Raw genomic sequence first — 53367 nt, 5'->3', positions numbered from 1 at the left:
CCAATGTGCGCTTCCACGCCTCCCTGTGGTTGTGGGTCCCCGCGTTCGCGGGGACGACACCGCTGGTGCCGCGCGATGGTGCACAAATCGAACTACACGTGAGCGCGTCTTCCCGCGACATCTCTGCCCGAGTCATGCTCAGTTCGCTCACCCTCGCAAAGGTCGGAGGGCGCAGGGAACGCCAGGCGCCGGCTGACGCCTGCGGCCCGCCTGCGAAAAAAATGCAGGCGGCAGGTACCACAGGTGCAGCCCAGACCCGGCCTTCCCTGCGCGACGGTCTTCACGCTTATACGCAGTCTGCCTGGTGCGCCGGGCTTTCTGGCCACCATTGCCCGCGCGGCGCGCAAGCGCCGTCACGAACGTAGCACCAGCATCGGGGGGCCAGCACGCTGCGACTTCACGTCCGCGGCCGAGCCGTTCGTCCGCGCATCCGTCGGGATACGCTGCGGCTCCATCGCGGCCATCGCCTCCCCGCCTCGCGTGTCGTGACGATCGCGCGCTACGCCCCTTCCGAGTGAGGCGGGATGACGGGAGTAGAGCACGACTTCTGTTTTTCGTAAAGAAAAATCTGCCCGGCGGGCAGTTTTCGCAGAGCTGAGCTGCGACAGCTGCCGGGCTCGCCAGCTAATGAGCCATGCCGGACCAACCGCGCTCGGTCAGGTCAGGCTGAGCCGTCCTGATCTGCGCCGATGCCGATGACGACCATGGAAAGTGGCCGGCACGATCCGGATAGATCAGTTGCAGACATTCGAAACCGTCTCCGCCATAGAACCAGCGGCTGAATCCCAGATGGTCAGCATAGTGCCGCGACGAAACCGGCAGCAGCATGGCCGGAGCGTTCGTGAAGATATCGGGTGAGGACACATCGACAGGAATACGTCGTCCGGCTTCAAGCTCACGGTACAAATGCCAGAACGTGTCGTGCGCAACCTGATGTGGCAGCGAGAACACGATCAACTCCGGATGACCGAACTTCAACCAGAAGCCGGTCGTATAGGTGAAGCCCGGTCCGTTTTCATCTGCACCGACATGCATCGCGAACCAGCCATGCTCGCGGATTTTCGCGACGAACTTCCGCTCATGTTCATCGAGCCTATCAGGATCAGCGTCGAGGGCCGTACGCATGCCTCCCCCCTTGGCATCTTGCTGAAGATCTCTCCGACACTGTCGGCTGGACGGTGGGCACGCGCCGCCATTGGCGGCGCTTTGCCCTCCCTACTACGCCCTACTCCGCCGCCAACTGGCGTGGCGCCGGCGGTGGGTTGGCGAGGTCGGCCGCCAGTTGCGCGTAGCGGGCCTTGGCGTCCTGCACGGCCTTGTCCTTGACCGGGCCGTAACCGCGGATCTTGTCGGGCAGCGACAGGAATTCCGCCGCGATGTCGGCGTTGGCCGGCGACAGCAGGTTCAGCACCGTCGCGACGTCCTTCTCGTAGCCTGCAATCAGGTCGCGCTCCATCCTGCGCTCGGCAGAATAGCCGAAAATGTCGAGCGGCGTGCCGCGCAGGCTCTTCAGCTTCGCCAGCAGCCGGAACATCTTCATCATGCCCGGGCCGTAGCTCTTCTTCTTCGGGCGGCCCTGCGGGTCGAGGCCGGAATTGAAGATCGGCGGCGCCAGGTTGAAGGAGATCCTGTAATCGCCCTCGAAGGCATCGTGCAGCTGCTTCTCGAAGGTGCCGTCCGAAAACAGCCGGGCCACCTCGTACTCGTCCTTGTAGGCGAGCAGTTTTGCGTAATTGATCGCGACCGCGCGCGGCAGCGCCTCGCCATAGCCGCCCTTGTCGGCGGCGTCGCGGACCTGATCGACCAGCTTGCGGTAGCGCTTGGCGAGCCGGCCGTTCTGGTAGGCGGTGAGATAGGCCATGCGATGGGCGATGATCTCGTCCAGCGTCATCGCATCCAGCGATTTCGGCGGCACCGTCTCGTCCTGGCCGCTCATCATCGTGGCGACGCGCTCGGGATTGACGACCACGAGGCGACCGAGCCGGAACGCCTCGGTGTTCATCTTGACCGCGACACCGTTGATCGCGATGGCCTTCTCGATCGCCTCGGCCGAGAGCGGCAGCAGGCCCTTCTGATAGGCGTAGCCCATCATCATCATGTTGGTGGCGATGGAATCGCCGAGCAGCGCCTCGGCCGGCTTGGTGAAGTCGAAGAAAGTGGAGTCCTTGCGAAGCGCGGTCTCCAGCAGGCTCGTCACCTTGCGGTTCTGGAAGTTGAAGTCGCGGTTGAGCACAAAGTCGGCGGTCGGGATCAGATGGCTGTTGATCACGCCATGGGTGCGCTCGGCATCGCACAGCGTAATCGTCTCCTTGGCGCCGGCCACCACCTCATCGGCGGCGATGACGAGATCGGCGGTGCCGGTGACGATGCGCGAGCAGGTCACGTCGGCGGTGTTCTGCGACAGACGGACGTGGCTGAGCACCGCGCCGCCCTTCTGCGCCAGGCCCGACATGTCGAGGATCATCGAGGCCTTGCCCTCGATATGAGCAGCCATGCCGAGCAGCGCGCCGATGGTCAGCACGCCGGTGCCGCCGACGCCGCCGACCGCGACATTGTAGGGCCGGTCCAGCGACGGCTTGGTCAGCGGCTCAGGCATCTCGCCAATGTCGCCGAGCTCCGCCGGCGCGCGCGAGCGCGGCTTGCCGCCGTCGATGGTGACGAAGGACGGGCAGAAGCCCTTCACGCAGGAATAGTCCTTGTTGCAAGACGACTGATTGATGACGCGCTTGCGGCCGAGCTCGGTCTCCAGCGGCTCGACCGAGATGCAGTTCGACTGTACCGAGCAGTCGCCGCAGCCTTCGCAGACGGCTGGGTTGATGAAGACGCGGCGCTGCGGATCCTCCATCGTGCCGCGCTTGCGGCGGCGGCGCTTCTCGGCCGCGCAGGTCTGCACGAACACGATTGCCGAGGCGCCCTTGGTCTGGCGCAGGGTCTTCATGACGTTGTCGAGTTCGTCACGATGCGCGGTCTTCACGCCCGGCGCGATGCTGTCGGCCGGATAGGCGTCGGGATTTTCCGAGACCAGGTAGATCTCGCGAATGCCCTCGGCATGCAGCTGGAACGTAATCTGCTGCGGCGACAGGTCGCCGTCATGGCGCTGGCCGCCGGTCATCGCGACCGCGTCGTTGTAGAGGATCTTGTAGGTGATGTTGGCCTTGGAGGCGATCGCCTGGCGGATCGCGAGGCTGCCGGAATGGAAATAGGTGCCGTCGCCGAGATTGGCGAAGATGTGGTTCTCGTTCGTGAACGGCGCGATGCCGACCCACGGCACGCCCTCGCCGCCCATATGGGTAAAGGTCTCGGTGTTGCGGTTCATCCACAACGACATGAAGTGACAGCCGATGCCGGCCAGCGCGCGGCTGCCCTCGGGCACCTTGGTCGAGGTGTTGTGCGGACAGCCGGAACAGAAATACGGCGTGCGCGCGACCGGCGACACCAGCTGCATCTGCGACGCGTCGCGACCGTTGAACCAGTCGGCCTTGGCGCGCAGCATGGCCTTGATCTCGGGATTGAGGTCGAGGCGGAGCAGACGCTCAGTCAGCGACGTCGCGAGCGAGGCGACGGACAGCTCGGTGGCGAACGGCAGGAAGCGCTTGTCGTGCTCGTCCATCTTGCCGACGATGCGCGGACGGACGTCGTCGCGCCAGTTGAACAGCTCCTGCTTGACCTGGTTCTCGACGATCTCGCGCCGCTCCTCGACGATGAAGATCTCCTCGAGGCCGACCGCGAACTGTCGCACACCCTCCGGCTCCAGCGGCCAAGGCATGCCGATCTTGTAGAGCCTCAGCCCGATCTTGGCGGCGACCTCCTCGGTGATGCCGAGCTCGCGCAGCGCTTGGCGGATATCCTCATAGCTCTTGCCGGACGCCATGATGCCGTAACGGGCGTTCGGGCTATCCAGCGTGACGCGGTTGACCCTGTTGGCGCGGGCAAAGGCGATCGCGGCAAAGCCCTTGTAGTCCTGCAGCCGGCGGTCCTGGTCGAAGCGGTCGTCGGGCCAGCGCAGATTAAGGCCACCCGGCGGCATCTCGAAATCCGTGGGGATGACGAAGGGCGTCATCTCGTCGTTGAGGTTGATCTCGGCGGTGGTCTCGACCGTCTCGGTGATCACCTTCATGCCGACCCAACAGCCCGAATAGCGCGACATCGCAATGCCGAGCAGGCCCATCTCGATCATCTCATGGATCGACGACGGGTAGAGATAGGGCATCAAGGCCGACATGAAGGCATGATCGGACTGATGCGGCACAGTCGAGGATTTGGCGCCGTGGTCGTCGCCGGCGAGGCACAGCACGCCACCATTCTTGGCGGAGCCGGCGGCGTTGCCATGGCGGAACACGTCGCCGCAGCGGTCGACGCCGGGGCCCTTGCCGTACCAGATGCCGACCACGCCGTCATATTTGCCGCCGGGCGACAGATGCAATTGCTGCGAGCCCCAGATCGCGGTGGCCGCGAGGTCCTCGTTCACGCCGGGCTGGAACTTGATGTTGTACTGCTCGAGATGCTTGCGTGCTGAGAACAGCTGCTGATCGTAGCCGCCGAGCGGCGAGCCGCGATAACCGGAGATGAAGCCCGCGGTGTTGAGCCCGGCGGCGCGGTCGCGCCGGATCTGGGCCATCGGCAGCCGCACCAGGGCCTGGATGCCGGTCAGGAAGATATGGCCGGAGCTTGCCGTGTATTTCTGGTCGAGATTGATCTCGCTCTCGTTGATGCCCATTCCGCCCTCTTGCCGTGCTTTATCGGGGTGCGCGGATGCCGCCGCCGGCGGAAGCGCGCGTTCTGCCAATCATTTATGTCGGCTTTTGCAGAATGCGCATTACAAATCTCGCGGACGCAGGGCAGCCAACCGAAATCGCAATTTCGTGGCGGGCGGTGCCGCGGCTTTTGCGTTTTCTGTCGAAAACCCCGGCCCGGACGAAATGGGATGATGCGCGCCATCGCTTCCCGGACGGTTACCGAACCGTTGCACCATGGTGATTCCTGCGCCGCACCCGTTGTGCAACGCGGGATAGTGGCTGCCGAGCCTCAGCGCGGCTCCTCGCCGGAAAAGACGAAGCGCGGCATGTTCCATTTGTAGCGGATCGCGAGCAGCCGGAACGCCAGCCCGAACGCAAAGCTCAGCGCCGTCAGGATGCCGCCGGCGAGTCCAAGTGACAGCCCGCCCGCGTAAAGCAGTCCCGTCAGCAGCGACACGCTGGCATAGAGCTCCGCGCGAAACAGCAGCGGCACGTCGTTGCACAGGATGTCGCGCAGCACCCCGCCCGCGCAGCCCGTGATCATGCCAGCGACGATGACGATGCCGATCGGCACGTTCATCTGCCAGGCGATGTCGCAGCCGGCAATGGTGAAGACGACCAGGCCGATGGCGTCGAGGACAAGGAAGGCCATCGTCAGCCGATGCACCAGACGCGCCATGGCGATAGTGACGAAGGGGGCCAGCAAGGTCAGCAGCAGCAACGACGGCCGCTCGACCCAGGCGAGCGGATAATGTCCCAGCAACACGTCGCGCAGAGTACCGCCGCCGAGCGCGGTGATCGCGCCGAGCAGACAGACGCCCATCCAGTCCATGCTGCGCCGACCAGCCGCCAGCGCCGCCGTCATCGCCTGCGCCGCCAGCGCCAGCCAGGACAACAGATGCAGCAAGCTATCAGCCGGCGGCAGGTTCCACATCGACAAGCTCCAACACAAGCTCAAAGAATCGCAACGCACGCGCGAGGAACCTTAACGCGCGGCATGCGGGAGGCCAGCAGGGGTTTTCGCAAGGTTTCGCGGAACGGACCCGGGGAGCCGGTGGTTGTCGACGGACATCAAGAGGAGGATCACATGGCCAATGAGCGGCTTCCGAATGAGCGTTATCCTGATGGCATGAATCGCCCGGACATGGCGGGCCGGCCCGCCATGTCCGGAGCGGATATGATTGGAGCCGATATCACCGGCGCCGGCATGGCGGGCTCGGAGTATGAGCGTGCAGCGCGCCTGGACAGCCGGCTTCAGCCGGATCCTGAACTGACCGAAGGCCGGTCCTCGACCGGCCGCATCACGGCCTATGCCCTGGGCATCGCCATCCTGCTGGGCGCGGTGTTCTATGGCCTGAACAACATGTCGGTGCATAACGACCAGGCGAGCACCACGCCGGCATCGCAATCGGCCTCGACCAGCAATGGCGGTGCCTCGAACAGCTCGCCGGGCGTCACGACCGGCGCGGCGGGTGACCGGACGACCCCGCCGCCGGCGCCGGCCGGACAGAACAACAGCGGCAAGTAATCTCGCGGGCGGCCCTCAGCCGCCAGCCAACTGGGCGACGGGTGTCAAGCCACCCGCCGCCCTCTTTTCCATGTCACCCGTTCGGCACGTTGCTTCCGATCCGAACCAACTAAAAGAACAGCTAGCAAGGACGAGGTGGAACGATCGGCCGCCACACCGATTGGCTCTGCGTCACTTGACTGGATTTGAACCGAGGAGGCATGTGATGAAGGCTCTCGCTCTCGCCCGCCGCAGCAGGTACGCTCGTGATGACCGCCGCGTCCGCTGCTCCCATAGCTCCCGACGTATCGATGCTCCCGCAGCGGGAGATCCACAACGTCCGGATGGTCTGCAATGAGGACGGCCATTGCTGGCGCGAGCGCCGCGAACGCCGCGTCATCATTCAGGACGAGGACCGCGATTCCTACGCCTATGCGCCGCGCGAACGCTATATTGAGCGGCGCAGCTATGAGGACCGCGGCGGCATCGGCATTCGCGCCCCCGGCGTGAGCGTCGGTATCGGAACGGACCGCTATTAGCACAACGCAATAGGCGACGAACGGCAGACAGCGGGCGATGCTTCGTCCGCCGTCGTCGTTTCGGTCACGACTTGAACATCGCGTCGAGATCACCCGTGTAGCGGTCGGCGAGCGCAGCGAAGCTGCCCTGCTCCGCCATGTCCTTCGCGGCGCGCATCACGCCCGCCCAGGCCATCCGCGCGAGAGCGCCGCCGATGCTGATGCGGCGAACACCGAGCGCCTCGGCCTGCTGCAGGCTGAGTGCGCCTCCACCGTTCAACAGATTGACCGGCTTCGGGCCCACCGCCTTCACGATCGCAGCAACGTCCTCAGGCGCGGTGATGCCGGGCGCATAGAGGCAATCGGCGCCGGCCTCCGCATAAGCGCGGAGACGATCAATCACCAGCGCCAGATCCTTGCGTCCCCACAGATAGGCCTCGCAGCGCCCGGTCAGCAGCACGTCAGCGCCGGTCGCATCGATGGCCTGCCGCGCCGCACGGATTCGCTCCACCGCAAGCGCGCGCTCATACAGCGGCTGCGACGTATCGCCCGTCGAATCCTCGATGGACAATCCCGCAATCCCGGTCGCGACCGCACGCGTCACATTCGCCGCAACGCCGTCCGGCGCGTCGGCGAAACCGCCTTCGAAATCGGCGTTCACAGGAATGTCGACGGCGGCGCTGAGCGAGGTGAGATGCGCGAGCATCTCCTCCAGCTCGACGCCCGTATCCGGCTTGCCGATCGACCATGCGAAGCCAGCGCTCGTCGAGGCGATCGCCTTGAAACCGAGCTGCTGCAGCATCTTCGCCGTCCCGATGTCGAACGGGTTCGGCAGCATGAAGCATCCCGCCTGATGCAGTCTGCGAAACGCCGCGCGCTTGTCTGCCGTGCTCACCGCCATGTCGTCCTCCCTGCGTCTTCGTTGCACCAGGATAATACCGCACTCATGGCACCGCCACGACATTGCGCAGGAATGTTCGCTCTTCGCCCAGAATGAGCTTGTGCTCCTCGGCCAGCGCGAAATTCGCCCGACCCTCGGCATCGCCGCGAAGCGCTGTCCGATAGCGCTCGTAAGCTGCGAGACTGTCGAAGGAAATCAGCCCGTAGGCGATGTTGTTGGTGCCTTCATGCGGCATGAAATAGCCGATCAGATCGCCGCCGCAGCGCGGGATGATCGACAGCCACTGCTTTGCGTAGATTTCGAAGACATCGCGCTTGAACGGGTCGATGCGATAGCGGATGAAGACGGTGATGGACATGACAACCTCGAGTGTGTTCTGCGCCATCGACACTATCTGCTTGCCCGACGATGATGCTTCGGTTAGCATCGAACTATGAAATCAGGACCTGACATCGCGATGGTGGCTGCGCTGGTCGGCGATCCCGCCCGCGCCAACATGCTGACCGCCCTGCTGTCGGGTCGCGCCCTGACCGCGACCGAGCTCGCGCAGGAGGCCGGCGTCACGCCGCAGACCGCGAGCTCGCACCTCGCCAAGCTCGAGAGCGGCGGCCTGATCGAGCCCGAGAAGCAGGGGCGCCACCGCTATTACCGGCTTGCCGACCCTGATGTCGCCGACGTGCTGGAGAAGCTGGCCGGACTTGCCGCGCGCGCCGGCCACATGCGGGTGCGCACCGGGCCGAAGGAGCCGGAGCTGCGCCGCGCCCGCATCTGCTACGACCATCTCGCGGGCGACCTCGGTGTGCAGATGCTCGACAGCATGGTCAGCCAGAAGCTGGTGCGACGGCGCAAGCAGGAGATCGTGCTGACCGAGGACGGAGAGCAATTCCTGGCGCGCCATTTGCGGATCTCCCCGGAGATGCTGGCCCACCCGCGCCGGCCGGTCTGCAAGGCCTGCCTCGACTGGAGCGCTAGGCGGCATCATCTGGCCGGAACGCTCGGCGCGGCGCTGATGAAGCGCTTCACCGAGTTGAAATGGGCGGCACGCGATCCGACGCCGGGCAGCCGGGTGGTGAATTTCAGCCGCGCCGGAGAAAAGCATTTCGCGACGCTGTTCGGGCCGGCCAACGACTGACGATCACGCCCTGTTTATCGCCAGCGGCCAGCGACGACTTGCGCCTCACGCGAACGCAGGCCACCGCGGGGCGGCTGACCATGCCGTCGCCATCCGTCCTGGAGTCCCCATGTCCCGTTTCGTCGTCGCGCTCTGCGCTGCCCTGCTCGCCTCCTTGCCTGCCATCGCCCCGGCTGCGGAAGGCCCGCGCGAGCCCTATGGCATCAATCTCGAAGGGGTCCCCTATCCCTACCCCGTCAACCTGCTGCCGCTGGTCAATGACGGTGAGCAACTGCGCATGGCCTATATGGATGTCGCCTCCGCGCAGCCGAACGGGCGCACCGCGCTGCTGCTGCACGGTCGCAATTTTCCGTCGAGCTATTGGGCCCCGGTGATCAAGACGCTGGCCGAGCAAGGCTTCCGGGTCGTCGTGCCCGACCAGATCGGGTTCGGGAAATCAACCAAGCCATCCGGCGAGCTGCATTTCGACACGCTGGCGCGCAACACGGCGGCCCTGCTCGATCATCTCGGCATCGCCAAGGTGGATATCGTGGCGCATTCGATGGGCGGGATGCTGGCGGTGCGCATCGCACGCGCCTTTCCCGACCGGGTCGCGCATCTGGTGCTCACGGCGCCGATCGGGCTTGAAGACTACCGCCTCTACGTGCCGCCGATCGCGTCAGAGAAGATCATGGAGACTGAGGACCGCCTCACCGCCGAAGGCTATCGCAAGCAGTTGGAGACCAACTATGCGCTGAAGCTTTCGCCCGAGCAGGTCACGCCCTTCATCGACGCCCGCTTCAACCTCAAGGGCAGCGCCGACTATCCGCGCTGGCTGAAGAGCTTCGTCAGCTCCTATCAGATGATCTACCGCGAGCCCGTCGTGCACGAGATTCCGCTGATCGGACAGCCGACTCTTTTCATCATGGGCGCCGACGATCACAACGCGCCGGGTCGGCCGAACGCGCCGGAAAATCTGCGCGCCCAGATGGGCCAGAACGCCGAATTGGCGAAGAGCCTGGCGGGCCGGATGCGCGACGCGCGCGCCGAGGTGATCGCCAATGCAGGCCATCTCGTCTTTCTGGACACGCCGGACAAATACGATGCGCTGCTCAAGGACTTCCTGAGCCGATAGCTCAGGCCGGGACTGTCTGCGCCAGCACGAAGCTCTCGCGCGTCCTTGTAACGTCCGGCCAATCGCGGTTGAAATCCGCGATCAGCCGCTGCATCTCCGCGCCGCTCACGGCGCGCTCCATCGCGGCGACATCGTCGAACTGATACATCGCCTGGTGCACCGCCGGATCGGACAGGCTCCAGACCCGCCACGCCTTGGCGACGCCGAAGCTCCTGATCGCATCGGGCAGATGCACGTCGCGATACCAGCGATCGAACTCATCGCGCTTGGCAGGATCTGGCACGGTGGCGCGGACGACGAAGATGGCGGAGGGCATCGTTTCCTCTGGATATGATTGGTGTTGTCGCCGAAGCCTGGCCGCAATCAGCTGCTCAACGAAACCCTGCGGCCAGCGAGACCACCTGGCCATCGAGCCCGTTGAAGCCGTGATGCCCGCGGGCCTGGCACGGATCGCCCTCTTCCGCGCCGCCCGACAACCATTTCACCCGGGCGCGGCCGCCGGACCATTTGATGAAGGGATCGACCCCGGCCGGCAAGGTGACCTTGCAGCCGTCGCTGGTGTGGTGGATGACAAGCGTGCGCGGCAGCGCCGATGGCGAGCCGAGGATCGACATCACGTTCGATGAGCTGCCCGATTCCGGGCTGAGAAAGCCGGAGGTCAGCACCAGCGCATCCGGCCGGGCGCCGCGGGAAATCCCCTCCGCCGCGCGCAAGGTGCCGCGGCTGGTACCGATCACCGTCACCGGGCGTTTGATCGCGGCCATATAGTCGACGGCGGCCTTGAGATCCGTGTTGGCGTCCGCAACCATGACGGCGAGGCCGCGCGCCGCATAGGCGTTGCGCGTGCGCACCAGCTGATTGCCGAGCAGGCCATGAATGTCGCCGCGATCGCCGACATTGATGGCGCCGTCGCCGCCGGGCAGCAAGATGACGCTGGCGCGCACCGCCTTCGGCCTGATCAGCGCTACGCGCGAGCCGCCGACCGTCACGGTTTCATCGGCGCGGGCTGCCGCGGCAGTTGCCGCCGACATGACCAGCGTCAGACCGATACGCACAATCACACGACATGATGGGCTTGTCAGCCTGACCATCGCAGCCTCCCATCCGACTCGCGCGGATGGAGAGAGACTAGCAGAAAACAACGAGGCCCGGAGTGCCTAGGAGTCCGGGCCTCGTCACCTCGCGACCTCGCGCGAGCGAAGCCGGTCGGTATTCCTTGAAAGCTAATGCGCCATCACCTGCCCTGCCTTGAGCTAGCTCAAGGCGTCAGTAGCAGCGGGTGATCGTGACGCTGTGATCGCCGCCGTGCCGTCCCGGCACGGTCACGGTCTGCATCGGGCAGCTCGACACATAAGGGCGGTCGGACGGCACGACATTCGGCGGGTAGCGGTGAGCCCAATCCCACGGGACGTCGTAGGTATAAGTGTAACGCACGTCGGCCGATGTGTGCTCGGGGATCTGCTGCGGCGCCGGCCCGCCATCACCGCCATAGGCGAAGGCGCCGGCCGCCGGCAGATAGGCGCGGTAGCCGCGAGGGTGGTGATGACGGACCGCGGGCCCGGGGCCCGGCGCCGGCGGGGTGACCTGGCTCGGCGCAGTGGGGGGCGCGGCGGTTGGTGCGGCCACCGCAGCGCCGGAACGGGCCGATGCGGCCTCGGAGGAGACCATCAGCGCGGCCGCGCAAGCACCGAGGAAAAGAACTCTCACCTTCCGAAACGCCGATGTTTGATCAGCCATGATACGCAAACCCTACTCTTCTGACCCACCAGCGATCCGCCAAGGCTAGTCGCCCAGGCTGGCCAGCAAGCTAGGCCAGCGGCCCAGTTCCCGCAAACACATCGTTAAAGCTTAGTTAAGCCGCAAGCTTAACGCCAGGGCCACCAGAGGCGCCAGATTGCCGCGTCGACCCGCTAGCGGCGCGTCGCGATCGCCGAGCGCGTCAAAAACCAAGCCGTTAAAACAGAGGGCGGCCCGGCCGGGACGCCGGCGGGCCGCCCTCTCCATCATCTCCGACCAGCGCTTACAGCGGCAGATTGTCGTGCTTCTTCGCCGGCATTTCCATCTTCTTGTCCCTGAGCATCGCGAGCGCACGGGCGATGCGGCGGCGGGTGGAGTGCGGCATGATCACGTCGTCGATATAGCCGCGTTCGGCGGCGATGAACGGCGACAGGAAGCGGTCCTCATATTCCTTGGTGCGGGCAGCGATCTTCTCCGGATCGGCCATGTCGGCGCGGAAGATGATCTCGACCGCGCCCTTGGCGCCCATCACCGCGATCTGCGCCGTCGGCCAGGCGTAGTTCATGTCGGCGCCGATCTCCTTGGAGGCCATGACGTCGAAGGCGCCGCCATAGGCCTTGCGGGTGATGACCGTGACCAGCGGCACCGTGCATTGCGAATAGGCGAACAGCAGCTTCGCGCCATGCTTGATCAGGCCGCCATATTCCTGCGCTGTGCCCGGCAGGAAGCCCGGCACGTCGACGAAGGTGACGATCGGGATGCTGAAGGCATCGCAGAAGCGCACGAAGCGCGCGGCCTTGCGCGAGGCGTCCGAGTCGAGCACGCCCGCCAGCACCATCGGCTGGTTGGCGACGAAGCCGACCGTGCGGCCGGCGATGCGGCCGAAACCGGTGACGATGTTCTTGGCGAAGCCCTCGGCAATCTCGAAGAAGTCGCCCTCGTCGACGACCTTCAGGATCAGCTCCTTCATGTCGTAGGGCTTGTTCGGATTGTCGGGGATCAGCGTGTCCAGCGACATGTCGACGCGCTCGATGTCGTCGAAGCTCAGCCATTCCGGCACGCCATCGGTGTTGTTCGACGGCAGGAAATCGATGAGACGGCGCATCTGCAGCAGCGTCTCGACGTCATTGTCGAAGGCGCCGTCGGCGATCGAAGAGCGCGTCGCATGCACCGAGGCACCGCCGAGCTCTTCCGCCGTGACCACCTCGTTGGTGACGGTCTTCACCACGTCGGGCCCGGTGACAAACATATAGCTGGTGTTCTTCACCATGAAGATGAAGTCGGTCATGGCCGGCGAATAGACGTCGCCGCCGGCGCAGGGGCCCATGATGACGGAGATCTGCGGGATCACGCCGGACGCCAGCACGTTGCGGCGGAACACATAGGAATAGCCCGCGAGCGCCGCGACGCCCTCCTGGATGCGGGCGCCGCCGGCATCATAGAGGCCGATGATCGGCGCGCGCGCCTTCATCGCCATGTCCTGCAGCTTGGTGATCTTGAGCGCATGGGTTTCGGACAGCGAGCCGCCGAACACGGTGAAATCCTTGGCAAAGACGAAGGTCTTGCGGCCGTTGACGGTGCCCCAGCCGGTGACGACGCCGTCGCCGGGGACCTTGGTCTTTTCCATGCCGAACTCGGTCGAACGGTGCTCGACGAACATGTCGAACTCCTCGAAGGAGCCCTTGTCGAGCAAGAGCTCGATGCGCTCGCGCGCGGTCAGCTTGCCACGTGCGTGCTGCGCCTCGATGCGCTTCTCGCCGCCGCCCAGCCGCGCGCCCGCGCGCCGCGTTTCGAGGGTGTCCAGGATGTCCTTCATGCGCTTCCCGCCCGTTCCCGATGTCGTGAGTGTTGGCGGCCTTCTAACACGGCTATTTCGGAGGCGAAAAGCGGCTTTCGGCAGCGCCGATGATCCTCCCGCAGTTCGGAATTGGAAGCAGAATCATGGATATGACCATCAATACGGATGCTGTGATTGAGGCTGGTGCCCCGTCCCGGGGCGCCGCCTCGGGCGGCGTCCGCACGCTGCTGCGGCTCGAAGGGCTGGTGCTGGCGGCTGGCGCGACCGCCTTTTATGCCTATCAGGGCGGATCATGGTGGCTGTTCGCCTCCCTCTTCCTGGCGCCCGACATCAGCTTCGCCGCCTATCTCGCCGGACCGCGCGTCGGCGCTGCGGTGTACAATGCCGTCCACAGCACGCTGACCCCCGCCGTCCTGCTTGCCATCGGGCTCTGGGCGGGACCGCCGTTGGTCACCGGCCTTGCCACCATCTGGCTCGCCCATGTCGGCGTCGACCGCCTTGCCGGCTACGGGCTGAAATATGCCGAGGGCTTTGGCTTCACCCATCTCGGCCGGATCGGACGGGCCGGAGCCTGATCGCAGGCCGCGCGGCGGCGGATTCCCATCGGGCTGGTCGGCGACGTTGTCCACCGCCTTGCACGCGCACAGCTCGGCTCGTGGTTTGACACAACAAGGCAGCGCCGTTCTACTCGCATCTAAAGCTGCAAAATAAGCTGCGATGCAGGAGGATGGCCATGGAGCGACGCGTGAGTGGCGCGCCGACGATGTTTGGCATGCGCAGGAATCTCGCTGCCACTTGGGCAGGGTGGCGCGTCAGTCCGCGATCCCGACGCGCGATCGCGGTGGCGGCTGTCGCGGTGCTCGCAGCCCTCGGCCTCACGCTCGCCAACAGCGCGAGCGCCCAAGGCATCACCAAGGACGTGCCGGCGCGGGTCGAGATGTATCCGATCGCCTCGGTAACCTTGTCCGATCGGCAATTCCTCTCCGGCGACGAGGGCGGCACTCCGGTCACCGTGGTCGGCGAACTGCGCGTGGCGCAGGGCAGCGGCCGGCTGCCGGTGGTGGTGCTGATGCATGGGTCCGGCGGCGTCGGCGGCAACATTGCTGCTTGGAGCCGCACCTTCAACGCGATGGGGATCTCGACCTTCGTCATCGACGGCTTCAGCGGGCGCGGCATCACCGCGACCAGCACCAACCAGGCGCAGCTCGGTCGGCTCAACCTGATCATGGACATCTATCACGGGCTCGAGGTGCTCGCGAAACATCCGCGCGTCGATCCCGAGCGCGTCGTACTGATGGGATTCTCGCGCGGCGGACAGGCGGCGCTCTATGCGAGCCTCGAGCGCTTCCACAAGCGCTGGAACAGATCCGGGCTGCAATTCGCGGCCTATATCCCGTTCTATCCCGACTGCTCGACGACCTATCGCGGCGACACCGAACTGGTGGCGCGGCCGATCCGGATCTTCCACGGCGGACCGGACGACTACAATCCAGTGCGGACCTGCAAGGCCTTCGTCGAGCGGCTCAAGGCGGCCGGCCGCGACGTCGAGCTGACAGAATATCCGGACTCGCCGCACGGCTTCGATATCGGCCTGCTCGGCGCCAACATGCTGGCGATCTCGCCCAAGGCGCAGACCGTGCGCAATTGCCGCATCGCCGAAGGCGATGGCGGCCTGCTGATGAATGCCGAGACGCAGCAGCCTTTCACCTATCAGGATGCCTGTGTCGAGCTCGATCCCCATGTCGGCGGCAATCCAGCGACCGCGGAGACGGCGCGCCAGGCCGTGACGGACTTTCTACGCACGCTGTTCAAACTGTCGTGAGTAAAAATAGAACTATTTCGATCAATTTTTGAAGTGACAGATCGAACGTATTGGGTGTTCCTGCGTTGTCGCTCACTTTTCGACGATGAAACGGAGCCCGATGATGCGCGCCTCTCGCCTTGCGATTCCCACTTTGCTGACGGCCCTCGCTTGGGGCGTCGCGGCCCATGCGGCGCCTGCCTCGCCATTCCGGGCACTGGAGGGCTCGTGGAGCGGCGGCGGCGTGATCAGCATGTCCGACGGCAACCAGGAGCGGCTGCGCTGCCGTGCCGCCTACGACGTCGGCGGCGCCGGCGAGCAGCTCAGGCTCAACATCCGCTGCGCCAGCGACAGCTACAATATCGATCTTTCGAGCGACGTCGAATATCGCGGCGGTGAGATTTCCGGACAATGGACCGAGTCGAGCCACAATGCGTCCGGCACGATCGAGGGGCGCGCCGTCGGCAATCGCATCGAGGCCCAGGCGCGCGGCCAGACCTTCTCGGCCGGGCTGGCGCTGAGCACCAGCGGCAAGCGGCAGACGGTGTCGATCCGGCCCGCAGGTGCGCAGATCACCGCGGTGGATATCCAATTGTCGCGGCGCTGAGTCAGCAACGCTCTCCACCATCAAGGCAGTGTGCCCCGCGCCGCTGCCGATGATGGACCGTGCTCACAACGCGCCGATATCCTTCAGGCAGGCCTGGGTCAGCGTCATCCGCGCTTCGACATGGCGTGGCTCGGGGCAATCCATGTTGAGCGCAAACACGGTCGGCTGATCACCCTTCTCGACCCAGCCAACCATCCAGCCGAGCGAGCCCTGATCCTTGCCGAGCAGGCCGGACTTGGCGTGGATGACGGCATCACCGACCTTGGTCACGGGGATGATATCGCGCGTCAGATCCTGGCTGCGCTTGGAGACCGGCAGCGCACCACGCCGCAAGCGGTCGATGAAGTCGACCTGCTCCACCGGATCGATGCGAAGCGCGCCGGTCAGCCAGAACTGATCGATGCCGCCACCGATGTCGTGATTGCCGTAGTCGAGCTCCTCGAGATATTTCTGCATCCGCTCGGCGCCGATGCGCCGCGCGATCTCCTGAAAGACCGGCACGGCCGACACCGCGATCGCGCTGCGCAGCGTATGATCCGTGTTCCAGGCCTCGATCGATCTCGTGACGCCGTCCCATTTGAACACGTCGGTGTCGGGATCGGCGACGACGCCGGTCTCGAGTGCGATCAGCGCGTTCGCGATCTTGAAGGTCGAGGCCGGCAGCTTCGCCGCGCCCGAGCGCTCGGTGTCGCTGGCAATGATCAGATACTCCTCGACCTTATAGGCGAAGAACGTGCCCTGTGTGCCCATGTCGGTGAAGCGTTGAGCGAGCCCGGCGCGGATCTCGTTGCGGGGCGGCGCGACATGGGCTGATGCGCGCGCCGGCACCAGGCTGGCGCCGGCCATCAAAGCGAGCGCATGGCGGCGGCTGATCGGGGGCATGGCAAGTCTCTCCGTCGACAGTCCGCCCCTGCCTATCACAGGGCGTTGACGATCGAAGCAGACCGGAGATCACAATTGTTGCGGCGCGTGAAGGATCAGCGCACCGGCCGCGACAAATTGAGCACGAACACCAGGACCTCGGCGACCGCCTTGTAGAGCTCCTCGGGGATCTCGTCGCCGAGCTCGACATTGGAAAGCGCGCCGGCCAGCACCTCGTTTTCCTCGATCGGAATGTCGTGTGCGCGCGCGACCTCGATGATCTTGGCACCGATCGTGCCCTTGCCCTTGGCGACCACGCGGGGCGCGCCGCCCTGCCCCTTGTCGTAATGCAGCGCGACCGCGAGTTGGGTCTTGGTTTGGATCTTGGTTGCGGACTTCACGTCGATGCTCATAGCGCACGATCCAGGAAATGGCCGGCCTTGGGCGGCATCACCGCCGGCGGCGCGCCGTCCTGCACCACGAGATCGCCCGGGGACAGATCGGCGCGGATCAGCGCCTGGCCCAGATCCGACAGACCGGCGCGCAGCCGCGCGGCGGTGGCCGGACGCTCGGCCCACATCCGCACCGAGGTGCGCTCGGCATTGAACGAGACCAGCGCATGCACCGGACCGGCCGGCTCGACATCGAGCGAGAAGCGCGCGCGCCAGACGCGCTTGGACGTCTCAGGCGCCTGGGTGCCGCCGTCGCGCGAGATCTCGAACTGCGCCATGGCGGTGCCCTGCGGCGTCGCGAACGGGATTTCGAAGTTCCAGCGCGGCAGCGTGGGGTCAGTGCGCGCCGTCGATGCGTCGGGACGGTCGGGCAGCGAGGCGACCTGCAGCAAGGCCTGCCGCGACAGCGCCTGGTCGGTCTCGTCGAGCAGGCGGTGCGCGATCGCCGGCAGCGGCGTATCCGGGCCGAGCGTCGGCGTCGCCACGGCCTGCGGCATCGGAGCACCGCCGCGAAATGGCGGCGGCGGCGTGTTGGTGCGGGCGACGTCGCCATTGGCGTTGCGCCCGGGAACCAGGCCCGCGGCCCGCGGGATCTGTTGCTGGGCTTCCTGCAGCGCGGCCAGCACCGCGCCCGACGTCATCGATTGCGCCTTGGCCTGGCTCAGGGTCTCGATCAGCGCCGAGCCCGTGAAGCCGGCGGCTGCAGCATCTGGCCGCCCCGTTCCAATCACCCAGGGCTGCGGAGGCAGCTCGATCTCGATGTCCGGGACCAATGAGGGCGCGGCGTTCTGCTGCGCGGCCGCGGCACGGCCGGCCTCGGACAGCACCGAGGCGTAGGATGCGCCCGGCGGCGGTGAGGTTGACGCCGTCGTGCCGGGATCGACGGTCTGCAGCACCGTCGCCAGCGTCTGGCGCAGCACGATCAGGGCCGCCTTCAGATCCGACGGAGCCGATGCGGTGCTGCCCTTGGCAAGCGATGCTTCGAGGAACAGGCCGGAATTCTGCACGGCATTGTGGATGTCTTCGCCCGTCAGCCCAGGCGACAGCGCCGTCTGCTGGGCCAGGACCTGCGCCACCGCGGCGCGTAGAGCGGGCGGCAAATTGGGTGAATCGGCGACCGCCTGGAGATCGGCGAATAATTGCCCCTGGCTGCCCTGCCGGGTCGCGGCGTCCTCGCTGGCGATCGACAGCGCGAGACGCTCCAGGCCGGTCAGGGGATCAGCCGGCGGGGCCAGCGCGGGTGCGAGCCGACCGGTGACGTCAACGACGGTGGCAGCCGGCGTGCTGGTGCCGGATGTACCCGCGGCGGCGCCGTTGCCAGGGCCGACGATCGCGAGCTGCAGCCCCTGCCCGGTCTGCGAGACCGCGACCTGCACGGTCTGGCCAGCCTGCAGCGGCAACTCGCTGGCGAGCTCCATCGACAGGTTTCCGATCGCGACCTGGACCAGGTTCTCGGCAAGCACCTGCTGCACCCTGGCGCTGAGCAGCGCACCGGCCTGCAGCGTGGCAGCGGCCTGCGGGGCGCTTCCGACCGGCGAGCTGCCGACGCCACGTACGGCGCTGACGGAAGGCGACGGGGTGATACTCTGGACCATACGCGTACTCGGGTTACGCGCAGAGCCTAGACCTTTGCCCTAAACCCAGCGTTAACCGGCCTCAGCTGGCAATGTCGACGTCCTGGAGGATGCGGACGGCAGCCTGGTAGTCGATCTGCTTGGCGGCGCGGCGGTGCATCGCCTCCTCGTCCGCGCCCCATTGTTCGACATTCCAGTCCTCGTCGACATGGGCTGCCGCCCAGACCTGGTCGGCGTCGCGCACGCGCTGCGCCAGCGCCAGAGCGAGCAGCGCCGAGCCTGTAATGGTTGTCACCACATGCGCGGCCGCCACCGCCCAGGGGCCGGTCGGCAGCGCATTGCGCGCCGCCTGCACCGCGGCGTCGGGCTGGGTCACATGCATGATCCCCTCGGACAGGATGAAATGCGCGCCGAGCGTATCGCGCGCCCAGTCCAGCACCGGGTCCCAATGCATGGCCTCGCGGGTGACCAGCCCTTCGGGATGGCCGGCGCGGTAGAACAACAGGTCCGACTGCAGGTATTTGGCCATGTCCTCGCGGACATCATCGGTGCGGTCGATCACCGACTGCACCACGCTGTTGGCGAAGCGCGTCAGCGGCATCGTGGCGGGATCGATGGTCTCGCCTTGCGCCTGCCACTCCGCGGCCACCGCCTCCGCCAGCGCCTGCACGGGGACGACAACGACGCGGCCCGAGGGCGTACGGATCGGCCGTCCATCGAGCATCACGTGATAGCCGCCATCGGCCGCCGCTGTGCCGGCGTCCTTGTAGAAGCGCTTGCGCTGGGGCGCGCGCATCGCCTGGCGCGCCGCCTCCTGCGGATCGGGCTTCCCCTGGCCGACAACCTCGTCGAACAATTCACGCATCGAATTCCGGTCCTCTCGCGGGATGATCACACAGGATCCGTGGTTGCGCGCTAGATAAGGCCGATCCGCCCGAAATGCGAGCTGCCGATGCGCCTCCTGCTGTCCGTCCTCGCCTTGCTCTGGAGCCCGCTCCCGGCCGCGGCCGGCTTCGGCTCACCGGAATCGCTGGTGCGCAATGTCTATGCGCATTACGGCCAGGGCCAGCCGGACCTCTCCGCAGGCCTGCCGCGGACCGCCGAGGCGGCGCGGCAATTCTTCGACCCGAGCCTGGCCAAGGCGTGGGCGGCGCCGCGGCGCGAACCCTACGACTTCCTGGTGCAGAGCCCGCGCTGGAAGCTCGGTCCGGTCGCGATCTCGATCCTGCGCAAGCAGTTCGACAAGACCTATGTCGCGGCCGTCTTCGACAATCAGGGCCGGCGCGTCACCATGAACTTCATCGTCGTGAAGGGATCGGACGGCTGGGTGATCCTCGACGTCGAGACCCCGCACGATTCGCTGCGGCTGTTCCTGGAGCAGTTCAGGAATTGAGGCTGCGCGTAGCCCGGATGAGCGCAGCGATATCCGGGATCTCACGCGCGGCCTGCCTGAACCCGGATGTCGCTGCGCTCATCCGGGCTACGAGGCCCCCATCACTCCTCCGGCGCGTTCTCGATCGGGTCGAAGCGGTCGTGCTCGAGGCCGAGCAGGTTCCACGATTGCAGCATATGCGGCGGCAGCGGCGCGGTCGCGTCGATGACGCCGCCGCGCGGATGCGGGATGACTATGCGGCGGGCCAGCAGATGCAGCCGGTTCTGCAGGCCGCCGGGCAGCGCCCAGTTCTCGATGTTGAAATATTTGGGGTCGCCGACGATCGGATGGCCGATATGGGCCATATGCGCGCGCAGCTGATGCGTGCGGCCGGTCACCGGCTTCAGCGACACCCAGGCGAGCTTGTTGGCCGAGGCCTCGACGACAGCATAATAGGTCACGGCGTGGCTGGCGCCCTCGTCGCCATGGGCAGCGACGCGCATGATGGTGTCGTCCTCGCCCTCGTCCTTGGCGAGATAGGTCGAGATGCGGCCCTGCTTCGGCTTGGGCACGCCGGCCACCAGCGCCCAATAGATCTTGCGCGCCGAACGGCTACGGAAGGCGCCGGTCAGATGCGTCGCGGCGAAGCGCGTCTTGGCGATGAGGAGACAGCCCGAGGTTTCGCGGTCGATGCGGTGCACGAGACGCGGCTTCTGGCCCTTGGCGTCGCGCATCACCTCCAGCATCTGGTCGATGTGGCGCGTCATGCCGGAGCCGCCCTGCACCGCGAGCCCGACCGGCTTGTTGAGGACGAGCACGTCGTCGTCCTCATACAGCGTCATCGCCTTGAGGCTTTCCAGCGTCTTGCGCTCCGCATCGGAGAGGCCGGCGCGCTCCTTCGGCGCGTCGAGCTTGAGCGGCGGAATGCGGACGGTCTGGCCCTCCTCCAGACGATCCTTGCTATCGGCGCGCTTGCCATCGACGCGCAGCTCGCCTTTGCGGACGATGCGCTGGATGTGAGAGAATGACAGGCCGGGAAAGCGCGCTTCGAGGAAGCGGTCGACGCGCATGTTGTTCTCGTCGGCCGTCACCACGACGGTCTGTACCTTGGTCGGCAGCACCGGCGTCTCGGGCTCGGCCTTCTTCGGCGGCGGTGCGGCGACCGGCTTGCGTTCGGCCCGCTCGGCGCCGAACCGCGCGGGCTTGCCGGCGGCGACGCGCTTGCCACGCGGCTCGAACGTCTCCCGACGATCGTCGCGCTCGGCACGCGGCGGACGAGCCTTGCCGCGCCCGAACTCGCTGCGCGCCGCGGCCTCGCGTTCCCCGGCCAAACGCTCACGCCGCGGACGTTCGCTCTCGGGAGGCCGGGCCAGCCCACGTTTCGCCGCCTCGCGCTTCGCCGGCGCCCCCGCGCTACGGGCAGCATCGGCCTTCGGCCGCTCGCCTTTGCGGCGGTCGGTCGGTCGGTCGGATCGGGTCTGGGTTCGCTTGATGCGGCGGCTCATGCGAGGTGCCTATCGCAAAAGCCCCTGCCAGTCACGGCGAAATCACGATAAATCGGCCCGGCGAGGCGCTGTCCCTCGCGAATCGGAGCTGACCGTATGACGTTGACGAGACTGGCTTTGACGAGACTGTCCTGGATGATCCTGTCGACCGCGCTGGCGCTCGGCACCGCGCAGGCGCAGCAGAGCCCGATGCCCGACGACATCGCCTGGAAGCTGATCGAGATCGGCCGCGCGATCGATCCGCCGAAGACGGCAGCCATCTACGCGCCCTTGCAGGCCAGGGAGCCTTACGCCGGCGTCAAGGTCCAGCGCGATATCCGCTACGGCACGGCCGAGCGCAACCTGCTCGATGTGTTCACACCCGATACGGCGGCCGAGCCGCGCCCGATCCTGATCTTCGTGCATGGCGGCGCCTTCATCGGCGGCAACAAGCGCACCACGCCGGACAGCCCGTTCTACGACAACATCATGCTGTGGGCGGCGAAGAGCGGCTTCGTCGGCGTCAACATCACCTATCGCCTGGCACCGAAATTCCCCTGGCCCGCGGGCGTCGAGGACGTCGCCAGCGCCGTGCAATGGGTCGTCGCCCACGCGGCCGAGAACGGCGGCGATCCCGCGCGCATCTATCTGATGGGCCATTCGGCTGGCGCCGTGCATGTCGCGACCTATGTGGCACATCCCGAATTCCACAAGATCGGCGGCGGCGGCCTCGCCGGCGCGATCATGCTGTCCGGCATCTACGACCTCACCGCGTCGCCGCTCGGCGACCAGGAGATGGCCTATTTCGGCACCGATCCCTCGCGCTTCAAGGAGCGCTCCGCATTATCAGGTCTGCAGGCCTCGGCCCTGCCACTGATGATCGCCTCCGCCGAGCTCGACCCGCCGCGCTTCGTCGAGCAGTTCGACCTGTTGAAGCAGGCCGCCTGCAAACGTCCATCCGGCTGCGCGCGAAGCGTGATGCTGCCGCAGCACAGTCACATGTCGGAAGTGTATTCCATCAACACCGAAGACGACCGATTGACGCGGGAGATTGCGGAGTTCGTGCAGGCGCGCAAGTAGTTTCCATCGCCTTTGAGTTGGGGATGTGCTCTCCCCTCTCGGGCCAGGGTGATCGCGGGCGGCGAGGCGAGGTGCACCGAGCAAGCCGCAGCGCGTTCCGACTACCCGCCCCGCTCCTTCCTGAGCTTGGCCCAATAGTCCAGCCGCTTGCGGATCTCGCGCTCGAAGCCGCGTTCGGGCGGATCGTAGAAGTGCTGGCGTCCCAGGGCTTCGGGGAAGTAGTCCTGGCCGGAGAAGGCGTCCGGCGCGTCGTGGTCGTACTGATAGCCGGTGCCGTAGCCCTCGCTCTGCATCAGCTTGGTCGGGGCATTCAGGATGTGCTTCGGCGGCAGCAGCGAGCCGCCCTCTTTCGCCACGCGTTTGGCGGCGCCGAAGGCCTTGTAGGCGGCGTTGGATTTCGGCGCGGTCGCGACATAGATCACGGCCTGCGCGATCGCGAGTTCGCCCTCGGGCGAGCCGAGGAAATCATAAGCGTCCTTGGCGGCGTTGGCGATGACCAGCGCCTGGGGATCGGCGAGGCCGATGTCCTCGACCGCCATGCGCACGATGCGGCGGGCCAGAAACAGCGGATCCTCGCCGGCATCGAGCATGCGCGCAAAATAGTACAGCGCGGCGTCGGGGTCGGAGCCGCGCACCGATTTGTGCATCGCCGAGATGAGATTGTAGTGGCCATCGGCCGATTTGTCGTAGATCGGCGCGCGGCGCTGCAGGATGTCCTGCAATTGCACCGCGTTGAAGATCTCGTTCTTGCGCGCCGAGCGCCAGACTTCTTCCGCCAGCGTCAGCGCGGCGCGGCCGTCGCCATCGGCCATGCGGATCAGCACCGCGCGCGCCTCGTCATCGAGCGGCAGATTGCGGCCTTCGACGGCTTCGGCGTTGCTGTAGAGCCGCTCGATCGCAGCCGCATCCAGCGAGTGGAACACCAGCACGCGCGAGCGCGACAGCAAAGCGGCGTTGAGCTCGAATGAGGGATTTTCCGTCGTCGCGCCGACCAGCACGACGGTGCCGTCCTCCATCACCGGGAGGAAGGAATCCTGTTGCGCCCGATTGAAGCGATGCACCTCGTCGACGAACAGAAGCGTGCCCTGCCCGGTCTCGCGCCGGGCGCGCGCGGCATCGAACACCTTCTTCAGATCGGCGACGCCGGAGAACACCGCCGAGATCTGCTCGAAATGCAACTCGGTGGCGTCGGCCAACAGCCGCGCCACCGTGGTCTTGCCGGTACCCGGCGGGCCCCAGAAGATCAGGGAGCCGAGCGTGCGCGTCTCCAGCATCCGCGTCAGCGCGCCGTCGGGGCCGAGGATGTGATCCTGGCCGACGACGTCGGAGAGCTTGTGCGGCCGCAGCCGCTCCGGGAGCGGCCGCGGCGCATCGTGCTCCATCCCCGCCGCGGCGAAGAGGCTCGGGCCTCCCTGCTGGGGACGCTTCGGGCTCATCCGCCGAGCGTGACGTTGATCTGCTGGCCGCCGCGCAGCACGGTGATGCGCCAGATCCGGGCCTGCTCGCGCGACGCCTTGTCGAGATCGGCGGTCTTGGCAATCTTCTGGTTGTTGACGGCCATGATCACATCGCCCTTCTGGAAACCGACATTGGCCGCCGTGGTGCCATCGCCCGGCTCGAGCACGACGACGCCTTCGGTGTCGGCGTCGAGATGCAGTTCGTCGGCCACCGCGGGCGAGATGTTGGCCACCTTGGCGCCCTGGAACGGCGAGCGGCCGTTGATGACCATCTCGTTGCGCCCGGTGTCAGGCGCCGTCTCCAGCGCCACCGCGACCTTCACCGGCTTGCCACTCCGCTGCACCTCGATCTGCGCGTTGCCGCCGAGCGGGCGGGTCGCGAACCGATAGTCGAAGGCGTTGGGGTCATCGACGGTCTGGCCGTCGATCGACACGATCAGGTCCGACGATTTGATGCCCGCTTTCGCCGCCGGGCTGTTCGGAACGACGGAGGCGACCAGCGCGCCGGTCGGCGAGCGCAGGCCGAGGCTCTCGGCGATCTCGGGCGTCACCGCCTGCAGCCGCGCGCCGAGCCACGGACGCTTCACCGCCTTGCCGCCACTCTTGGCCGAAGCCACGACGACGCGCACCATGTTGGCGGGAATCGCGAAGCCGATGCCCTGCGAGCCGCCGGACTTGGAATAGATCGCGGTGTTGATACCGACCAGACGTCCGGTCATGTCGACCAGCGCGCCACCGGAATTGCCGGGATTGATCGCGGCATCGGTCTGGATGAAGAACTGATAGTCAGTGATGCCGACCTGGGTGCGCGCCAGCGCCGAGACGATGCCGTGCGTGACGGTCTGGCCGACCCCGAACGGATTGCCGATCGCCAGCACGACGTCGCCGACCAGGAGGTCATCGGAATTGGCGAGGTCGAGCGTCGGGAACGTCTCGCGCGTGCCTTTGAGCCTCAGCACGGCAAGGTCGGTGCGGCTGTCCTTCAGCACGATCTCGGCCTCGAACTCGCGCTTATCCGACAGCGAAACCTTCACCTCATCGGCGCCCTCGATGACGTGCACGTTGGTGACCACCAGGCCCGACGCATCGACCATCACGCCCGAGCCAAGCGAGCGCTGCATCTGCTCCTGCGGCCCGCCCTGCAGGCCGAAGAAGCGGCGGAAGACCGGATCGTCGAGGAACGGATTCCGGTTCTGCACCACCTTAGCGGCGTAGACGTTGACGACCGCCGGCTGCACGCGCTGCACGATCGGCGCATAGGACAGCCGCAGCTCGGCCGGGGATTGCGGCACCCGCCGCTCCTGGGCCGCGAGCGGAGTGGCGGCCAGCAGCGACAGCAGCAGGACCACGGTGGAGCGAATCAACGTCATGCGAACAATCCTGGAAAATGACGCCATGGATATAGGCGGAACGGCAGGTCGGGCCAAGCTCAGGCGGCCTGATGCGGCGTTTTGATGGTGTCTGCAACGGGGCCGCAGGACAGCCGTTCCTGGTGGCGCTCGCCCCAGCTGCGCAGGACATCGATCACCGGCCGGAGGCTCTGGCCGATCTCCGACAGGCTGTAATCCACCCGCGGCGGCACCTCGGCATAGACCTTGCGGATGACCAGCCCGTCATCCTCCAGCGCGCGCAGCTGCTTGGTCAGCATGCGCTGGGTGATGCCGGGCATCAGCCGCCTGAGCTCGCCGAAGCGCTGGCTGCCGCCCTGCAGGTGGTAGAGGATCACGCCCTTCCACTTGCCGTCGATCAGGTCGAGCGTGGCTTCGACCGCGCAGCCCGGGCGGCGGGCGAAATTCTTCCGTTTCATCGGCTTTCGGTCCAATAGTATCCAAACGGGGACTAGTTCCCTGTTTTTACAGTACTTGCGAATATGACGCCAGCAGGACAAGTAGGCCCTATTCGGAAGGCCAGCCAGGAGGTTTGTCATGAAGGCCGTCGGTTACCAGCAGTCGTTGCCCATCACCGAGGAGCGCGCGCTGTTCGATTTCGAGACCACCAAGCCCGAGCCGAAAGGACGCGACATCCGCGTCGCGGTGAAGGCGGTGTCGGTCAATCCGGTCGACACCAAGGTGCGCAAGCGCGCCGCGCCGCCGGCGGGCGAAACGAAGATCCTGGGCTATGACGCCGCCGGCGTGGTCGAGGCGGTCGGCCCCGAGGTGACACTGTTCAAGGCCGGCGACGAGGTGTTCTATGCCGGCTCGATCCTGCGCCAGGGCACCAATGCCGAATTCCATCTCGTCGATGAGCGCATCGTCGGCCGCAAGCCGAAGAGCCTGTCCTTCGCCGAAGCCGCCGCCCTCCCCCTGACGTCGATCACCGCCTGGGAGCTGCTGTTCGACCGGCTCGGCGCCGTGCCCGGCAAGAGCCTCGACGATCGCACCTTGCTGATCACGGGTGCGGCTGGCGGCGTCGGCTCGATCCTGATTCAGCTGGCGCGTCGTCTCACCGGGCTCACGGTGCTCGCCACCGCGACGCGGCCGGAATCGCGCGACTGGTGCCTGTCACTCGGCGCCCATGCCGTCGTCGATCACGGCAAGCCGATGAAGGAGCAGATCGAGGCGCTGAAGCTGCCGCCGGTCGGCCTCGTCGCCAGCCTGACCCACAGCGATCAGCACTACAAGGCCATCATCGAGTTCATGGCGCCGCAGAGCAAGTTCGGCCTGATCGACGATCCCGCCGAGTTCTCGATCGCCCCCTTCAAGGGCAAGGCGATCTCGATCCATTGGGAATCGATGTTCACGCGCTCGATGTTCACCACGCCTGACATCATCGCCCAGCACAATCTGCTCAACGATGTCGCCGACCTGATCGACAAAAGCGTGATCCGCACCACGCTCGGCGATCACTACGGCACCATCAACGCGGCCAACCTCAAGCGCGCGCATGCCTTGATCGAGAGCACCACATCCCGCGGCAAGATCGTGCTCGAGGGATGGGGCTGATAACCGTCTCTCGCAAGTGGACAAAGGCGCAGCCGCGGTCTCTCTACGTCCGGGATCGCGGCGCGCCGTGCTCCCCCCGTGCCGATGCGCGTACCGGCGCATAGGGGGCACGCTGCCGCGAGCTGGCGAAGGTCAGCCGGCGGCAGCCACCGGCCGCGGCTCGCGCGTGCTCGCCTTGTTGGCTTCAGCCTTGGCCACGAAGCCCTTGGCGAGCGCGTGGTAGAGCCCCTCCTCGCAGACCAGCTTCGAGGTCCCATAGGCAATCAGCGAGGCCATCATCAGCGGCACCACCATCGCGTGATTGTCGGTCATCTCCGTGACGATGACGAAGGCGGTGATCGGCGCCTGCACTACGCCCGCGAAATACGCGACCATGCCGAGCAGCATGATCGGCGCCAATGGCGTCTCATGAAACAGGCTTGCGATGTTGGCGCCGATGCCGGCCCCGACCGCGAGCGACGGCGCGAAAATGCCGCCGGGCATGCCGCTGATCGCGGCGAAGGTGGTGGCGAGGAACTTGAGCACGCTGAAATTCTGCGGCAGTGGCGTGCCGGTCTCCAGCGCCGCCTTCACCTGCGCATAGCCGGTCCCGTAGATCGTGTCGCCCGAGGCGAGACCGCACAGCGCGACCGCTAATCCGCAGGCCAGCGCGAACAGCAGCGGCTGCCGCCTGATGGCGCCGCCGACGGCGCCCGGCAGCCCTTGGGCCATTGTGATCAGGATCCGGCTGAACAGTCCGCCGGAGGCGCCGCCGATGATGCCGCAAAGCGGCACTGCCAGCCAATCGGTGCCCTTGCCGAGCGCAATCGGCGTCGTGCCGAAATAGGCGTAGTTGCCCATCAGCGCGAGCGAGGTCAGACCGGCGGCGATGACGGTGGCGATGACGAGGCTGGAGGTGCGCGTCTCGTAGGTGCGGCTCATCTCCTCGATGCCGAACACGATGCCGGCGAGCGGCGTGTTGAAGGCGGCGGCGACGCCAGCTGCGGCGCCGGCCAGGATCAATCCGGGCTGGCGCCGTGGTGACAGCCGGCCCAGCGCAAACATGATCGAGGCGCCGATCTGCACTGTCGGCCCTTCGCGGCCGACCGAGCCGCCGCACAACAGGCCGAGCAAGGTCAGCACGATCTTGCCGATGGCGATGCGGATCGACACCAGCGGACTCCGCGAACGCGGATCCGTCAGGTGACGCGCGGCGATCGCCTGCGGGATGCCGCTGCCCTGGGCGTTGGGGAAGTAGCGCTGGGTCAGATAGACCGACAGCGCGAAGCCGGCCGGCGTGACGATCAGCGACGCATAGCGCGACGTCGACAACAGCCAGTTGAAGGCAAGCTGGGCCTGATCGGCGAGCACCGCCAGCGTCACCGCCGCCGCGCCCACGACCAGCCCGCCGGCAACGAACAGGACCCGCCGCTGCCACCTCGCCGAGGTCAGCTTCAGCCAACGCTTGCGGCGGGGTGTGATTGTCAGCATCGGGGCGCCAGTCCGGTCTTTACGCAGGTGCAACACCCTCGACGAAAATCAGCCGGCGGTCCAGCGCGTTCCAGCGCTCGTTCAAGGCTTCGGCATATTCGGCCGATGCATACCATTCGCGCAGCCGGGCCATCGACGGGAACTCGACGATGATGAGGGTCTTGGCCGGCGGCCCGCCTTCGACCGTGTCGGCCGGCCCGCCGCGCACCAGGTAGCGCCCGCCATAGAGCGCGATCGAGCGCGCCGCACAGTTGCGGTAGCGCTCCATGGAATCGAGGTCGCGCACCTCGACCTCGGAGATGACGTAAGCGGCCATGGCCCGGCCTCAGGCGATGGTGTCGATGATCCCGCCCTCGACGCGCAGCGCGGCTCCATTGGTGGCGGAGGCCTGTGGAGAGGCGACGTAGACAACCATGTTGGCGACCTCGTCGACCGCAGCAAAGCGCTGTAACAGCGAGCCCGGCCGTTGCTGCTTGACGAAGGACGACGCGGCCTCCTGCTCCGACTGGCGGTTCTGGCGGGCCAGATCCTTGACGAAGGTCTCGACGCCTTCCGACAGCGTCGGGCCCGGCAGCACCGCATTGACGGTGACCCCGGTGCCGCGCGTCAGCTTGGCGAGGCCGCGCGAGATGGCCAGCTGAGCGGTCTTGGTCATGCCGTAATGGATCATCTCGGTCGGGATGTTGAGCGCCGATTCCGAAGAGATGAAGACGATGCGTCCCCAATTGCGCTTCAGCATGCCCTGCAGATAGGCGCGCGACATGCGCACGCCGGACATGACATTGATCTCGAAGAAACGGTCCCAATCCTCGTCGTCGATCTCGAAAAAGTCTTTCGCCTCGAAGATCCCGGCATTGTTGACGAGAATGTCGACCTCGGGAAGCGCTCTGACCACGGCGTTACCGCCGTCGATCTGAGCGACATCGCCGGCGATACCGCGCAGCCTGGCTGCAGGAACTGCCTGCTGCAGACGGGTGAGAGCGGCGTCGACACGGTCCTGGGCGCGACCGTTGAGCACGACCTCGGCACCCGAGGCGGCCAATCCCTTGGCGATGGCAAAGCCGATGCCCGCGGTCGATCCGGTGACGAGAGCAGTCTTGCCGGAAAGGTCGATGTTCATGCGAGGGCTCCTTCGTGAGATCCTGGACAGCTCGGCAACGCACGCGGCGGCGGCAAGCTGCCATCACTCAGGCGTGACCGTGACGGCCGCGAGCGGTCGCCTGCCGGCCGCTCGTCATTGCGCCGCACAACCGTTGAGATGTAAAGCTCAAACAATCGCCTATCCAACTGATTAATTTGAAAAATTCGCGCATTCCGGCGGTCGATCCGTCACGAAAGGTTCAAGACGAAAGAGGTAATTACGTAGTCGCGCTGGTGGAGAGGCACTCATGCACGCAGCCTTGCGTGGGATGTCCCCGCCCCGCCGGCCTCGACCGACCTGACAGGAACACAGTAACCGATGTTTGCGCCCATGACCGCCCTCCGCGCCTTGCTTTCGCGGCGGCTGCGTCCACGCCTTGCCACTCAGATCGCAACCTTCGGCACGGCCGGCGTGGTCGTGATCGGCACACTCTGCCTCGGCGGGCTCGATCATGCCGCGCGGGTCCAGCACATCTCCGATGAGGGCATGCGGTTCCGCATGGACATTGCCGTGCTCTCGCAAGGCTTCCTCGAGACGCAACGGCTGGCAACCCGTTTCCTGCGCAGCCACGACGAACGCCTCATCACCCAGCACGCCGATCGCGTCGCGCAGGAGCTGCAGGTGCTCGACGCCGTCGAAGCCTATGCCGCGACCGCGGCGGGTGACGATCCGATCAGGCAGGTCGGGTCGCTGCGCACCGGCATCAACCTCTATGCCACGCGGTTTCAGAACATCGTCGGCGCGCAGCGCGTGCTCGGTCTGCGCGAGGGCGACGGGCTGCAGGGCAGATTGCGCGACGCCGCCCGCGGCTTCGAGAGCGCGGTCACGGCAGCCGGCGAGCCCAGCCTCACGCTGCTGATGCAGGCCATGCGCCGGCTGGAGCACGAGTTCATGCTCCGCGGCGAGGAGAGGATCGGCGACCGGTTCGACGGGACCGAGAGCAGCTTCGAGACGGCGCTCGGCGGCGCGGCGCTGGCAGCTCCGGCCCGATCGGAGCTGTTGTCGCTGGCACGCGCCTACAAACAGGCGTTTGCCGGCGTCGCGGTGTCGCGTCAGGCGCTGGACGAGCAGGTCGAGGACCTTGAGCAGATCTTCGATCGCATCCACCCTGCCCTGGTCCAGGCGGCAGCCGCCGCCCAGTTGCGCGGCGAGGCGGCCGAACGCAGGGCTGCCGAGGTGCGGCGGATGCTGAGCTGGATCACAGGCGCCACCGCGATCGCGCTGGCGCTGGCCGCGGTGCTGTTCGGACGCCGCGTGGCGCGGCTGATCCGAGGCATGAGCACGGCCATGCACGAGCTGTCGGCCGGCAGGTTCGACGTCGTGCTCCCCGGCCTGGGGCGCAAGGATGAGATCGGCGAAATGGCGCAGGCCGTCGAAACCTTCAAGCTCACCGCCAGGCGCCGTGCCGAGGCCGAGCTCGAAAGCCGCCGCGAGGAGGATCGCCGCGCCGCCGAACGCCATCGCGTCGAGCTGGCGCGGCTCGCCGAGTCGTTCGAGGCCACGGCCGGCCACGTCATCATGTCGGTGTCGTCGGCGTCGCAGGAGCTCACCCAGTCGGCGCATGGCCTGACCAAGACCGCCCACCATACCCAAGCGCTGTCGGCGGCAGTAGCCGCAGCCTCCCAGGAAGCCTCGCTGAACGTGCAGCGGGTCGCGGCCGCGACCGACGAGATGATGGCATCGGCTGCGGAGATCGGACGGCAGGTCGACATCTCCGCAGGCATCGCCCGCGACGCCGTCGATCAGGCCAGGCAGACCGACGAACGGATGGCGCTGCTGGCAGCCGCGGCCGACCGCATCGGCAGCGTCATCCAGCTGATCGCCACGATCGCGCAGCAGACCAATCTGCTGGCGCTGAATGCAACCATCGAGGCGGCGCGGGCGGGCGAATCCGGCGCTGGCTTCGCCGTCGTCGCCCAGGAGGTCAAGACGCTCGCCAAGCAGACCGCCGACGCCACCGAGGACATCCGTGAGCAGATCGCCGGCATCCAGACCGCGACGCGGGAATCCGTCGGTGCGATTGGCGCGATCGTCGCCATCATCGGCCGCATCTCTGATATCGCCTCGGGGGTCGCAACCGCCATCGAAGGCCAGGGCCACGCCACGCGTGACATCGCCCGCAACATCCAAAGCGCGTCCGAGCGCACCGCCCAGGTCGCGCACAGCATCGGCGAGGTGACGAACGGCGCCTCCATCACCGGGGTGGCCTCGTCCCAGGTCCTCAATGCCGCCCGGCTGCTGACCGATGGCAATGACCGCCTGCGCCAGGAGCTCGACGATTTCGTCCGCACCATCCGCGCGGGATGAGTGCGCACGCCTGGATCATGGTGCGTTTCCACGGAGGCGCATCATGAACTTTCCTGTCCGTCTGAGCGTGATCTTTTCCGGGCGACCGGACTTTGAAACACAATTGACACCCGAAACGAAAAACGGCGCCCGAAGGCGCCGCTCTGTAACCATGTCTCGGTTGCTCGCTTATGCGGCTTCCGAGGTTTCCTGCACCGGGCCGGAATCCTGGCCCTTGGCATCGACGTCGCGATCGACGAACTCGATCACGGCCATTGCCGCGTTGTCGCCGTAGCGGAAGCCGGCCTTGATGATGCGGGTGTAGCCGCCATTGCGGTCCTTGTAGCGGGGCGCCAGCACGTCGAACAGCTTCTTGACCTGGTCGACGTCGCGCATCTCGGAGATCGCCTGGCGGCGCAGGGCGAGACCGCCCTTCTTGCCGAGCGTGACCAGCTTCTCGACGATCGGCCGGAGTTCCTTGGCCTTCGGCAGCGTGGTGACGATCTGCTCGTGCTTGATCAGCGCAGCGCACATGTTGGCGAACATCGCCTTGCGATGCTCGGCGGTGCGGTTGAGCTTCCGATGAACCTTGCCGTGACGCATTGTCTTAGTCCTTCATTTCAATCTGCCGCGACGGTTCGTCGGACATTTGCTCAGGTGGGCTGCCTGCGTTCGCCCAGAGCGGCGAGTAGCGAATGGCGAGTTGCGAATGGTGTCATCCCATTCGCCAGATCCCCTATTCGCTATTCGCCACTCCCTATTCGCTCAGTAATGATCCTCGAAGCGCTTGGCCAGCTCGTCGATATTCTCCGGCGGCCAACCAGGCACTTCCATGCCGAGATGCAGACCCATCTGGGCCAGCACTTCCTTGATCTCGTTCAGCGACTTGCGGCCGAAGTTGGGGGTGCGCAGCATCTCCGCTTCCGACTTCTGCACGAGGTCGCCGATATAGACGATGTTGTCGTTCTTCAGGCAGTTCGCCGAACGCACCGACAGCTCGAGCTCGTCCACCTTCTTGAGGAAGGCCGGGTTGAAGGCGAGATCCGGAATGATCTCTTGGGCGACTTCCTTGCGCGGCTCTTCGAAGTTGACGAAGACGTTGAGCTGGTCCTGCAGGATGCGGGCTGCGTAGGCCACCGCGTCCTCCGGCGAGATCGCGCCGTTGGTCTCGATCGTCATGGTCAGCTTGTCGTAGTCGAGGATCTGGCCCTCGCGGGTGTTCTCGACCTTGTATGAGACCTTGCGGACCGGCGAGAACAGGCTGTCGATCGGGATGAGGCCGATCGGCGCGTCCTCGGGACGGTTGCGCTCGGCCGGCACATATCCCTTGCCGGTGGCGACCGTGAACTCCATGCGGATCTCGGCGCCCTCGTCCAGGGTGCAGAGCTGCAGGTCGGGATTGAGCACGACGATGTCGCCGACGGTCTGGATATCGCCGGCGGTCACGGCGCCCGGGCCCTGCTTCTTCACGACCATCCGCTTCGGGCCTTCGCCCTGCATCTTGATCGAGATATCCTTGATGTTCAGCACGATATCGGTGACGTCCTCACGGACGCCCGCGATCGAGGAGAACTCGTGCAGCACGCCATCGATGTGCACCGACTGCACCGCGGCGCCCTGCAGCGACGACAGCAGGATGCGGCGGAGCGCATTGCCGAGCGTCTGGCCGAAACCGCGCTCCAGCGGCTCGGCAACCACGGTGGCGAAACGGGTCGCGTCGGAGCCCGGCGTGACCTGGAGCTTGTTCGGCCGAATCAATTCTTGCCAATTCTTCTGGATCGTCACTGTTTCACCCATGGGCCAGTCCGTCGGGTGCGGCTGACTGGCGTTGGAGAACCGCGCATCGGATCGCGGCAATCGAAATGGTTCAAAAGCAAGACGAGGCGGACATGCTGCCCGCCTCCTTCAGATCAGACGCGACGACGCTTGCGCGGACGGCAACCATTGTGCGGGATCGTCGTCACGTCGCGGATCGAGGTGACGGTGAAGCCCGCGGCCTGCAGCGCGCGCAGCGCCGATTCACGTCCGGAGCCCGGACCGGCCACCTCGACCTCGAGGGTGCGCATGCCGTGCTCCTGGGCCTTCTTGGACACGTCCTCCGCCGCGACCTGCGCCGCATAAGGGGTCGACTTGCGCGATCCCTTGAAGCCCATCGTGCCAGCCGACGACCAGGCGATGGTGTTGCCCTGCGCATCGGTGATGGTGATGGTGGTGTTGTTGAACGACGAATTCACATGGGCGACGCCGGAGGCGATGTTCTTGCGCTCACGACGGCGGACACGTGCGGCTTCCTTGGCCATATAAGTACCTTTCTTGAGATCTCAACGCCGCCGTAATGCCAGCGGCTACACCGAAGATGCGAATGGTGAATAGCGAGTAGCGAATAGGGATCGCCCCCTATTCGCCACCCGCTACTCGCAATTCACCAGATTACTTCTTCTTGCCGGCGATCGCCTTGGCAGGACCCTTGCGCGTGCGCGCATTGGTGTGGGTGCGCTGGCCGCGGACCGGCAGGCCACGGCGATGACGCAGGCCACGGTAGCAGCCGAGGTCCATCAGCCGCTTGATGTTGATGCCGGTCTCGCGCCGCAGGTCGCCCTCGACCACATAGTCACGGTCGATGATTTCACGGATCTGCAGGACTTCCTGGTCGCTCAGCTGGTTGACACGGCGATCCTCGGCGATCTTGACCTTTTCGATGATCTCGCTCGCGATCTTCGGGCCAATGCCATGGATGTACTGGAGCGCGATCAGGACGCGCTTGTTGGTCGGGATGTTGACACCGGCAATACGGGCCACGGACTTCTCTCCTGTCGCCGATCCCAGGACGGACCGGCCTTCATTCTCGCTATCTCGGGCAGGTGTCCGCAAACGCGAACAAGACGCCCACCCCTCGATTCGTGGGGCCCGGCATCTTTCGAAAACTATCCGACTTGGATGCGGGCTTATTAATGGATTCACACGGCGGTCGTCAACCGCTCCTAGAAGATTCGGTCACCTCGTTGCGCGCTTTTTTGCGGCTTTCGCCGAGGTTTTTCGGGCCCCCTTGGTGGCCTTGGCTGCTGATCTGCTCGCCTTGGCGGCGGGCTTGCGCGCCTTGGCTGTAGCCCTGCCCCCCTTTTGGGCGGCCTTGGCCGGCGCTTTCCTGGCGGCCTTTTTCACGGACTTGGCAGCCTTTTTGGCGGTTTTGCCGGCCTTTTTGACCGCGGCTGCCGATTTCGCGGCTGTCTTGGCCGATTTCTTGGCCGCTTTCGCGGGGGCCTTGGCGCTGCGCTTGGCGGGGCTGGCCTTCTTGGCCGCCCGACTCGTACCGCCCTTCCCGACCGCAGCCAGGATCCGGCCGATCTCCTCGGTGACCTGCTCGATCGGCATCATGCCGTCGACCGTCGCGAGCATCCGGTGGTCGGAATAATAGTGGATCAGGGGTTCGGTCTGGTCGCGATAGCTGGCCAGCCGCTTGGTCAGGACCTCCGGCGTATCGTCGGCGCGCACCGGCTCGCCCCGCGCACGGGTTTCAGCCGCCCGGCGCTCGACTCGCTCGAGCAGCACACCCTCATTGACCTTGAGTTCGATGACCGCATCCAGCGTCATCTGCTTCTGCTTCAACAGCGCGTCCAGCGCCTCGGCCTGCGGAACCGTGCGCGGAAAGCCGTCGAGGATGAAGCCGTTGGCGGCATCGGGCTGCTCGATCCGGTCGGCGATGATACCGACCACGACCTCGTCCGGCACCAGACCGCCGGCGGCCATGATGTCCTTGGCCTTCAGCCCGATCGGGGTCTGCGCCGCAACGGCTGCACGCAGCATGTCGCCGGTCGACAGCTGCACGATGCCATATTGCTGCACCAGGCGCTGCGCCTGCGTTCCCTTGCCCGAGCCGGGCGGTCCCAGAAGAATGAGTCTCATTGAATGTCCGCCCCCCGGCACACGGTGAGCGATCCTCCCGCGCACCTTGTTCTTGGCTTTTGGCTCCCGGGCCGCGATCCGCCGCTAGCCGCGGCGGCGCCCCCGCAATTTCGACTTCCTGATCAACCCTTCATACTGATGGGCGAGCAGATAACCCTGAACCTGCGCCACGGTATCCATCGTAACGCTGACCACGATCAGAAGCGAAGTGCCACCAAAGTAGAACGGGACGGAAGCGTAGGAAATCAGAATTTCAGGGATCAGACACACGATCGCCAGATAGATGGCGCCGAGCACGGTGATCCGGGACAGCACGTAATCGATATATTCCGCGGTGCGCTCGCCCGGCCGGATGCCCGGGATGAAGCCGCCATGCTTCTTCAGATTGTCCGCTGTCTCGGTCGGGTTGAACACGATGGCGGTGTAGAAGAAGGCGAAGAACAGGATCAGCGCCAGATACAGCACCAGGAACAGCGGCCGGCCGTGGCCGAGCTGGGTGGTGATCCACTGGAACCATTCCGGGCCCTTGCCGGCGTTGAAATTGGCGACGGTGGTCGGCAGCAGCAGCAGCGACGAGGCGAAGATCGGCGGAATCACGCCCGAGGTGTTCAGCTTCAGCGGCAGATGCGAGGACTGGCCCTCGAACATCTTGTTGCCGACCTGGCGCTTCGGATACTGGATCAGGAGCCGGCGTTGAGCGCGCTCCATGAACACGATGAAGGCGATCACGGCGACCGCCATCACGATGACGATCAGGATCAGGCCGGTCGACAGCGCGCCCTGGCGTCCCAGCTCAAGCATGTTGGCGAGCGCCGAGGGCAGCTCCGCCACGATGCCGGACAGGATGATCAGCGAGATGCCGTTGCCGATGCCGCGGGAGGTGATCTGCTCGCCCAGCCACATCAGGAACATGGTGCCGCCGGTCAGGGTGATCGCGGTGGACAGGCGGAAGAACAGGCCGGGATCGGCGACCACATTGCCGGCGCCTTCGAGGCCGACCGCAATACCGTAGGACTGCACGGCGGCCAGGATCACCGTGAGGTAGCGGGTGTATTGGTTCAGCATCTTGCGGCCCGCCTCGCCCTCTTTCTTGAGGGCTTCGAGCTGCGGCGAGACCGTGGTCAGGAGCTGGATGATGATCGATGCCGAGATGTACGGCATGATGTTCAGCGCGAAGATCGCCATGCGGTGAATGCCGCCGCCGGCGAACATGTTGAACATGCCCAGGATGCCGCCAGCCTGGGTACGGAACACCGAATCCCAGATGTTCGGATCGATGCCGGGCAGCGGGATGTAGGTGCCGAGGCGGTAGACCAGCAGCGCGCCGAGGGTGAACCAGATGCGCTTCTTGAGCTCATCGGCCTTCGCAAACGCGCCGAAATTGAGGTTTGCCGCCAGTTGTTCCGCTGCTGAGGCCATATCTGACTTTCTCCCGCCGCCCTTTTGACCACATCAGCCCCGCGAGGGCTCGCGGGGCTTGGGCAGACGTTCGGATATTATCTGGTGCGCCGACGCATTCTGTCCATCGCCCTGCCCCGCCAGGCTGACGCCTGCGGCGGGACGATGACGCAGAAGTTACGCCGCTTCGCCTTCGTCCTTGGCTGGCGCCAGGAGCTTGACGGTGCCGCCGGCCTTCTCGACCGCCGCAATCGCCGACTTCGAGGCGCCGTGCACCTCGATGTTGACCTTAGCGGTGATCTCGCCGCGGCCGAGCAGACGCACGCCGTCCTTGGCGCGACGCAGCGCGCCCGACTTCACCAGCGCCTCGGCGTTGATCACGCTGCCGGCATCCAGCTTCTTGGCATCGATCGCCTGCTGGATCCGGTCAAGATTGATCTCGACGAAATCGAGCGCGAAGATGTTGTTGAAGCCGCGCTTCGGCAGACGGCGATGCATCGGCATCTGACCACCCTCGAAGCCCTTGATGCGCACGCCGGAACGTGCGGTCTGGCCCTTGCCGCCACGGCCGGAGGTCTTGCCCTTGCCGGAGCCGATGCCACGGCCGACGCGCATGCGCTTCTTGCGCGCACCGGCATTGTCGGCGATATCGCTGAGCTTCATCGCCCTTCTCCTTACTTCTCGTCGACGATGCGGACGAGATGATGAACCTTGGTGATCATACCGCGGACCGCCGGCGTATCAGGCAGTTCGGTCACGCGGCCGATCTTGTTGAGCTTCAACCCGATCAGCGTCTCGCGCTGCGAGTGATGCCGGCGGATCGGGCTGCCGATCTGCTCGATCTTGATCGTCTTGGCGTCAGCCATTGTCCTCACTCCGAGATGCGCCAGCCAGAGGCGGCGCGCGTTCGTTAGTCGGCAGCTGCTTCGGCATCGCCACCGACGCGGCGGGCCTGCAGGGTCGACACCTTGATGTTGCGGCGCGCGGCGACCGAGCGCGGGCTATCCTGGTGCTTCAGCGCGTTGAAGGTCGCGCGCACCATGTTGTACGGGTTGGATGACCCGATCGACTTCGCCACCACGTCCTGGATGCCCAGGGTCTCGAACACGGCGCGCATCGGGCCGCCGGCGATGATGCCGGTACCGGCCGGCGCTGCACGCAGATAGACGCGACCCGCACCGTGACGTCCGAAGATGTCGTGGTGCAGGGTCCGGCCCTCGCGCAGCGCGACGCGGGTCAGGTTGCGCTTGGCGGAGTCGGTCGCCTTGCGGATCGCCTCCGGAACCTCGCGCGCCTTGCCGTGGCCGAAGCCGACCCGGCCCTTCTGATCGCCGATCACGACGAGCGCCGCAAAGCCGAAGCGCTTACCGCCCTTCACGACCTTCGCGACTCGGTTGATGTGGACGAGCTTGTCGACGAACTCGCTGTCGCGCTCCTCACGCTCCTTGCGATCGCGACCGCCTCGTTCCCGTTCACCTGCCATGGTGCTATCCAATCTTCTGAGGGGCTCTGACGCCCAAATCCAATGATGTTAGAAGCTCAGCCCGCTCTCGCGCGCCGCGTCGGCCAGAGCCTTGACGCGCCCGTGATAGAGATAGCCGCCGCGATCGAACACGACTTCCTTGATCCCCGCCTTCACCGCACGCTCGGCGAGCAGCTTGCCCACCGCCTTGGCCGCATCGATATCGGCGCCGGTGTTGCCAGACGAGCGCATCTCCTTCTCCATCGACGATGCAGAGGCGAGCGTCTCGCCCTTCTGATCGTCGATGACCTGAGCGTAGATGTGCTTCGACGAGCGGAACACCGACAGGCGCGGACGGCCGCCGGCGGAGCGGCGCAGCGACAGCCTCACGCGCTGCTTGCGCCGGGCATTCGTAACCTTGGCTCTCGACATGTCCGGCTCCGTTACTTCTTCTTGCCTTCCTTGCGGAAGATGAATTCACCCGCGTACTTCACACCCTTGCCCTTATAGGGCTCCGGCGGCCGGTAGGCGCGGATCTCGGCGGCCACCTGGCCGACGCGCTGCGGGTCAATGCCCGTGACGGTGATCTCGGTCGGCTTCGGCACGGCGATCGTGATGCCTTCCGGGATCTGGTAGACGACGTCGTGGCTGTAGCCGAGCGCGAGCTGCAGGTTCTTGCCCTGCATCGCGGCGCGGTAGCCGACGCCGGTGATCTCGAGCTTCTTCTCAAAGCCCTTGGTGACGCCTTCGACCAGATTCGCGATCTGGGCGCGCGCGGTGCCGTACAACGACCGGGCGCGCTTGGTCTCGCTGCGCGGGGCAACCTTGACCTGGCCGTTCTCGAACTTCACGTCCACGTCGTCATGGACGATAAACTGAAGCTGGCCCTTCGGCCCCTTCATCTTGACGGTCTGGCCGTCGACGGTTGCGGTCACACCGGACGGCACCGTCACAGGCTTCTTGCCAATACGTGACATGGCTCAATCCTTCTTAGAACACCGTGAAGAGAACTTCACCGCCGACATTCGCGTCACGCGCGCTATGGTCGGCCATGATTCCCTTCGGCGTCGACAAAACAGAAATTCCGAGCCCGTTGTTCACGCGCGGCAGATTCTTCACCGAGGTGTAGACGCGCCGGCCGGGCTTGGAGACGCGCTCGATCTCGCGGATCACGGGCTCGCCGTCGAAATATTTCAGCTCGATCTCGATCTCGCTGCGGCCGGACGGATGCTCCAGCGTGGCATAGCCACGAATATAGCCTTCCGACTTCAGCACCTCGAGCACGCTGGCGCGCATCTTCGAGCCGGGGGTCGTGACCTTCGACTTCGAGCGCATCTGCGCGTTGCGGATGCGGGTGATCAGATCGCTGATGGGATCGTGCGTTGACATGTTCGACCCTCCTTACCAGCTGGACTTCACGAGGCCCGGAACCAGGCCCTTGGATCCGAGCTCGCGCAGCGCGATGCGGCTCAGCTTGTTCTTGCGATAGTTCGACCGCGGACGGCCCGTCAGCTCGCACCGGTTGCGGATGCGGGTCGCCGACGAGTTGCGCGGCATTTCGGCCAGCTTCAGGGTCGCGGCGAAGCGCTCCTCCATCGGCTTGGTCTTGTCGGCGATGATCGCCTTCAACCGGGCGCGCTTCGGGGCGGCGTTCTTCGACATCCGCTTGCGCCGGTTGTTCTTCTCGATTGAACTCTTCTTTGCCATGCGTGGCTCCTGGGTATCCGCGTTTGAGAAGCTGATCAGCTGCTCACTGCCGGAACGGGAAATTGAATGCGGTCAGAAGGGCACGGGCCTCGTCGTCGGTCGCCGCGGTGGTGCACACCGTGATGTCCATGCCCCAGCTCTCCCCGGCCTTGTCGAAGTCGATCTCGGGGAAAATGATGTGCTCCTTGATGCCGAGCGAGTAGTTGCCGCGGCCGTCGAAGCTCTTCGGGTTCAGGCCGCGGAAGTCGCGGACGCGCGGCAGCGCGACGTTGATCAGGCGGTCGATGAACTCGTACATCTTGGCCTTGCGCAGCGTGACCTTGCAGCCGATCGGCTGGTTCTCGCGCAGCTTGAAGGTCGCGATGGCGACGCGCGAATAGGTCACGACCGCCTTCTGGCCGGCGATCAGCGACAGATCGGCCGCCGCCGTCTCCGCCTTCTTGCGGTCGTTGACGGCCTCGCCGATGCCCATGTTCAGCACGACCTTGTCGAGCCGCGGCACCTGCATGACATTGGCGTAGCCGAACTTCTCGGTCAGCGCGCTCTTGATCTTGCGATCATATTCCGTGCGGAGGCGCGGGGTGTAAGCGGTCTCAGCCATCGATCTCAACTCCCGAGCTCTTGGCAACGCGGACCTTCTTGCCGTCCGCCTGAACTTTGAATCCGATGCGCGTCGGCTTGCCGTCCTTGCCGACATAAGCGACGTTGGACAGGTGGATCGGCGCTTCCTTGGTGATGATGCCGCCCTCCTGGTTCTGCGTCTGCTTCTGGTGACGCTTGACCAGGTTGATGCCGCGCACCAGCGCGGTCCCGGCATCGGGACGCACCTCGAACACCTCGCCGGTGCGACCCTTGTCGCGACCGGTCAGGACGATCACCTTGTCGCCCTTGCGGATCTTGGCAGCCATCACAGCACCTCCGGGGCCAGCGAGATGATCTTCATGTGGTTCTTGGCGCGCAGCTCGCGCGGCACCGGCCCGAAGATACGGGTGCCGACCGGCTCCGACTGGTTGTTGATCAGAACGGCCGCGTTGCGGTCGAAGCGGATCACCGAGCCGTCGGCGCGGCGGATGTCCTTGCGGACGCGCACCACGACGGCCTTCATGACGTCGCCCTTCTTCACCTTGCCACGCGGAATGGCTTCCTTGATCGACACCACGATGATGTCGCCAACGGTGGCATAGCGGCGCTTCGAGCCGCCCAGCACCTTGATACACATGACACGGCGTGCGCCGGAATTATCGGCCACGTCGAGGTTGGTCTGCATCTGAATCATTGATGCACCTCGTCCTCTTCATCTGCTGCGCAGGAAAGCTGCGCCTTGTTTGATCCCGAAAGCGAAACCGGCCCCTTGGAAGGGCCTTGTTCCGCGCCTCAGGCGGTTTTCTTGTGCTCGCCCCGGACCACGGTCCAGCGCTTCAGCTTCGAGATCGGCTTGCTCTCCTCGATCCACACCATGTCGCCCGGCTTGAACTCGTTGCTCTCGTCGTGGGCATGGTAGTTCTTCGACCGGCGGATGGTCTTCTTGTAGATCGGGTGGGTGAAGCGCCGGTCGACGCGCACGACCACGGTCTTGGCCTGCTTGTCGCTGACGACAACGCCCTGGAGGGTCCGTTTCGGCATGTCGAGCCTCTTACTTCGTCTTGGCGCGCTGCTGCGCGGCGATGGTCTTGATACGGGCGATGTCGCGGCGCGCCTCACGCAGGCGGGCGGTGTTTTCCAGCTGCCCCGTGGCACGCTGGAAGCGCAGGTTGAAGCGCTCCTTCTTCAGATTGACGATCGCATCGTCCATCTGGTCGGGGCTCATCGCGCGAATGTCGGCAATCTTCATCTCGGCCATGACCATTACTCCGCAATGCGTTCGACGAAGCGCGTCTTGATCGGCAGCTTGGCCGCCGCCAGCAGCAGCGCCTCGCGCGCGATCTGGTTGTTCACGCCGTCGATCTCGAACATCACCCGGCCCGGCTTGACGCGGGCCACCCACAATTCCGGCGAACCCTTGCCGGAGCCCATGCGGACTTCGGCCGGCTTCTTCGACACCGGAAGGTCTGGGAACACGCGGATCCAGACGCGGCCGGCGCGCTTCATGTGACGGGTCAGGGCACGACGGGCAGCCTCGATCTGGCGTGCGGTGACGCGATCCGGCTCCATCGCCTTCAGCCCGAACTGGCCGAAGGCCAGCGTCGCGCCCGAGGACGCAACGCCGTGAATACGGCCCTTATGCGCCTTTCGGAACTTGGTCTTCTTTGGTTGCATCATGGCTTTGAGCCCTCAAACCTGTCTTGTCGCGGCTGATCGATCAGGCCGCGTCGCGGCGCGACCGCGGCTGCGAGCTCTCGCCGCCGCCTTCGTTCATCCGCTTGTCCTGTGCCATCGGATCGTGCTCGAGGATCTCGCCCTTGAAGATCCAGACCTTCACGCCGCAGGTGCCGAAGGTGGTGAACGCTGTGGCCACACCGTAGTCGATGTCGGCGCGCAGCGTGTGCAGCGGCACCCGGCCCTCACGGTACCATTCCATGCGGGCGATTTCCGCTCCGCCCAGACGACCCGAGCAGTTGATGCGGATGCCCTCGGCGCCCAGACGCATCGCCGACTGCACGGCGCGCTTCATGGCGCGGCGGAACGCGACGCGGCGCTCCAGCTGCTGCGCGATCGACTCGGCGACCAGCGTGGCATCGAGCTCCGGCTTGCGGATCTCGACGATGTTGATGACGACGTCCGACGAAGTGATGTCGGCGACGCGCTTGCGCAGCTTGTCGATGTCGGCGCCCTTCTTGCCGATCACGACACCCGGGCGCGCCGAGTGGATCGTGACGCGGCACTTCTTGTGCGGACGCTCGATCACAATGCGGGCGACCGCCGCCTGCTTGAGCTCCTTGTGCAGGATCTCGCGGATCTTGACGTCTTCATGCAGCAGTTTGCCGTATTCGGCCTTGCCGGCAAACCAGCGCGAATCCCAGGTCCGGTTGATGCCGAGACGCAGACCGATCGGATTGATCTTTTGACCCATCGTATTCTCCCAGCGCCTTAAGCGCTCGCCTCGACCTGACGAACAATGATCGTCAGCTGCGAAAACGGTTTGAAAACCCGGCCCGAACGGCCACGGCCGCGCGGCGAGAAACGCTTCATCACGATTCCCTTGCCGACGAAAGCCTGCGAGACGACGAGATCGTCGACCTCGAGCTCGTGGTTGTTCTCGGCATTGGCGATCGCCGATTCCAGGCACTTCTTGACGTCGACCGCAATCCGCTTGCGCGAGAACTGCAGGTCGGCGAGGGCTGCCGACGCCTTGCGGCCGCGGATCATCTGCGCCACCAGGTTCAGCTTCTGCGGGCTCACCCGAAGCATCCGGGCCACAGCCTTGGCCTCGTTGTCGGGGAGGCTCCGTTCGCGCTTTGGTTTGCTCATCGCTTAATCCTCAAGCCTTCTTGGCTTTCTTATCGCCCGAATGGCCGTGGAAGGTGCGGGTCGGCGAGAACTCGCCGAACTTGTGGCCAACCATTTCCTCGTTGACCGCGACCGGCACGTGCTTCTGGCCGTTGTAGACGCCGAACGTCAGGCCGACGAACTGCGGCAGGATGGTCGAGCGGCGGCTCCAGATCTTGATGACGTCGTGACGGCCGGACGCGCGCGCCGCATCTGCCTTCTTGAGCAGCGACGCCTCGACGAACGGGCCTTTCCAGACTGAACGAACCATGTCCGTCGTTCCTTACTTCTTCCGCTTGTGGCGGCTCAAGAGAATGAATTTGTCGGTCGACTTGTTGGTGCGGGTCTTCTTGCCCTTGGTGGGCTTGCCCCACGGAGTGACCGGGTGACGACCGCCCGAGGTACGGCCTTCGCCGCCGCCGTGCGGATGGTCGATCGGGTTCATCGCGACACCGCGGTTGTGCGGGCGACGGCCCATCCAACGCTTGCGGCCGGCCTTGCCGATCGACGTGTTCATGTGGTCCGGGTTCGACACCGCACCGATGGTGCCGCGGCAGCGGCCATGCACCAGGCGCTGCTCGCCCGAGTTCAAGCGGACGATCACGTAGTCCTGGTCGCGGCCGACGATCTGGGCATAGGTGCCGGCCGAACGGGCTAGCTGACCGCCCTTCCCGATCTTGACCTCGATATTGTGCACGATCGTACCGACCGGCATGTTGCCGAGCGGCATGACATTGCCCGGCTTCACGTCGACATAATTGCCGGCGACGATGGTGTCGCCGACCGCCAGGCGCTGCGGCGCCAGGATGTAGGCGAGCTCGCCGTCCTGATACTTGACCAGGGCGATGAAGGCGGTGCGGTTCGGATCATACTCCAGGCGCTCGACGGTCGCGGGAACGTCGACCTTGTCGCGCTTGAAGTCGACCATCCGGTACGACTGCTTGTGACCGCCGCCGAGGAAGCGAACCGTGATGCGGCCGGTATTGTTGCGACCGCCGCTCGACAGCTTGCCTTCGGTCAGCGCCTTGACCGGCTTGCCCTTGTACAGGGCCGAACGATCGACCATGACCAGCTGGCGCTGGCCCGGCGTCGTGGGGTTGAATGTCTTCAATGCCATGGCAGCTGAGCCTTACAGTCCGGTGGTGACGTCGATCCGGTGGCCCTCTTCGAGGGTCACGATCGCCCGCTTGCTGTCCGATTGCGAACCGAAATGGCCGCGGAACACCTTGGTCTTGCCCTTGCGGACGAGCGTGTTCACGCTCTTGACCTTGACGTCGAACAGCTTCTCGATCGCCTCTTTGATCTGCGGCTTGGTCGCCTTGGCGGCCACCTTGAACAGAACCTTGTTGTGCTCGGAGGCGAACGTCGCCTTCTCGGTCACGACCGGCGCGAGGATGATGTCGTAGTGGCGCGGATCGATGGTCTTCATTTGAAGCGCGCCTCCAGCGCATCGATCGCCGCCTTGGTCAGAACGAGCTTCTGGCGGCGGAGAATGTCATAGACGTTGATGCCCTGGATCGGCAGCACGTCGAGGTTCGGGATGTTCCGGGCCGCAGCGGCAAAGCCGTTGTGCAGCTCGGCGCCATCGATGATCAGCGCGTTGGTCAGGCCGAGACCCGAGAAATGGCCGATCAGCGCCTTGGTCTTCGCCGCCTCGAGGGTGGCGTTCTCCAGTACGACCAGATCACCGTCCTTGGCCTTGGCCGACAGAGCATGCTTCAGCGCCAGCGCGCGCACCTTCTTCGGCAGGTCGGTCGCATGCGAGCGCACGACCGGGCCGAAGGCACGGCCACCGCCGCGGAACTGCGGCACGCGGGCCGAGCCGTGACGGGCACCGCCGGTGCCCTTCTGCTTGTACATCTTCTTGCCGGTACGCCAGATCTCGGCGCGACCCTTGGCCTTGTGCGTGCCGGCCTGACGCTTGTTCAGCTGCCACTGAACACAGCGCTGGATGATGTCGACGCGCGGCTCGAGACCGAAGATGGCGTCGGACAGCTGGACCGAGCCGGCGTCCTTGCCCTCAAGCGTGGTGACTTTCAGTTCCATTTATGCGCCCTCCTGCACGGCCGGCGCTTCGGCAGCCTGCTCACCCGCGACCTTGAACTTGCCGGGCTTCGGCGCTTCCTTCGGCAGCGGCTTCTTCACGGCGTCGCGCACCGAGATCCAGCCACCCTTGGAGCCGGGCACCGCGCCTTCGACCAGGATCAGGCCACGCTCGACATCCGTCTGCACCACCCGCAGGTTCAGCGTGGTGACGCGATCGACGCCCATGTGACCGGGCATCTTCTTGTTCTTCCAGGTCTTGCCGGGGTCCTGACGGCCACCGGTCGAACCGATCGAACGGTGCGAGATCGACACACCGTGCGTGGCGCGCAGACCGCCGAAGTTCCAGCGCTTCATACCGCCGGCGAAGCCCTTACCGACCGTGGTGCCGGTGACGTCGACGAACTGGCCGACGACGAAATGGTCGGCCAGGATCTCGGCGCCGACCGGGATCAGCGAATCCTCGCTGACACGGAACTCGGCGACCTTGCGCTTCGGCTCGACCTTGGCGACCGCGAACTGGCCGCGCTCGGCCTTCGGCATGTAGACCGTCTTGCGGCTGCCGCTGCCGAGCTGCAGCGCGACATAGCCGTTCTTCTCGGTGGTGCGGTGACCGACCACCTGGCAATTGCCGAGCTTCAGCACGGTCACGGGGATATGTTCGCCGGTCTCCGTGAAGACCCGCGTCATCCCGACCTTTTGTGCGATCACTCCGGAGCGCATCGGCGTGCTTCCTGTTCTTCTCTATGTCCGCGATGAAGCGGACGTGAATCCAAAAAACTTAGAGCTTGATCTCGACGTCGACGCCGGCCGCCAGATCGAGCTTCATGAGAGCATCGACGGTCTGCGGGGTCGGATCGACGATGTCGAGCAGGCGCTTGTGGGTGCGCATCTCGAACTGCTCGCGGCTCTTCTTGTCGACGTGCGGCGAACGGTTCACGGTGAACTTCTCGATGCGGGTCGGCAGCGGAATGGGTCCGCGAACCTGCGCGCCCGTCCGTTTCGCCGTGTTGACGATCTCGCGCGTCGACGTATCGAGGATTCGATGGTCGAACGCCTTGAGACGGATGCGGATATTCTGGCCGTTCATTGCCGTATCTTTCTTTGAGTAGTGAGTGGCGAGTAGCGAACGGCGAATGGATATCTCCATTCGCCACCCGCCATTCCCTATTCGCTTTGTTACTCGATGATCGAGGCGACGACGCCGGCGCCGACGGTGCGGCCGCCTTCACGGATGGCGAAGCGCAGCTTCTCTTCCATCGCGATCGGCACGATCAGGTGCACTTCCATCGCGATGTTGTCGCCCGGCATCACCATCTCGGTGCCTTCCGGCAGGTGAACGACGCCAGTCACGTCGGTCGTGCGGAAGTAGAACTGCGGACGGTAGTTGGTGAAGAACGGCGTGTGACGGCCGCCTTCTTCCTTGGTGAGGATGTAGGCCTCAGCCTTGAACTTGGTGTGCGGCTTGACCGAACCCGGCTTGCAGAGCACCTGGCCGCGCTCGACGTCCTCGCGCTTGGTGCCGCGGAGCAGCGCACCGATGTTGTCGCCAGCCTGGCCCTGATCGAGCAGCTTGCGGAACATTTCGACGCCGGTGACGGTGGTCTTCTGGGTCGGGCGGATGCCGACGATCTCGATTTCCTCACCGACCTTGATGATGCCGCGCTCAACACGGCCGGTCACCACGGTGCCGCGGCCCGAGATCGAGAACACGTCTTCGACCGGCATCAGGAAGGGCTGGTCGATCGGACGCTCCGGCTGCGGAATGTATTCGTCGACATTGCGCATCAGCTCGAGGATGGCGTCGTGGCCGAGCTTCTTGTCCGAATCTTCCAGAGCGGCGAGCGCCGAGCCCTTGATGATCGGGATCTTGTCGCCCGGGAATTCGTACTTCGAGAGCAGCTCGCGGACTTCGAGCTCGACCAGCTCGAGCAGCTCCGGATCATCGACCATGTCGCACTTGTTGAGGAACACGACCAGCGCCGGAACGCCGACCTGGCGGGCGAGCAGGATGTGCTCGCGGGTCTGCGGCATCGGGCCGTCAGCAGCCGACACCACCAGGATCGCACCGTCCATCTGGGCAGCGCCGGTGATCATGTTCTTCACGTAGTCGGCGTGGCCGGGGCAGTCGACGTGCGCGTAGTGGCGGTTCTTGGTCTCGTACTCGACGTGGGCGGTCGAGATAGTGATGCCGCGAGCCTTCTCTTCCGGCGCCTTGTCGATCTGATCGTAGGCAGTGAACGTCGCACCGCCGGTCTCGGCCAGGATCTTGGTGATGGCAGCCGTCAGCGACGTCTTGCCATGGTCGACGTGACCGATGGTGCCGATGTTGCAGTGGGGCTTGTTACGTTCAAATTTAGCTTTGGCCATTTGACTCTCCGTTCAGTCGCTAAGCTGAGCTAACGACAATCAGGCAAACTTCTTCTGGACTTCGGCCGACACGTTGGCCGGCGCTTCAGCGTAGTGCGAGAACTGCATCGTGAAGGTTGCGCGGCCCTGGCTCATCGAGCGCAGGTTATTCACGTAACCGAACATATTCATGAGCGGCACCATCGCGTTGATGACGTTGGCATTGCCGCGCATGTCCTGGCCCTGGATCTGGCCACGACGCGAGTTCAGGTCGCCGATGACCGAGCCGGTGTAGTCTTCCGGCGTGACCACTTCGACCTTCATGATCGGCTCGAGCAGAACCGACTTGCCCTTCTGCAGCGCCTCGCGGAAGGCCGCGCGGGAAGCGATTTCGAAGGCCAATGCCGACGAGTCGACGTCGTGATACTTGCCGTCGACCAGCGCGACCTTGACGTCGACCACCGGGAAGCCGGCGACCACGCCAGCGCCGAGCACGCTCTCGATGCCCTTCTCGACGCCGGGGATGTATTCCTTCGGAACCGCACCACCGACGATCTTGGACTCGAACACGTAGCCACCGCCCGGCTCGTTCGGCTCGACCACGAGGCTCACGGCCGCGAACTGGCCGGTGCCGCCGGTCTGCTTCTTGTGGGTGTAGTCCACATTGGCCGGCTTGGTGATGCGCTCACGGAACGCCACCTGCGGCGCGCCGATATTCGCATCGACCTTGTAGGTGCGCTTCAGGATGTCGACCTTGATGTCGAGATGGAGCTCGCCCATGCCCTTGAGGATGGTCTGGCCCGACTCGTGATCGGTCGACACGCGGAAGGACGGATCCTCCGCGGCCAGCTTCGCCAGCGCGACGCCGAGCTTCTCCTGGTCGGCCTTCGACTTCGGCTCGATCGCGATCTCGATGACCGGCTCCGGGAACTCCATCTTTTCCAGGATCACCTGGTTGTTCGGATCGCACAGCGTATCACCGGTGCGGGCTTCCTTGAGGCCTGCGAGAGCGACGATGTCGCCGGCATAGGCTTCCTTGATGTCCTCGCGGTTGTTCGCATGCATCAAGAGCATGCGACCGATGCGCTCCTTCTTCTCGCGGGTCGAGTTCACGACGCCGGTACCCGAGGTCAGGATGCCCGAATAGATGCGGCAGAAGGTGATGGTGCCGACGAACGGGTCGTCCATGATCTTGAACGCCAGCAGCGCCAACGGCTCCTTGTCGTCCGCCTTTCGCACGACCTCGTTGCCGCGGTCATCGGTGCCCTTGATCGCGGGCACGTCGAGCGGCGACGGCAGATAGTCGACGACGGCGTCGAGCAAGGGCTGCACACCCTTGTTCTTGAAGGCCGAGCCGCACAGCACCGGATAGAACGCGCCGGTCAACACGGCCTTGCGGATCAGGCGCTTCAGGGTCGCCTCGTCCGGCTCCTTGCCGTCAAGAAAGGCGGCGAGAGCATCGTCGTCGAGCTCGACGGCAGCTTCGACCAGCTTCTCGCGATATTCGGCAGCCTGGTCGGCCAGATCAGCCGGAATCTCGGTGTAGTCGAACTTGGCGCCGAGGGACTCGTCGTTCCAGACGATCGCCTTCATCGTCACCAGGTCGATACAACCCTTGAAATTGTTCTCAGCGCCGATCGGCAGCTGGATCGCAACCGGCTTCGCACCCAGGCGGTCGACGATGTCGGCCAGGCATTTGAAGAAGTCGGCGCCAGTCTTGTCCATCTTGTTGGCGAAGACGATGCGCGGCACCTTGTACTTGTCGCCCTGGCGCCAGACGGTCTCGGTCTGCGGCTCGACGCCCTGGTTGGAGTCGAGAACGCACACGGCGCCGTCGAGCACGCGCAAGCTGCGCTCGACCTCGATGGTGAAGTCGACGTGACCGGGAGTGTCGATGATGTTCAGGCGCTTGCCGTTCCAGAACGCGGTGGTGGCAGCCGAGGTGATCGTGATGCCACGCTCCTGCTCCTGCTCCATCCAATCCATCGTCGCGGCACCTTCGTGCACTTCGCCGATCTTGTGGCTCTTGCCCGTGTAATACAGGATGCGCTCGGTCGTCGTCGTCTTACCGGCGTCGATATGCGCCATGATGCCGAAGTTGCGATAGTCTTCGATGGCGTGTTGGCGGGGCATGGGTGTGTTCCCTGATTTCCGTTCGGGTCGCCGTTACCAGCGATAGTGCGAGAAGGCGCGGTTGGCTTCCGCCATCCGGTGCACGTCTTCACGCTTCTTCACGGCGTTCCCGCGGTTGTTCGAGGCGTCGAGCAACTCGGCCGACAGTCGCTCGGTCATGGTCTTCTCGTTGCGGTCGCGCGCGGCCGAGATCAGCCAGCGGATGCCCAGCGCCTGACGGCGGGTCGAGCGGACTTCGACCGGCACCTGATAGGTCGCACCGCCGACGCGGCGCGAACGGACCTCGATGGTCGGCATGACGTTCTCGAGCGCCTGCTCGAACACCGTCAGCGGGCTCTGCTTGGTCTTGGCCTCGATGATGCCGAACGCGCCGTAGACGATACCTTCGGCGACCGACTTCTTGCCGGCGTACATCACCGAATTCATGAACTTGGTGACGATGATGTTCCCGAACTTCGGATCCGGAAGCACTTCACGCTTTTCGGCTGAATGGCGACGCGACATTTGATCTGTTCCCGCTTCTCTCGAACGTCTTACTTCGGACGCTTCGCGCCATACTTCGAACGGCGCTGCTTACGGTTCTTGACGCCCTGGGTATCCAGCACGCCGCGGAGGATGTGATAGCGCACGCCCGGCAAGTCCTTGACGCGACCGCCGCGGATCATGACCACCGAGTGCTCCTGCAGGTTATGGCCCTCACCCGGGATGTAGCCGATCACCTCGAAGCCGTTGGTCAGGCGCACCTTGGCGACCTTACGAAGCGCCGAGTTCGGCTTCTTCGGGGTCGTGGTGTAGACGCGCGTGCAAACACCACGCTTCTGCGGCGACTGCTGCAGCGCCGGCACCTTCTTGCGCGACTTCTGCACTTCGCGCGGATTTGCGATCAGCTGGTTGATCGTCGGCATCTTGGCCTTCACCCTTCTCAACGTTCGCACGGAAACCACGATGGATTTCCGTAAATTCTGTTCGAGGTTCCCCGCCTCACCGGTCCGCCCAGCGCGACGAAAATCCGCGCAAAACGAAAGCGCGCCAACCGTTCATCGCTGAACGGAAAGCGCTCGACGCCACAGAGGACCGCGATCACCACCATCAAACTTGCGCTGACGGCGGCCTACCGAGGTCATGCATCCGAAATTGGTCTCAAGAGAACGTGCTCGAGAGATCTAAAATCGTTCTGGCATTGCCTAGCTATGATCGACAGCGTTTGAGCGGCATTCGTCGAGGTTGGTGCCCATTCTGCCCTGTTGAAGGCCGTCCGGGTGATCCGTACCGACGCTGGCGAAGCTCACCGCCTGTCGTTGAGTGCGCGCCTTTTATAAGCGGTAAATATCCAAGTCAAGCAAAACGACGCCGCAGCATGCGCAAACAGGCGTCTCCCAGCGTTGCGCCTCCGCCGGCGCCCAGCTCAGCGGGCCGCAAGGTATCGGGTGACCCGCTTCGCGCCCAGTCAGATCGCCTCGATCGGCTCCGGCAATGATCGGAAACATTGAAGATAAGGCTTTTTTCGGGTTTCAGCGCCAAGGATGGCCCCGACGAGGCGCCAAATGACCCGATACACCGACATTGCGATCATTGGCGGCGGCCTGGCCGGCTCGATTGCCGCTGGAATGCTCGGGAGGGCTGGAATCACCGCGATTCTGGTCGATCCCCACACCGTCTACCCGCCCGACTTCCGAATCGAGAAAATTTCCGGCGCTGAGCAGATCGCGCGATTCCGTCGCACCGGAATGGCGGACAAGGCCCTGCGTCAGGCGACGCTGGCGGCAGAAAACTGGATCGCCCGATTCGGCTACCTCCTGGACCGGGCGCCGGTCCCGCAATACGGCATCATGTACGACGCGCTGGTGGCGGCGGTGCGGGACGAGATTCCCGGTTCCGTGGCGCGAATCGTGGCCAAGGCGGTCGCGATCACCCCAAGCGAGGATCGCCAGTCGGTCACCCTCTCTGACGGGCAGACGATCTCGGCGCGACTGGTCGTGCTCGCCAACGGGCTGAATGTCGGGCTGCGACATATGCTGGGAATCACCCGCAAGATCACCAGCCCCTCCCATTCGATCTCGGTCGGCTTCGATCTCGCGCCAGTCGGGCGCCCCGCCTTTGCCTTTCCCGCGATGACCTATTTCCAGGAGCGGGCCAGCGCGCGCGCTCCCTACATCACATTGTTCCCGATCGGCGAGCGGATGCGGGCCAATCTGTTCGCCTATCGCGAGGCCGATGACCCCTGGGTTCGGGCGATCCGGCGCAACCCGGCTGAGACGCTCGACGCCGCCCTGCCCGGCCTCCGGCGGATCACCGGCGATTACGCTGTCACCGGCGAGGTCAAGGTTCGGCCGGCCGACCTCGTCGTCAACAGCGGCGTCTGCATGCCGGGCGTGGTGCTGATCGGCGATGCCTTCTGCACCACCTGCCCCGTCACCGGCACCGGCTCCGACAAGGTCTTCACCGACGTCGAGCGGCTCTGCAACGTCCACATCCCGCGCTGGCTCGCGACCGACGGCATGAGCGAAGGCAAGATCGCCGCGTTCTATGACGATCCGGTCAAGACGGCCTGCGATGCGTGGTCGCTGCAGAAGGCCTGGCGGTACCGCGACATCTCGACAGGCACCGGCCCCTATTGGCTGGCGCAGCGCTGGGCTCGTTTCGCGGTCTCGCTCGGCCGCGGCGTGCGGCACCGGCTGGTGACGAGCAGCGGGCCGCTTAACGCCTATTCCTCGTCGTCATCATCCTCGTCATCATCATCATCGTCATCGCTGTCGTCGTCGGCCTGATCCTGCCGGCTCGGCTGGTGGCTCTGGTCGTCCCACAGCTTGCGATAGACGCCGTTCTTGGCAAGCAGCTCGGTATGGCTGCCACGTTCGATGGCCCGGCCGCCGGAGATGACGATGATCTCGTCCATCTCGACCACCGAGGTCAGACGGTGGGTCGACCAGATCATGGTGCGGCCCTTGGCGACCTTCAGCAGCGTGCGGTTGATCG

Annotated in this window: 64 protein-coding genes (1 of these 64 cut by a window edge); 12 read left to right on the top strand and 52 right to left on the bottom strand. The window is 65.3% G+C overall.

The features are described from left to right. Positions 1-624: 624 nt before the first annotated feature. The 3 genes from ACVIJ6_RS26060 to ACVIJ6_RS26050 form a co-directional block, all read right to left on the bottom strand. Positions 625-1125 (bottom strand): DUF4262 domain-containing protein, encoded by a 501-nt coding sequence (locus ACVIJ6_RS26060; protein ID WP_456775038.1) that lies wholly within the window; start codon positions 1123-1125, stop codon positions 625-627. 100 nt (positions 1126-1225) lie between these two features. Further along, positions 1226-4717, bottom strand: coding sequence for an indolepyruvate ferredoxin oxidoreductase family protein (locus ACVIJ6_RS26055; protein WP_456775037.1), 3492 nt, complete (start codon positions 4715-4717; stop codon positions 1226-1228). Between the two features lie 308 nt (positions 4718-5025). Continuing rightward, a complete protein-coding gene (locus tag ACVIJ6_RS26050) occupies positions 5026-5670 on the bottom strand; it encodes a trimeric intracellular cation channel family protein (protein ID WP_456775036.1) in 645 nt (214 codons plus the stop codon). A gap of 153 nt (positions 5671-5823) precedes the next feature. On the opposite strand from ACVIJ6_RS26050, the gene ACVIJ6_RS26045 reads away from it, so the two are divergent. Both ACVIJ6_RS26045 and ACVIJ6_RS26040 read left to right on the top strand, forming a co-directional pair. Further along, positions 5824-6264 (top strand): hypothetical protein, encoded by a 441-nt coding sequence (locus ACVIJ6_RS26045; protein WP_456775035.1) that lies wholly within the window; start codon positions 5824-5826, stop codon positions 6262-6264. A 248-nt stretch (positions 6265-6512) separates the two neighbouring features. Further along, positions 6513-6782 (top strand): hypothetical protein, encoded by a 270-nt coding sequence (locus tag ACVIJ6_RS26040; RefSeq protein WP_456775034.1) that lies wholly within the window; start codon positions 6513-6515, stop codon positions 6780-6782. 64 nt (positions 6783-6846) lie between these two features. Here the strand turns inward: ACVIJ6_RS26040 and ACVIJ6_RS26035 are convergent, their stop codons facing one another. Then, complete coding sequence (locus ACVIJ6_RS26035) at positions 6847-7662, bottom strand: isocitrate lyase/PEP mutase family protein (protein ID WP_456775033.1); 816 nt, start codon at positions 7660-7662, stop codon at positions 6847-6849. Between the two features lie 43 nt (positions 7663-7705). Next, entirely contained in the window at positions 7706-8020 is a 315-nt protein-coding gene (locus ACVIJ6_RS26030) for an NIPSNAP family protein (RefSeq protein ID WP_012045004.1), read from the bottom strand. Between the two features lie 75 nt (positions 8021-8095). On the opposite strand from ACVIJ6_RS26030, the gene ACVIJ6_RS26025 reads away from it, so the two are divergent. Together ACVIJ6_RS26025 and ACVIJ6_RS26020 are read left to right on the top strand one after the other, a co-directional pair. After that, positions 8096-8794, top strand: coding sequence for an ArsR/SmtB family transcription factor (locus ACVIJ6_RS26025; RefSeq protein ID WP_456775032.1), 699 nt, complete (start codon positions 8096-8098; stop codon positions 8792-8794). Between the two features lie 109 nt (positions 8795-8903). Beyond that, positions 8904-9908, top strand: a complete 1005-nt coding sequence (locus ACVIJ6_RS26020) for an alpha/beta fold hydrolase (RefSeq protein ID WP_456775031.1) — start codon at positions 8904-8906, stop codon at positions 9906-9908. A gap of 1 nt (position 9909) precedes the next feature. Here ACVIJ6_RS26020 and ACVIJ6_RS26015 read toward each other — a convergent pair whose 3' ends face one another. From ACVIJ6_RS26015 to ACVIJ6_RS26000, 4 genes are all read right to left on the bottom strand, one after another. After that, positions 9910-10224, bottom strand: a complete 315-nt coding sequence (locus ACVIJ6_RS26015) for an EthD domain-containing protein (RefSeq protein ID WP_012045007.1) — start codon at positions 10222-10224, stop codon at positions 9910-9912. Between the two features lie 55 nt (positions 10225-10279). Next, a complete protein-coding gene (locus ACVIJ6_RS26010) occupies positions 10280-10939 on the bottom strand; it encodes an alpha/beta hydrolase (RefSeq protein WP_456775030.1) in 660 nt (219 codons plus the stop codon). 235 nt (positions 10940-11174) lie between these two features. Further along, on the bottom strand, positions 11175-11645 hold the full coding sequence (locus ACVIJ6_RS26005; RefSeq protein WP_456775029.1) for a hypothetical protein: 471 nt from the start codon (positions 11643-11645) through the stop codon (positions 11175-11177). 283 nt (positions 11646-11928) lie between these two features. Further along, positions 11929-13461, bottom strand: a complete 1533-nt coding sequence (locus ACVIJ6_RS26000; RefSeq protein ID WP_456775028.1) for an acyl-CoA carboxylase subunit beta — start codon at positions 13459-13461, stop codon at positions 11929-11931. Positions 13462-13586: 125 nt separating this feature from the next. On the opposite strand from ACVIJ6_RS26000, the gene ACVIJ6_RS25995 reads away from it, so the two are divergent. The 3 genes from ACVIJ6_RS25995 (at position 13587) to ACVIJ6_RS25985 (ending at position 15851) form a co-directional block, all read left to right on the top strand. Further along, positions 13587-14018 carry a DUF4260 domain-containing protein gene (locus ACVIJ6_RS25995; RefSeq protein WP_456775027.1) on the top strand — a complete coding sequence of 144 codons (432 nt, stop codon included), beginning with the start codon at positions 13587-13589 and terminating at the stop codon, positions 14016-14018. 158 nt (positions 14019-14176) lie between these two features. Then, entirely contained in the window at positions 14177-15265 is a 1089-nt protein-coding gene (locus tag ACVIJ6_RS25990; RefSeq protein WP_456775026.1) for a dienelactone hydrolase family protein, read from the top strand. Positions 15266-15365: 100 nt separating this feature from the next. Beyond that, the gene (locus ACVIJ6_RS25985) at positions 15366-15851 is read left to right on the top strand and encodes a hypothetical protein (protein WP_456775025.1); all 486 of its coding nucleotides are present in this window, start codon (positions 15366-15368) and stop codon (positions 15849-15851) included. Between the two features lie 63 nt (positions 15852-15914). On the opposite strand, the gene blaOXA is transcribed toward ACVIJ6_RS25985, so the two are convergent. The 4 genes from blaOXA to ACVIJ6_RS25965 all read right to left on the bottom strand — a co-directional run bounded on the left by blaOXA (position 15915) and on the right by ACVIJ6_RS25965 (position 19603). Next, positions 15915-16733: an OXA-1091 family oxacillin-hydrolyzing class D beta-lactamase gene (gene blaOXA / locus ACVIJ6_RS25980; protein WP_456775024.1), complete on the bottom strand. Its 819-nt coding sequence runs from the start codon at positions 16731-16733 to the stop codon at positions 15915-15917. A gap of 95 nt (positions 16734-16828) precedes the next feature. After that, a complete protein-coding gene (locus ACVIJ6_RS25975; protein WP_456775023.1) occupies positions 16829-17125 on the bottom strand; it encodes an EscU/YscU/HrcU family type III secretion system export apparatus switch protein in 297 nt (98 codons plus the stop codon). Continuing rightward, on the bottom strand, positions 17122-18759 hold the full coding sequence (locus ACVIJ6_RS25970) for a flagellar hook-length control protein FliK (RefSeq protein WP_456775022.1): 1638 nt from the start codon (positions 18757-18759) through the stop codon (positions 17122-17124). Before ACVIJ6_RS25970 ends, ACVIJ6_RS25975 begins: the two co-directional genes overlap by 4 nt. A 61-nt stretch (positions 18760-18820) precedes the next feature. Next, on the bottom strand, positions 18821-19603 hold the full coding sequence (locus tag ACVIJ6_RS25965; protein WP_456775021.1) for an ATP12 family chaperone protein: 783 nt from the start codon (positions 19601-19603) through the stop codon (positions 18821-18823). Positions 19604-19690: 87 nt separating this feature from the next. On the opposite strand from ACVIJ6_RS25965, the gene ACVIJ6_RS25960 reads away from it, so the two are divergent. Continuing rightward, positions 19691-20131, top strand: a complete 441-nt coding sequence (locus ACVIJ6_RS25960; protein WP_456775020.1) for a hypothetical protein — start codon at positions 19691-19693, stop codon at positions 20129-20131. Between the two features lie 101 nt (positions 20132-20232). Here the strand turns inward: ACVIJ6_RS25960 and ACVIJ6_RS25955 are convergent, their stop codons facing one another. After that, entirely contained in the window at positions 20233-21615 is a 1383-nt protein-coding gene (locus ACVIJ6_RS25955) for an RluA family pseudouridine synthase (protein ID WP_456775019.1), read from the bottom strand. A gap of 96 nt (positions 21616-21711) precedes the next feature. Between ACVIJ6_RS25955 and ACVIJ6_RS25950 the strand changes: the two genes are divergently transcribed. Further along, a complete protein-coding gene (locus ACVIJ6_RS25950) occupies positions 21712-22674 on the top strand; it encodes an alpha/beta hydrolase (RefSeq protein ID WP_456775018.1) in 963 nt (320 codons plus the stop codon). A 101-nt stretch (positions 22675-22775) separates the two neighbouring features. Here ACVIJ6_RS25950 and ACVIJ6_RS25945 read toward each other — a convergent pair whose 3' ends face one another. From ACVIJ6_RS25945 to ACVIJ6_RS25935, 3 genes are read right to left on the bottom strand one after another with little or no spacing between them, the layout of a single operon-like run. Continuing rightward, complete coding sequence (locus ACVIJ6_RS25945; protein WP_456775017.1) at positions 22776-24110, bottom strand: replication-associated recombination protein A; 1335 nt, start codon at positions 24108-24110, stop codon at positions 22776-22778. Beyond that, positions 24107-25501: a DegQ family serine endoprotease gene (locus ACVIJ6_RS25940; RefSeq protein WP_456775016.1), complete on the bottom strand. Its 1395-nt coding sequence runs from the start codon at positions 25499-25501 to the stop codon at positions 24107-24109. Before ACVIJ6_RS25940 ends, ACVIJ6_RS25945 begins: the two co-directional genes overlap by 4 nt. Positions 25502-25560: 59 nt before the next feature. After that, entirely contained in the window at positions 25561-25938 is a 378-nt protein-coding gene (locus ACVIJ6_RS25935; RefSeq protein WP_456775015.1) for a winged helix-turn-helix transcriptional regulator, read from the bottom strand. A 118-nt stretch (positions 25939-26056) separates the two neighbouring features. Here ACVIJ6_RS25935 and ACVIJ6_RS25930 point away from each other — a divergent pair, with 118 nt between their 5' ends. Beyond that, positions 26057-27073, top strand: a complete 1017-nt coding sequence (locus ACVIJ6_RS25930; RefSeq protein WP_456775014.1) for a zinc-binding alcohol dehydrogenase family protein — start codon at positions 26057-26059, stop codon at positions 27071-27073. A gap of 132 nt (positions 27074-27205) precedes the next feature. On the opposite strand, the gene ACVIJ6_RS25925 is transcribed toward ACVIJ6_RS25930, so the two are convergent. Genes ACVIJ6_RS25925 through ACVIJ6_RS25915 form a run of 3 tightly spaced genes read right to left on the bottom strand, consistent with a single transcriptional unit; the run spans position 27206 to position 29663 of the window. Next, the gene (locus tag ACVIJ6_RS25925; RefSeq protein WP_456775013.1) at positions 27206-28543 is read right to left on the bottom strand and encodes a chloride channel protein; all 1338 of its coding nucleotides are present in this window, start codon (positions 28541-28543) and stop codon (positions 27206-27208) included. A 19-nt stretch (positions 28544-28562) separates the two neighbouring features. Further along, on the bottom strand, positions 28563-28859 hold the full coding sequence (locus ACVIJ6_RS25920) for a DUF1330 domain-containing protein (protein WP_456775012.1): 297 nt from the start codon (positions 28857-28859) through the stop codon (positions 28563-28565). A 9-nt stretch (positions 28860-28868) separates the two neighbouring features. Further along, a complete protein-coding gene (locus ACVIJ6_RS25915; protein WP_456775011.1) occupies positions 28869-29663 on the bottom strand; it encodes an SDR family NAD(P)-dependent oxidoreductase in 795 nt (264 codons plus the stop codon). A gap of 351 nt (positions 29664-30014) precedes the next feature. Between ACVIJ6_RS25915 and ACVIJ6_RS25910 the strand changes: the two genes are divergently transcribed. After that, positions 30015-31991, top strand: coding sequence for a methyl-accepting chemotaxis protein (locus ACVIJ6_RS25910; protein ID WP_456775010.1), 1977 nt, complete (start codon positions 30015-30017; stop codon positions 31989-31991). A gap of 168 nt (positions 31992-32159) precedes the next feature. On the opposite strand, the gene rplQ is transcribed toward ACVIJ6_RS25910, so the two are convergent. From rplQ to rpsL, 31 genes are all read right to left on the bottom strand, one after another. Beyond that, a complete protein-coding gene (gene rplQ / locus ACVIJ6_RS25905) occupies positions 32160-32573 on the bottom strand; it encodes a 50S ribosomal protein L17 (protein WP_284423139.1) in 414 nt (137 codons plus the stop codon). A 162-nt stretch (positions 32574-32735) separates the two neighbouring features. After that, positions 32736-33767, bottom strand: coding sequence for a DNA-directed RNA polymerase subunit alpha (locus ACVIJ6_RS25900; RefSeq protein ID WP_011926060.1), 1032 nt, complete (start codon positions 33765-33767; stop codon positions 32736-32738). 113 nt (positions 33768-33880) lie between these two features. Next, the gene (gene rpsK, locus ACVIJ6_RS25895; protein ID WP_006611861.1) at positions 33881-34270 is read right to left on the bottom strand and encodes a 30S ribosomal protein S11; all 390 of its coding nucleotides are present in this window, start codon (positions 34268-34270) and stop codon (positions 33881-33883) included. Between the two features lie 130 nt (positions 34271-34400). Next, positions 34401-34769: a 30S ribosomal protein S13 gene (rpsM, locus tag ACVIJ6_RS25890; RefSeq protein ID WP_012045030.1), complete on the bottom strand. Its 369-nt coding sequence runs from the start codon at positions 34767-34769 to the stop codon at positions 34401-34403. A 195-nt stretch (positions 34770-34964) separates the two neighbouring features. Further along, the gene (locus tag ACVIJ6_RS25885; RefSeq protein WP_456775009.1) at positions 34965-35873 is read right to left on the bottom strand and encodes an adenylate kinase; all 909 of its coding nucleotides are present in this window, start codon (positions 35871-35873) and stop codon (positions 34965-34967) included. 84 nt (positions 35874-35957) lie between these two features. After that, the gene (gene secY / locus ACVIJ6_RS25880; protein WP_012045032.1) at positions 35958-37292 is read right to left on the bottom strand and encodes a preprotein translocase subunit SecY; all 1335 of its coding nucleotides are present in this window, start codon (positions 37290-37292) and stop codon (positions 35958-35960) included. A 156-nt stretch (positions 37293-37448) separates the two neighbouring features. Beyond that, positions 37449-37934: a 50S ribosomal protein L15 gene (gene rplO / locus ACVIJ6_RS25875; RefSeq protein ID WP_012045033.1), complete on the bottom strand. Its 486-nt coding sequence runs from the start codon at positions 37932-37934 to the stop codon at positions 37449-37451. Between the two features lie 11 nt (positions 37935-37945). Further along, positions 37946-38137 (bottom strand): 50S ribosomal protein L30, encoded by a 192-nt coding sequence (gene rpmD / locus ACVIJ6_RS25870; RefSeq protein ID WP_012045034.1) that lies wholly within the window; start codon positions 38135-38137, stop codon positions 37946-37948. Positions 38138-38181: 44 nt separating this feature from the next. Further along, positions 38182-38754, bottom strand: a complete 573-nt coding sequence (gene rpsE, locus ACVIJ6_RS25865) for a 30S ribosomal protein S5 (protein ID WP_006611855.1) — start codon at positions 38752-38754, stop codon at positions 38182-38184. Between the two features lie 48 nt (positions 38755-38802). Beyond that, positions 38803-39165: a 50S ribosomal protein L18 gene (rplR, locus tag ACVIJ6_RS25860; RefSeq protein ID WP_012045035.1), complete on the bottom strand. Its 363-nt coding sequence runs from the start codon at positions 39163-39165 to the stop codon at positions 38803-38805. An 11-nt stretch (positions 39166-39176) separates the two neighbouring features. Next, entirely contained in the window at positions 39177-39710 is a 534-nt protein-coding gene (gene rplF, locus ACVIJ6_RS25855) for a 50S ribosomal protein L6 (RefSeq protein WP_250172990.1), read from the bottom strand. A gap of 13 nt (positions 39711-39723) precedes the next feature. Continuing rightward, positions 39724-40122, bottom strand: coding sequence for a 30S ribosomal protein S8 (gene rpsH, locus ACVIJ6_RS25850; protein WP_012045037.1), 399 nt, complete (start codon positions 40120-40122; stop codon positions 39724-39726). Positions 40123-40134: 12 nt separating this feature from the next. Further along, positions 40135-40440 (bottom strand): 30S ribosomal protein S14, encoded by a 306-nt coding sequence (rpsN, locus tag ACVIJ6_RS25845; RefSeq protein ID WP_015667609.1) that lies wholly within the window; start codon positions 40438-40440, stop codon positions 40135-40137. Between the two features lie 43 nt (positions 40441-40483). Next, entirely contained in the window at positions 40484-41041 is a 558-nt protein-coding gene (rplE, locus tag ACVIJ6_RS25840; protein WP_012045039.1) for a 50S ribosomal protein L5, read from the bottom strand. Continuing rightward, positions 41034-41348 (bottom strand): 50S ribosomal protein L24, encoded by a 315-nt coding sequence (rplX, locus tag ACVIJ6_RS25835; protein ID WP_012045040.1) that lies wholly within the window; start codon positions 41346-41348, stop codon positions 41034-41036. Before rplX ends, rplE begins: the two co-directional genes overlap by 8 nt. Continuing rightward, the gene (rplN, locus tag ACVIJ6_RS25830) at positions 41348-41716 is read right to left on the bottom strand and encodes a 50S ribosomal protein L14 (RefSeq protein ID WP_006611848.1); all 369 of its coding nucleotides are present in this window, start codon (positions 41714-41716) and stop codon (positions 41348-41350) included. The genes rplX and rplN overlap by 1 nt, the downstream gene beginning before the upstream one ends. A 98-nt stretch (positions 41717-41814) precedes the next feature. Then, on the bottom strand, positions 41815-42063 hold the full coding sequence (gene rpsQ, locus ACVIJ6_RS25825) for a 30S ribosomal protein S17 (protein WP_006611847.1): 249 nt from the start codon (positions 42061-42063) through the stop codon (positions 41815-41817). A gap of 10 nt (positions 42064-42073) precedes the next feature. Beyond that, complete coding sequence (gene rpmC, locus ACVIJ6_RS25820) at positions 42074-42280, bottom strand: 50S ribosomal protein L29 (RefSeq protein WP_006611846.1); 207 nt, start codon at positions 42278-42280, stop codon at positions 42074-42076. Positions 42281-42285: 5 nt separating this feature from the next. Next, positions 42286-42699, bottom strand: coding sequence for a 50S ribosomal protein L16 (rplP, locus tag ACVIJ6_RS25815; protein WP_456775008.1), 414 nt, complete (start codon positions 42697-42699; stop codon positions 42286-42288). Positions 42700-42739: 40 nt separating this feature from the next. Further along, a complete protein-coding gene (gene rpsC / locus ACVIJ6_RS25810; RefSeq protein ID WP_012045041.1) occupies positions 42740-43450 on the bottom strand; it encodes a 30S ribosomal protein S3 in 711 nt (236 codons plus the stop codon). A 17-nt stretch (positions 43451-43467) separates the two neighbouring features. Continuing rightward, positions 43468-43848: a 50S ribosomal protein L22 gene (gene rplV / locus ACVIJ6_RS25805; RefSeq protein ID WP_006611843.1), complete on the bottom strand. Its 381-nt coding sequence runs from the start codon at positions 43846-43848 to the stop codon at positions 43468-43470. 10 nt (positions 43849-43858) lie between these two features. Further along, entirely contained in the window at positions 43859-44137 is a 279-nt protein-coding gene (gene rpsS / locus ACVIJ6_RS25800; protein WP_008963465.1) for a 30S ribosomal protein S19, read from the bottom strand. 12 nt (positions 44138-44149) lie between these two features. Then, a complete protein-coding gene (rplB, locus tag ACVIJ6_RS25795) occupies positions 44150-44983 on the bottom strand; it encodes a 50S ribosomal protein L2 (RefSeq protein ID WP_012045042.1) in 834 nt (277 codons plus the stop codon). Positions 44984-44995: 12 nt separating this feature from the next. Beyond that, complete coding sequence (locus ACVIJ6_RS25790) at positions 44996-45295, bottom strand: 50S ribosomal protein L23 (RefSeq protein ID WP_012045043.1); 300 nt, start codon at positions 45293-45295, stop codon at positions 44996-44998. Then, complete coding sequence (gene rplD / locus ACVIJ6_RS25785) at positions 45292-45912, bottom strand: 50S ribosomal protein L4 (protein WP_012045044.1); 621 nt, start codon at positions 45910-45912, stop codon at positions 45292-45294. The genes ACVIJ6_RS25790 and rplD overlap by 4 nt, the downstream gene beginning before the upstream one ends. Then, entirely contained in the window at positions 45913-46632 is a 720-nt protein-coding gene (rplC, locus tag ACVIJ6_RS25780; RefSeq protein WP_012045045.1) for a 50S ribosomal protein L3, read from the bottom strand. Positions 46633-46690: 58 nt separating this feature from the next. Beyond that, on the bottom strand, positions 46691-46999 hold the full coding sequence (rpsJ, locus tag ACVIJ6_RS25775) for a 30S ribosomal protein S10 (RefSeq protein WP_002712302.1): 309 nt from the start codon (positions 46997-46999) through the stop codon (positions 46691-46693). 89 nt (positions 47000-47088) lie between these two features. After that, positions 47089-48279, bottom strand: a complete 1191-nt coding sequence (gene tuf, locus ACVIJ6_RS25770) for an elongation factor Tu (RefSeq protein ID WP_006611837.1) — start codon at positions 48277-48279, stop codon at positions 47089-47091. 39 nt (positions 48280-48318) lie between these two features. Next, the gene (gene fusA / locus ACVIJ6_RS25765) at positions 48319-50391 is read right to left on the bottom strand and encodes an elongation factor G (protein ID WP_456775007.1); all 2073 of its coding nucleotides are present in this window, start codon (positions 50389-50391) and stop codon (positions 48319-48321) included. A 33-nt stretch (positions 50392-50424) separates the two neighbouring features. Beyond that, a complete protein-coding gene (gene rpsG / locus ACVIJ6_RS25760; protein ID WP_006611835.1) occupies positions 50425-50895 on the bottom strand; it encodes a 30S ribosomal protein S7 in 471 nt (156 codons plus the stop codon). Between the two features lie 29 nt (positions 50896-50924). Then, on the bottom strand, positions 50925-51296 hold the full coding sequence (rpsL, locus tag ACVIJ6_RS25755; protein ID WP_006611834.1) for a 30S ribosomal protein S12: 372 nt from the start codon (positions 51294-51296) through the stop codon (positions 50925-50927). Between the two features lie 639 nt (positions 51297-51935). Here rpsL and ACVIJ6_RS25750 point away from each other — a divergent pair. Beyond that, complete coding sequence (locus ACVIJ6_RS25750) at positions 51936-53159, top strand: FAD-dependent oxidoreductase (protein WP_456775006.1); 1224 nt, start codon at positions 51936-51938, stop codon at positions 53157-53159. On the opposite strand, the gene ACVIJ6_RS25745 is transcribed toward ACVIJ6_RS25750, so the two are convergent. Beyond that, positions 53096-53367 carry the final stretch of an ABC transporter ATP-binding protein gene (locus tag ACVIJ6_RS25745; protein WP_456775005.1) on the bottom strand. 1801 nt of this gene lie beyond the right edge of the window, so 272 of the gene's 2073 nt are visible here — the last part of the coding sequence; its start codon lies beyond the right edge, outside the window; it ends in the stop codon at positions 53096-53098. The two genes, ACVIJ6_RS25750 and ACVIJ6_RS25745, sit on opposite strands and share 64 nt — an antisense overlap.

Source organism: Bradyrhizobium sp. USDA 4369 (assembly GCF_054056435.1).
This window is presented reverse-complemented; position numbering and strand designations above follow the sequence as displayed.

Bases quoted from the DNA above. Each gene is read 5' to 3' on its own strand.
- rplQ (WP_284423139.1), bottom strand. From the start codon at position 32,573: ATGCGTCACGGCAAGGTTCATCGGAAGCTCAACCGCACCGCCGAGCAT.
- rpsH (WP_012045037.1), bottom strand. From the start codon at position 40,122: ATGTCAACGCACGATCCCATCAGCGATCTGATCACCCGCATCCGCAAC.
- ACVIJ6_RS25920 (WP_456775012.1), bottom strand. From the start codon at position 28,859: ATGGCCGCTTACGTCATCTCCGAGGTCGAGGTGCGCGACCTCGATTCC.
- rpsQ (WP_006611847.1), bottom strand. From the start codon at position 42,063: ATGCCGAAACGGACCCTCCAGGGCGTTGTCGTCAGCGACAAGCAGGCC.
- rpmC (WP_006611846.1), bottom strand. From the start codon at position 42,280: ATGGCCGAGATGAAGATTGCCGACATTCGCGCGATGAGCCCCGACCAG.
- ACVIJ6_RS25950 (WP_456775018.1), top strand. From the start codon at position 21,712: ATGACGTTGACGAGACTGGCTTTGACGAGACTGTCCTGGATGATCCTG.
- ACVIJ6_RS26050 (WP_456775036.1), bottom strand. From the start codon at position 5,670: ATGTGGAACCTGCCGCCGGCTGATAGCTTGCTGCATCTGTTGTCCTGG.
- ACVIJ6_RS26030 (WP_012045004.1), bottom strand. From the start codon at position 8,020: ATGTCCATCACCGTCTTCATCCGCTATCGCATCGACCCGTTCAAGCGC.
- rplF (WP_250172990.1), bottom strand. From the start codon at position 39,710: ATGTCACGTATTGGCAAGAAGCCTGTGACGGTGCCGTCCGGTGTGACC.
- ACVIJ6_RS25990 (WP_456775026.1), top strand. From the start codon at position 14,177: ATGGAGCGACGCGTGAGTGGCGCGCCGACGATGTTTGGCATGCGCAGG.
- tuf (WP_006611837.1), bottom strand. From the start codon at position 48,279: ATGGCCAAAGCTAAATTTGAACGTAACAAGCCCCACTGCAACATCGGC.
- rpsC (WP_012045041.1), bottom strand. From the start codon at position 43,450: ATGGGTCAAAAGATCAATCCGATCGGTCTGCGTCTCGGCATCAACCGG.
- rplV (WP_006611843.1), bottom strand. From the start codon at position 43,848: ATGAGCAAACCAAAGCGCGAACGGAGCCTCCCCGACAACGAGGCCAAG.
- rplC (WP_012045045.1), bottom strand. From the start codon at position 46,632: ATGCGCTCCGGAGTGATCGCACAAAAGGTCGGGATGACGCGGGTCTTC.
- ACVIJ6_RS26015 (WP_012045007.1), bottom strand. From the start codon at position 10,224: ATGCCCTCCGCCATCTTCGTCGTCCGCGCCACCGTGCCAGATCCTGCC.
- rplE (WP_012045039.1), bottom strand. From the start codon at position 41,041: ATGGCTGAGACCGCTTACACCCCGCGCCTCCGCACGGAATATGATCGC.
- secY (WP_012045032.1), bottom strand. From the start codon at position 37,292: ATGGCCTCAGCAGCGGAACAACTGGCGGCAAACCTCAATTTCGGCGCG.
- rpsS (WP_008963465.1), bottom strand. From the start codon at position 44,137: ATGGTTCGTTCAGTCTGGAAAGGCCCGTTCGTCGAGGCGTCGCTGCTC.
- ACVIJ6_RS25945 (WP_456775017.1), bottom strand. From the start codon at position 24,110: ATGAGCCCGAAGCGTCCCCAGCAGGGAGGCCCGAGCCTCTTCGCCGCG.
- rplN (WP_006611848.1), bottom strand. From the start codon at position 41,716: ATGATTCAGATGCAGACCAACCTCGACGTGGCCGATAATTCCGGCGCA.
- ACVIJ6_RS26020 (WP_456775031.1), top strand. From the start codon at position 8,904: ATGTCCCGTTTCGTCGTCGCGCTCTGCGCTGCCCTGCTCGCCTCCTTG.
- ACVIJ6_RS25930 (WP_456775014.1), top strand. From the start codon at position 26,057: ATGAAGGCCGTCGGTTACCAGCAGTCGTTGCCCATCACCGAGGAGCGC.
- ACVIJ6_RS26035 (WP_456775033.1), bottom strand. From the start codon at position 7,662: ATGGCGGTGAGCACGGCAGACAAGCGCGCGGCGTTTCGCAGACTGCAT.
- ACVIJ6_RS26000 (WP_456775028.1), bottom strand. From the start codon at position 13,461: ATGAAGGACATCCTGGACACCCTCGAAACGCGGCGCGCGGGCGCGCGG.
- ACVIJ6_RS25975 (WP_456775023.1), bottom strand. From the start codon at position 17,125: ATGAGCATCGACGTGAAGTCCGCAACCAAGATCCAAACCAAGACCCAA.
- ACVIJ6_RS25970 (WP_456775022.1), bottom strand. From the start codon at position 18,759: ATGGTCCAGAGTATCACCCCGTCGCCTTCCGTCAGCGCCGTACGTGGC.
- fusA (WP_456775007.1), bottom strand. From the start codon at position 50,391: ATGCCCCGCCAACACGCCATCGAAGACTATCGCAACTTCGGCATCATG.
- ACVIJ6_RS25910 (WP_456775010.1), top strand. From the start codon at position 30,015: ATGACCGCCCTCCGCGCCTTGCTTTCGCGGCGGCTGCGTCCACGCCTT.
- ACVIJ6_RS25960 (WP_456775020.1), top strand. From the start codon at position 19,691: ATGCGCCTCCTGCTGTCCGTCCTCGCCTTGCTCTGGAGCCCGCTCCCG.
- ACVIJ6_RS25995 (WP_456775027.1), top strand. From the start codon at position 13,587: ATGGATATGACCATCAATACGGATGCTGTGATTGAGGCTGGTGCCCCG.
- rplB (WP_012045042.1), bottom strand. From the start codon at position 44,983: ATGGCATTGAAGACATTCAACCCCACGACGCCGGGCCAGCGCCAGCTG.
- ACVIJ6_RS26040 (WP_456775034.1), top strand. From the start codon at position 6,513: ATGACCGCCGCGTCCGCTGCTCCCATAGCTCCCGACGTATCGATGCTC.
- ACVIJ6_RS25900 (WP_011926060.1), bottom strand. From the start codon at position 33,767: ATGGGTGAAACAGTGACGATCCAGAAGAATTGGCAAGAATTGATTCGG.
- ACVIJ6_RS25965 (WP_456775021.1), bottom strand. From the start codon at position 19,603: ATGCGTGAATTGTTCGACGAGGTTGTCGGCCAGGGGAAGCCCGATCCG.
- ACVIJ6_RS26005 (WP_456775029.1), bottom strand. From the start codon at position 11,645: ATGGCTGATCAAACATCGGCGTTTCGGAAGGTGAGAGTTCTTTTCCTC.
- ACVIJ6_RS25885 (WP_456775009.1), bottom strand. From the start codon at position 35,873: ATGAGACTCATTCTTCTGGGACCGCCCGGCTCGGGCAAGGGAACGCAG.
- rpsG (WP_006611835.1), bottom strand. From the start codon at position 50,895: ATGTCGCGTCGCCATTCAGCCGAAAAGCGTGAAGTGCTTCCGGATCCG.
- ACVIJ6_RS26045 (WP_456775035.1), top strand. From the start codon at position 5,824: ATGGCCAATGAGCGGCTTCCGAATGAGCGTTATCCTGATGGCATGAAT.
- ACVIJ6_RS25985 (WP_456775025.1), top strand. From the start codon at position 15,366: ATGATGCGCGCCTCTCGCCTTGCGATTCCCACTTTGCTGACGGCCCTC.
- rpsJ (WP_002712302.1), bottom strand. From the start codon at position 46,999: ATGAACGGCCAGAATATCCGCATCCGTCTCAAGGCGTTCGACCATCGA.
- ACVIJ6_RS25940 (WP_456775016.1), bottom strand. From the start codon at position 25,501: ATGACGTTGATTCGCTCCACCGTGGTCCTGCTGCTGTCGCTGCTGGCC.
- rplP (WP_456775008.1), bottom strand. From the start codon at position 42,699: ATGATGCAACCAAAGAAGACCAAGTTCCGAAAGGCGCATAAGGGCCGT.
- blaOXA (WP_456775024.1), bottom strand. From the start codon at position 16,733: ATGCCCCCGATCAGCCGCCGCCATGCGCTCGCTTTGATGGCCGGCGCC.
- ACVIJ6_RS25925 (WP_456775013.1), bottom strand. From the start codon at position 28,543: ATGCTGACAATCACACCCCGCCGCAAGCGTTGGCTGAAGCTGACCTCG.
- rplD (WP_012045044.1), bottom strand. From the start codon at position 45,912: ATGGAACTGAAAGTCACCACGCTTGAGGGCAAGGACGCCGGCTCGGTC.
- ACVIJ6_RS26055 (WP_456775037.1), bottom strand. From the start codon at position 4,717: ATGGGCATCAACGAGAGCGAGATCAATCTCGACCAGAAATACACGGCA.
- ACVIJ6_RS25935 (WP_456775015.1), bottom strand. From the start codon at position 25,938: ATGAAACGGAAGAATTTCGCCCGCCGCCCGGGCTGCGCGGTCGAAGCC.
- rpsL (WP_006611834.1), bottom strand. From the start codon at position 51,296: ATGCCGACGATCAACCAGCTGATCGCAAATCCGCGCGAAGTGCAGAAG.
- rpsN (WP_015667609.1), bottom strand. From the start codon at position 40,440: ATGGCAAAGAAGAGTTCAATCGAGAAGAACAACCGGCGCAAGCGGATG.
- rpsE (WP_006611855.1), bottom strand. From the start codon at position 38,754: ATGGCAGGTGAACGGGAACGAGGCGGTCGCGATCGCAAGGAGCGTGAG.
- rplR (WP_012045035.1), bottom strand. From the start codon at position 39,165: ATGTCGAGAGCCAAGGTTACGAATGCCCGGCGCAAGCAGCGCGTGAGG.
- ACVIJ6_RS26060 (WP_456775038.1), bottom strand. From the start codon at position 1,125: ATGCGTACGGCCCTCGACGCTGATCCTGATAGGCTCGATGAACATGAG.
- ACVIJ6_RS26010 (WP_456775030.1), bottom strand. From the start codon at position 10,939: ATGTCGGCGGCAACTGCCGCGGCAGCCCGCGCCGATGAAACCGTGACG.
- ACVIJ6_RS25915 (WP_456775011.1), bottom strand. From the start codon at position 29,663: ATGAACATCGACCTTTCCGGCAAGACTGCTCTCGTCACCGGATCGACC.
- rpsK (WP_006611861.1), bottom strand. From the start codon at position 34,270: ATGGCCAAGGAAGCCGCACGTGTCCGCCGTCGTGAGCGCAAGAACATC.
- rpmD (WP_012045034.1), bottom strand. From the start codon at position 38,137: ATGGCTGACGCCAAGACGATCAAGATCGAGCAGATCGGCAGCCCGATC.
- ACVIJ6_RS26025 (WP_456775032.1), top strand. From the start codon at position 8,096: ATGAAATCAGGACCTGACATCGCGATGGTGGCTGCGCTGGTCGGCGAT.
- ACVIJ6_RS25790 (WP_012045043.1), bottom strand. From the start codon at position 45,295: ATGAAGACCATCGATCCGCGCCACTACGACATCATCCTCGCGCCGGTC.
- ACVIJ6_RS25955 (WP_456775019.1), bottom strand. From the start codon at position 21,615: ATGAGCCGCCGCATCAAGCGAACCCAGACCCGATCCGACCGACCGACC.
- rplO (WP_012045033.1), bottom strand. From the start codon at position 37,934: ATGAAGCTCAGCGATATCGCCGACAATGCCGGTGCGCGCAAGAAGCGC.
- ACVIJ6_RS25750 (WP_456775006.1), top strand. From the start codon at position 51,936: ATGACCCGATACACCGACATTGCGATCATTGGCGGCGGCCTGGCCGGC.
- rplX (WP_012045040.1), bottom strand. From the start codon at position 41,348: ATGGCTGCCAAGATCCGCAAGGGCGACAAGGTGATCGTCCTGACCGGT.